Raw genomic sequence first — 41,163 nt, forward strand, 5'->3', positions numbered from 1 at the left:
GGTGTCGGTCGTTGCTCGAGACGCCCGTGGCGCGCGCGCCGCCCCCCCCCCCCGCGGGGGTGCGCGCCCCCCCCCCACCCCCGCCAGGGCTTTCCCCGCGGACCCCGGGCCGCGGCGCGGCCGGCTGGTCGGGTGCGGGTTGAATGAGGGATCGGCGGGGAGAGAGGGCCGGCCGCTGCGCGGCCGGTGACGGAATGTGAGGCTCCCCGCTCCGCGGGGGCCTGCCGAAGTCTACGTCGGCAGGCTTCGGCCTGGGGTCTTCCGCTTCGCTCCAGACCCTTGGGTTGATTCGCTTTTGCATCTCAACTCTAGCCGCTTTGCAACTATTTGGGCCAGGGTCTGCTTTGCTCCCCGGCCCGTGGGCCCGCTTCGCGGGCGGCTGGCTACGAGGGGTTGGGCTCGGTGCGTGGTAAGCCTCCCGCTGCACAGTTGGTTACGCATAGTCAGCGTGGCAGTGCGGGTGCGGCAGTGTCAACCTCCCAAGGGAACGAATCTGACGCTTCGTCAATTTTGCTCTGCCGCAGGTATCGGAGGACATCGGGGGTGCTTCCAAAGTATCTATATAGATACAGAGAGCCGGCTAGCCCGGGGCCCTGAGGGGGCGAATCCGCGCCCGTGTCGGGGCCTCTCCGGAGAGGATGGGGGCATGCCGCACACCATGGTCATCGCCGTACCCCCCGACGAACTGGCACAGCTTGACGCCCTGGTTCAGGAGCAGCAGACCGCCGAAACGCGGTGGCAGGCCGGCGCCGAACAGGACGCCGACATGCTGAGGCTGCGGGGGCCCGAACTACGCGCCGCCCGCGCACGGATCCGCGCGGAGCGGGACCTCCTCCGCGAGAACGGAACGCACCGGGTCAGCCGGCTCCGCGCACTCGGCCCCGCCCTCCGCGCCGAGCTGGACCAGCGTGGACTTCTACGAGAATGGGACCCGATTCCCGAGGGTGCTCAGCGGGCCGGACAAACCCTCGGAGGCACCGGACCACACTCGGGTACCGGGTTGACCGCCAGACTGTGTGTCAGCCTCACAGACACCCTCTGGACGCCCCTTCACCGGGGCGTCTACTGGACCAACGAACCATACGTCCACGCCTTGGAAGTCTGGAAAGACCGATGGGGCCCAGGCCCCGCCGTCGGCCGGCCGGCCGCACCGGCCGAGGCGCTCGCCGAGCGAGCCCGGCTCGCCGCCCACATCACCACCACCGGCGATATCGTCCGCATCGCGCTCACCCACACCGTCAGCGGTCGCCGGGACCGCTGACGCACGCGGGGCGGGCGGGCGAAGGTACGTCACGAACGCACGGTCAACTCCATACAGCGCAGGCCTCCGCCGGGATGCCACTCCATCGCCGGAGCCGCCGCATCGCCGTGCTCCGCACACCAGCCCACCGGGGTCACTCCGCCGCACTCCTGGCGCCGGCAGACGCAGACCTCGCCCGGGGCCGTATACGCCACCGCGTGACGCACCACCCCGCCCGCCGACCTCAGCGAGGCCATGCCCCGCAGCCGGGCCGGCCACGCCAGAGTGACCCGCAGGCCCCCGGTCCCCGCCTGGGACCGGTCAAGGAGCCGTACCTCGCCCGGCACCGCCAACGCCTCCGCGCCCGGGACGGTCAGCCGGCGCAGCATCGCGCCGAACTCCCCCGCCCCCAGCGTGGCGAAGGCGTCGGCGTCCCTGTCGGTCGACCAGCCCGACAACCGGTCCTCCCCCTCGATGTCGGAGGCCAGGGTCAGGAAGGGGTCGTCAAGCCGACCCCCCACCGCCAAGCCGCCACCGGCACCCTCAACCGCCCCGCCGCTGCCCACTCGTCGTAGGACTCTCGCCGCTGCTTACCCATACCGAAACACACTCCGATCGCACATCGCTTGGCCCGACAGCCGGGCTGTGCCGGAAAGATGCCGAAAGATCCGGTTTGTTGTCAATAGCCGTGCTTTTGGGCGGAGTTGGGCGCGCTCCGTCAGACCCGCGCCCGCGTACGCGAGGGCTGAATTCACCCGGTCGGGGGACGCATGGGTGACGCCGTGAAGCAGTGCAAGGGGAGCGCCCAGCACGCACCAGGGCCGCCACCCCGAGGGGGTGGCGGCCCTGGTGAAACCGGCTGCGGGCGGCCTATGCCGCGTCGACTACCCGGGGCTTCCTGGCCAGCACGGGCGGCGCGGAATCGGTCGGCTGAGACTCGGAGCGATGGGCAACACGGAGACCGGGCTGCGGCCACTCATAAAGACGGGATACGACCGACGAGGACCCGTCGAGGTCGACCGAAACTTGGTAGATCACACGATCGCTCGCCCATTCCTGGCGGGACATGACGGGGGCGTATCGCCATGCACCGGCCGACCACACGCGCAGGGCGGGCCGATCCCCCGGCGGCCAGGTCCACACCCTGGGTACTGGCCCGTCCTCGCCCGCGCGGTACGGGCGCGTCTCGGTGGGCTCGGGCGGCGGTTCGGCGGTGCTCATACTTCGACCGTACGCCTTCGCCACCGCGGGCCCGAGGCGGGTGGAGAACGCCGTCGGTGCGGGCCGTCCGGGCCCGCGCCGACGGCGTAGAGCGGTCTCGCTACCCTGCCGCCGGTCTGGCGGCAGGAGTCTGCATCCAGCGGACGACGTCGCGCGCCCGGGCTTCCCCGTTATCCTCGGACCCGAGGAGGGCGAGGGCGTCGATGATGTCGAGGAGGCGGCTCGCTAGCTCGCGAGCTGTCTCCGGATCTTGCTCCCTCAGCTTCCGCCAAACCGCGTGAGCATTCGCAATGACACGGATGGTTTCGGCGGGCGGGGCGCCGGCGTCCCTTCGTCGTTCGGCGGTTTCGATGAGGAGCTCGGCGGTGTCCGCCCAGTGTCCATCGGTCGCGGTGGAGCGGACCGTCAGGCCGGCGCGCAGCGTCATCATGTTGAGGGTGTGCGGGTGCTTGGGGCCGTACTCCTGGGCTAGATCCGTCTCGATTCGGTAGGCAGTGACGATGGCGTCCGCGAGGGCCCCAGCCTCGTCCTGGGCCCGGAGGCCCTCCATGCGAACCCGGTAGGTGGCAGGGAGGGGGCCGGTCCAGTCGTCGCCGCCGATGCCGTGGCTCGGCTGCTGCGTCTCGGTCGCCAGCGGCGGCGTGTCCAGGCGTGGCATCGGGACGGCCCGAGCCGGCGCGTGTGGCGCCGGGGCCGGCGTTGGGGCTGCTGTGGGGTGCGGCTGGTCGAGGGTGGTCACTGATCCGTCTACGTCAACGATCAGCGGCCATACCCCCGTTGCCTCCTTCGCGACGACGCGGACGGGGCGCCCGTGGAAGGCGGCTTTGATCCGCACCTCGGCGAGGGCTGCGAGCCGGGCCTGCTCAGGCGTGAGGCCTGGGGCGCTCACCTCTTCACCGTCGAGGGTCGCCACGCCGGACGACGTGAGGGTGATGGTGAAAACCGGGCTGAGGGGGACCTGTTCCGTGTCGATTCCCATATACCTATCCAGCGTTCGGGTAGTAGGGCGGCGCCCAACCCACATAGGTCGCACCCCATTTTGTTTCTATTTCTGTCGCGGGGACGACATCAATATATCCGGGCCTCCTAATGTCGTTGCTCGCAATCTCACCGTTCCCCAGGTACACGGCGACATGTCCCGCCCTTTGCCCTGTATCCCAAAACATTAGGGCGCCGGGCGGGGGATTCCTGTCCTTGTCGTGCTTCATGTTGGCGGGCATCTGGTGGTAGTGGTCAATGGCGTAGCCAGTGCCAGCGGAGCCCCATCCGTATGCAACGGCGGTGAACGCGAGACACATCCGGTACCACTTCTTGCCGCCGGCGCTGGTGCGGGCCTCCTCGCGGGCCCATGCGATGGCGTCTCGTGTGCTCCGCGGGTTCTTCACCTCGTTGGGCCACGGCGCCTTGCCGTCATGGAAGGGGGCTCCGGGCTCCGCCGGCTTCTCCCCTCCGTTCTTGCAGTCGTCAGGCTGCTCAGGTTGACCGCTGCTGCCCGGAGGAGTGGTTCCGCTGGTGCCGTGCCGGTTGAGGTCGATCCCTCCCTCCCGGGCTATGTCCCGGGCCATTGCCTCGTGTTGGTCGTAGTAGTCGGGGTAGGCGCTGCGCTGGACGGCTTGGGCTGCCTGCCCGAGCCGCATGGTCTCCCAGCCCTTGATGTCGGTCAGGCCGGGCGGATCGCCGTCGTCGCCACCCCAAAAGAACATCTTTGCCGCGTATTTCGGCTGCATGATCTGTTCTTTGGTTCCCCAGCCGGCGGCGGGTCGCTGCTGGAAAAGGCCGATGCTGTCGAGGTGGCCGTGGTCGAGGTTGAGGAGCGTGGATTCCTGTAGGGCCGTCATAAGGGCAATTAGGGTCGCCCGGCCGGGGAGCCCTCCCTCTTTGGCTATACCGTCGATGGTCTTGGCGTTCTCAACCTGAGCTTTCCGCAGGTACCCCGTGTTTGGGTTCTGCGGTTGTCCCTCGCCGTCGCTGGGCGGTTCGATGCTGGGTCGACCGCGGTCACCACAGCCGATGGCCCCCGCGCTGCCTCCCATAGCGACCACCAGGCCGAGGAGGAGGATGCCGAGGACGAGAATGCAGGACACCACGGCAGCGGCCTTGACCTTGAATACGGTTCCCTTGGCGTCGAGGAGGAGCCGTGCCGCGTCGCTGGCCTGCACTACACGCCCTGAATCCGCGTGACCCTCCATGTCCCGTCACCGGAGGACATGAGCTCCAGGTCGAGGGCGGTGGTCTCGCTGTACTTGGTGTATCCCTCGACGTCGACGGTGGCTGTCGCCTTGCGCCAGACACGGAGTGGAGTGTCGACGGGGAGCGTCGTCCCGGACGGTGTCACCGCCACGGTGCGCACGCTGGACACACCGCCCCGGCTGACGAGCCGGTCCCATGCCGGATCGCTGTGCTCGCTGAGGTTGGCTACAAGCGCAGGCGCCATGTAAGGCGCGGCGCGCTGGATGACCGCCTTGTGTGTCTCTTCCTTCGGAGGGTTGCGGGTGAGGTAGGCGCGCATGAAGGCTTCGGCCACGCGGTCAGGCGTACTCAGGTCCACGGCCGAGGAGGGGGAGGCCGAGGGCGCAGGTGAGCCCGGCGGCGCAGAGGGGGCAGGCGAATCCGCCGGCTTGTCGTCTCCCGGAGCCAAGGAAGCAGCGGCCCCGCTCGGGGCGGTGCTTCCCTTCTCGCCGAGGAGGTCTGGCCACACCCACCGGGCGCCGGCACCCATGGCGAGGATCAGCACCACGACGATCAAGGCGCCCGCAGGGCGGATCGGGTCGCGGCGGCGCTGTTCCCTCACCCATTCCTTCGTCTCGCGTCGGACGTCGTCGCGATGCTGAGCTTTCGCTCGGCGACGCTGCCGGCGGGTTCCTCCCTTCTTGATCTCTTCCGGGTAGGGGGCATTTGCGAGGATCTCGCGCCACTCCTGTGGCGATCGGTCGCTCATGTCCGCACGTTGGGCGGCAGGTGGGAGAAGTCGGGGGTGTTCCCCGGCCTCGCGTATTGCGGATCCGACCGCGGAGGACTGACGGGCTGGCGGGCAGGCGCAGTAGCGGGCTGACGCGGCGGCGCTCCAACGGTTGTGCTGCGAATGACGGTCCCCTGAATGATCTTGGGCTCACCCGGCGCCTGAGGCGCGGGGGCTTGCCGGAAGGCGTAGTTGGGCGCGCCGCCTGCCTCCGGCCGCATGACAGGCGTTGGCTTGGAGCTGTGGGGCCCGGGACCAGTCGTCCCGGCGCTGACCGGCGGCTGAGCGCTGCCCGAAGTGCTGGGCGGTAGGGTCGGGCGCGACTGCGGGGGAAGCCCCGGGCGGGGTGCCGGGATGGTGGTTGCGGTGGCGCTGGTGCCCGGCGAGCTAGTGCTCGGCGCCGTACTGCTGGGCGTCGTAGTGCTGGCGGGGAGCGACTTGCTCGATCCCGAGGGCGCGGTCCCGGATGAGGGGGGCAGCGGCACCGGCGGCCGTTGTTGGGGCACTCGGGTGATCGTGACTGTGGTGTCGGCGGACGCGTTCGGCCCGGGGGGAAGCTCCGGCCGGCCACCGCCGCCACCGCCACCGCCGCGCCCGCCGAGGGTCCTTACGGGCTGGTAGTGGTGACCTGGGGCGGGGCGGCCCTTTCCTCCGCCTCGGGAAAGGAAGCGGGAGGCGAGCACGCCGGCGACCATGCCGCCATTCGAGGCTCCGCGGATGCCCAGAATTTGAGCGAGAACAGACCGGAATTGGAAGGCCACTACGCCCAAGGCAATGGATAGCCCCATGGTGGGGAGCCATCCGTATTTTCCAAACATCTGCATGGTCGCCGTCTGTGCGCTGAGCACGGCACCAAGGACCATGGTCGCGAGGAAGCTTTCAAGCGTGCGTGCGAGTAGTTGATCGAACCACGCGAGGCCCCATTGCCGCGGACGCCCAGGGATAACCCAGAGGCATGCAAAAAATACCCCGGTTAGCAAAAGTAGGAGGGTGCCAAGAAATGCGGCAAGGGAAGTAAATGAGAGCACGAGGAGGAGGATGGCGAACAACAAGGCGACGACGAGCGCGGGGACGAGGACCATAATTCGGCCGACGGGGCTGTCCCCCTTCACCCATTCAACTGACGCGTCACCAACGGTGCCACCCTTCAAGTTGTCATTGATGAAGTCCTCTCGCTTATCACCACTGGTTCCCTGATCGAGAACTCTCCGGCCGTATTCCTTGCAGACCTCCATGCTTCCGAATTCGGCAAGGCACCACGGGGTAGCTACGAAGCCCCTCCAGATCGAGTCTTGCGATTTCCGGAGGAGTGTGTCGCGGCCGTTATTGGTGAATTTCGGCTGGTTCTTGAGCTTGAACGGGTAGTCACTGGACCCGTCGCCGAGGCCGTCGGCCGTGGCGGTCATGGTGACGCTTGCGCCGATCTGCCGCGCCGAGTCCACGCCGCTGACCCAGGTTTGGGGGCTGGTGAGGAGAGACACAGATACGACGGCGGAAATTAGGACCCAAGCGATTTGAGAGAGCCCTCCGCCGCCGCCACCCTTTCGATGCTGGACAAAAGCAATCAGGGCGCCGACTGCCAGAGCGCTTGGGAGAATGAATTCCATCAGGCTCTGAGAGGCGCCGCCGATCATGCCAGATATGGCGTTTTCCATCTCCGGGATTGACGTGAACCGAAAAACCCAGCCGACGATTACCGTCATGGCGAGTCCGACGATGACGAGCAGCCCCATGAGAATGTTGGCGAGGAGATGGGCGGTTCCGTCCACTCCCTCCCAGAAGCTAATGTCAGCGTCTATCGTCCATCGCCCGGCGTCGTAGAGTTCATACATCGTCTCCCCACCCTTGGGGATGTAGTCATCACTCGACGGGGACGAGAAAAGGTCTCCGATTCCAACCGGGGCGTAGTCTGCGGCATGCGCCTGACCAGCTAGAACCATCACAGTAGTAAATGCGAATACGACGGGAATTGCCGCGTTCCGCAGGCGCGGCACACGTTCGAGCATCAGCTACTACCCCCCAGCAGTAAGCACGGAGCGGACCAGCGCGAGCGGGTCAGACTGTTGCGCCGTGTCTCTCGGGCGCACGCTCTCGCGCTGGTCGACGACCCAAGTTCCACCCTCGTTGATCAGGCGCAGCGCAAGCCGCTCCGTCACGGTGGGCTTGCCGGGCCATGTGTAGGTGTAGGTGACCAAAGCGCCGTACCCGGCGGGGTGCTTGCCGACGGCGGGCACTTCGACGGCGGCGGAGGCTTCGACGAGCCCCATCTCCGCGCGCTCCGGCGAAGGGCTCGGGGCGACGGAGGGCGTACCACTCGGGGAGGGGGAAGCGCTCGTGCTGGGCTCGGCACTCGGTCCCTCCTCCTTGTGGTTGGCGATGCAGTCCTCGACGGTTCCGTACCTGCGGCGCTCGGAGGTGAGGCCGCACGCCGCCCGCCAGTCGTCGCGGTTGGCCGCCTCCATGTAGGTGCGGGCAGCAGCGAGCACGGCCCCCTTGGGGTCCTTGGGGCCGGGGTCGGCCTTGTCCTCCTTGTCCGCGCAGCCGGCCGCGAGGAGGAACGCGGCCAGGGCGACGGCGGCGGTGCGAACGGGGCGGCGGTTCATGCGGTCACCTTTTCGGCGTCGGCCGCGGCCTGCTGCTGCTCGGGGGTCGACGCCTTCGGTGAGGTGTCGAGGAGCTCCAGGAGCTCGCGGCTCGGCACGTCCCACTGCACCGTGGCGCAGGCGAATCGCCTGTCCCGGACGATGCAGTGACCATGCCTGATCTCCCCATCGGGCAGAAGACCCACGGAGCGGATTAGGGCGCGGGTGTAGTCGTCCTTGGGTAGGCCGAGGAGCTCAGCCAAGCCGTCCTGCTGTCCGCGGGTGGTGAGCTGGAACCCGGCCACCGTCGTGAGCTGCTCCGTGATGCCGACGAGCTCGACGAGGCTCTCGGGGTCCTGCGTGTCCAGGAGGAGGGAGGTCCCGAGAGCGCGGCCAACTCGGGCGATGTACTGCAAAAAGTTGGCGCCTTCGCGGGTCGCGGTCAGGACGTGCACCTCGGGCACGCAGACCGCCTTACGGAGCTGGCGCAGGTCCTTGCGGCCGGCGGTGGTGACGCCGTAGGCCAGCATGGAGTGCATGAGGGCGACGCTCAGGCGTTGGGTCGGGGTCCACTCGTGGCGGCCCGCCTCGACGCCGGGCAGGCTCAGCCCTGGCATCTGCACGACCCAGATCCCGGGGCCGGGGGTGATGAGGGGGGCGTCGCCGGTCGGGCGTCCCATGAAGGGGGCGCCGAGCGAGGTCTGTGCGAGCTCATGGAGGGCGTCGCCGGTCTCACGGGCGAGCGGGTCCTCCATCGTCCTGAGGTACTCGATCACCCTCCACGTTGCCGGTTCGCCTGCGTTGACGACCGCGTTCACCGCGTGGGTGATAGGCGTCTCGGCACCTCGCGTGCGGAGGTGTTCCGGGGCGGCGATGCTGAGCTGTGCGGGTACCTCACTGCGGGCGGCGTCGATTCCATCGGTGGCCAGCAGCGTGAACAGGTCGCAGGACCCCGCGAACCTGGGGCCGGTCTCGACGAGATGGGCGGTCAGCCCGTACCGGCGCGCCGCAGAGACGACACCCCCCAAGTCGCCCTTGAAGTCCAGGGCGATAGCGTGGGCGCCGCGGAATGCAGCGTCCATCATCGAGAGCATCATTGCGGTGGTTTTTCCGCGGCCGGAGCGTCCGACGTAGGCGGTGGTCGTGGCGTCGCCGCGGTCGGAGCCGGCGGTGACGTCGTTCCTGAACACCCCGGGAGTGGACCCGGTCAGGTAGCCCACGATGGGCCCGCTGTCGTCACCGACTTGAGCGCCACCCCACCACCAGGAACCGGCGAGGGCGGTCACGTCGCGCACGTGCCCGAGGTCCGGCACGCGGAGTTGGTCGCCGGGCTGGGTCTCGATGAAAAGCTCCCGCTGTTCCTCCTCGCCGACGACGACCTCGATCCCGATACCGCCGTAGTGGGAAATCACGGCGTCAACGCGGTCCCGCAGGTCCGCGAGCGAGGTGGTGCTCGTAACGATCAGACGCGGGTGGTCCTCTACGAGCGTCAGGTCTTCCCGCCGCATGTCGCGGGTCAGACCGGCCATGACGTGCTCGGTCTCCTCGATGTCCCGGCCGGGGTCCTCGGCGGACTGCCGCGCTGCTGACCTGCGTTGTTCCTTGGCGAGGCGGCGGGCTTCGTCCACGAGCTTGAGGGCGTCGCGTTTGGGCTGGACCCGAAACCGCACCGACGCTTCTGGGGACACCGGCAGGATCAGTGCACTCGGGTCAATTGCGGGGTCGAGCTCGTCCTCGTCAAAGTAGTCGGGAACGTAATTGATCTCCGAGAGGATGCGCAGCCACTCCCCATTGCCGGGGCTCTGCATCTGCTCGGGGAAGCCCGTCATGGTGAGTATGGACGTCCAGGCCACGACCTCGCCGTGAGCGTCGACCACGCGGAGATGGTCGGGGTGCGGCAGGATGCGACCCCTGGTGAGGGCAGCCAGTTTGGCGCCCGCAATGACGCCGCCCGCGGCGGCCGGAAGTGGTGCGGCGCGGTGCTGTTCGCGGGAGATCATCCATGCGAGCGTCTCGACTCGGGCCGGCTGAGCCTTCCACGGGCTCGCTTCCAGTCGGCGGCCGAGGCGTCGCATCTGGGCGTCGAGCTTGCTCAGCTCGCGCGAGGAGACGCTCGTCGAGGTGAGGCCGAGCCCTTCCTGTACCCCGCGGCGGCCTATCTTCTGGGCGGAGCCTGCCCGCTCGGTGAGTCGTACACCGAGAAGTAGGTGCCGGGAAGGGAGGCCGATTTGTTCGAGTCGGCGGACGCGGAGCTCGACCCAGTCCTGCCACTGGCCGTGGGTGAACATGCGGGCCGCCTCGGCGTGGTAGTCCTCCGCCTCAAGAGGGGACCAGAGAACCCGGAGATGGCAGTCGAATCCGGCGAGAGTGCGCGCGAGGGCGCTGGATGCGGCGTCGAGTTCCGTGTCGCGGGCCCCCTCCGACATGAGGTCCGTATTCGACGAGGCCAGGGTGTACCACGCCTCAGCGTGGCTCTCTGCGATCACGAGTCCGTCGGCGAGGGCGATGTACTGGGGGGCGCCGACGGAGCGGTCACCACCGACCCCAAGGAAGGTCCCCAGCTTCTGTAGCAACTTCATGACTTCCCCTCCTGCTGCTGGAGCTTGCGGCCGTACGCCTTGACCACGGCATCGGGGCCGTAGAGACGAGGACGTGCGGCAAGGCGGACCGGCGCGCCGGCCCCGGACGGTACGGGCTCGTCAGAGCCGAGCCACCGTTCGATGGGCCCGCCGAGGGGGCTGTCGAGGAGGATCTCCGTCCGGCCCGCCCAGCGCGCGCGGCGGCTGATCCACTCACTGCGGGCTGCGGCACGGCGCCCGCCACAGATGATCGGACGGTGCCCAAGAACGAGATAGCGGGCGCCGATAGACCAGCGCGTCAGGTTCCATCTCCGGTCTACCTTCCTGTTCTTCTGCATGCCGTAGACCACGGTCAGGAGTGGAGGAAGGAAGTAAAACGTAAACGTGATCTTGCTCGGGATGCCGAACACCAAGAGCATGGGCGGCACCCACAGGAGGTAGAGACTCAGACCCATGACGAGGGCTCGGCGCGGTACCCCCTCGCCGAGGTCCATCCCGAGGAGCTCGTGTTGTCTCGTGTCGAGCTGGAAGTGCCGCGTGTACGTGTGTCCGACCCTCATGACGTGCCTGCGACCTTGCCCCATATCTGGCCAAGCAGGATCTTGACGCCGTCCGGGTACCAGACGATCCCGGCGACGAACACCGCGGCGACGAGCAAAGTGACCATCTCCCCCCACTCCTTCTTGAGGAAGTGCCCCAAGGCGCGAACTGCCAGGAAGGCAGCAAACAAGTTGCCGACGACCGCAAGAATCCATTGCTTGACCTCGGCTCCCTCGGTGAGCGCGAGCGTCTCGAAGGCGGTTTGATGCAGCACGGGTCTCCCCCTTGGATATGTGAACTAGCGAGCTGACCAGGCCATATGCGGACTGCTCATTTCTTGTGAGCTGGGCGCATATGGGTTGGTCAGAGGGTTCCGCCGCGGAGGCCTGAGACCTGCCACCGGTGAGCGTCCGAGGACGACACTCGGGTCAGCGCTACGCGGTAGGACATCTCTACCTGGGCGCCCCCGAGCGCCCACAGGACACGGGCCGTCCCTGTCCGATCGGCTCCGTCGCCGGCATCAACGGTCCAGGAGGCAACACCCTTAAGCTCGATGCCCTGCGCCAGAGGCGGCAGGTGTGCGCCCGGCGCCGAGACGCTTTCGGGGTCGCCCCCCGCGTACGCCGTGAAGAACTTCGCGACGACGTCCTTGGTCTGAGCGGCGAGTGCACCATCGGTCGCTACCGCCGGAACATCCGCAACCTTGGGGCCTGTAGCCGGTATCCCGACGAGGCCGGGGGGGCCGGTCACGACGACACGCCCACCGGTCGCAACGACCGGTACGTCAAGGCCCACCCAGCGGGCTGGGAGCTGCGGGGGTGCTGCGGGGTTCGCCTTAGGGTCGGCTGGCTGCACTGCCCGGATCAGGACATCGACCCGCGCGACGGCCCGGCCTGCATCGCGAGGCGTGACAGCCCCGGGCTGAACGGCGAGCACCTCCTGATGCCCCTTGCCGTCCCACCCCATGGTGGCCTCAACGCCTGCCGCCAGGACCGAGCTCAGGAGGGCGACGCGCTCCTCCTTCTTGGTCTCGTCCCATCCGAGGTAGGCCCGAGAAAACCGCGCAGCAACCGCCTGGGCATCGGCAGTGGGGTACGTCGGGGCGGTCGTCACAGTGGGCGGTGCCGCCGTCGGGGCCGTGGGCGGAATGACCCATGCCCGCACACCCGTAATCGCAGCCAGGGCTACCACGGCCCATAGCAGGCCGCGGCCGAAGCGTCGGGCGAAGACCACGCCCGAGCTCTCATCCTGGGGCACCCAGGGCGCGGTCGGCGCCTCTGAGTTCACGGGCGCTGCGGGCACCGGGGGGAGCTGAGTTCGGGCGGCCAGTTCGGCGCCCGCGGCCTCCCAGGGGTTCACTGGGTGGGCGGCCTTCTTTGTCTTCTTCTTCGTCTTCTGCTGCTGGGGCAGTCCGGCGGTGAGCCCTTTGCCGCCCCCCTCCGGTTCCGGTAGACCCATGATCTTCCGGGCGATCGTCGAAAGCGTCGGCATCGCGCAACCTCCCCCGTTTGCGGGCTCATTGAGCCATGGTCACCGACCCTATGTCGGACATGATCATGCGTCAAAGGAGTTCGTATCGGTCCTTGGCTTGAAACCGACTGAGGCCATCACCGCAGATCACGGGCCGCTAGAGTGCCGCCGCAACGACCAACGAACGGGGACCTCGGGTGCGCATACGGCGTAAGCGGCTACGGGAACTGCGGCGGCTGCGTGGCCTGACTCAAGCGGCCGTCGCGGAGGCCGTGGGGTGCTCCCGGGCGGCGGTCTCTATGTGGGAGACCCGCGGAACTACACCTCTTTTAAATCGCTTGTACGCCTTGGCGGAGGTTCTGAAGGCCCCCGTTTCCGAATTTGTCGACGGCGCGCAGGATGCCACCTTGCGGGGGCTTCGGAAGTCGGCGGGGATGCTGCAACGAGATATTGCCAGGATGCTCCACGTAGGAACTCCCACATATTGCGACGTTGAAACTCACCGACAGGAAATTCCGGATCGCTGGATCCCAATCCTCTCCAAGGCGTACGGAGTTTCCGCGGAAGAGATTAGGGGGCTCGGCAAGCAAAGGTCGCGAGGGGAAAACTGAGGGGTGCGATGGAAATTCCTTCGCACCCCTCAGCCGGTTTCTGTGGACTATCCAGAGAGCCCGACGCACTCCGCCCAGAGCTCAGCACATCTCATCTGGATCATGTCGAGCGATGTTCCGGCCCCGCCACGCAACGTGATTCCGAGCTCGTCGGGATATCTCTCGGGGAGTGAACTCATGAGATAGAGGGAATCCGCATGGGTAGCCAACTCGTCGATTAGCGCGTTGGCGCGGGCGTTGCTAACTCGGGGAATTGGCCATCGCATGTGCCATCCGATTCCGATCAGGCATGGCGTCTTGCTCGCGAATTCATCGGCCCCGTAGACCCAGAGTCGACCGGCGACTAGGTCGACGGTCAAGAAGCACGCTTTCGCGGAGGTGAGCGAATCGTCATCGTCTGCGAGATAGAGTCTCTCCACTCGCGTTCGCTCACTGAGACTAGACATTTTGAACCCCCGCTTTGCCGTCTCCCGTCTGCGACGGGATCGCCTTGCTGGAGCCTTGCGTGTTCTTTTCCTGCCAGTTCTTCCACGCGTTGAGCCACGTAGTGAGTTCTTCCTCGCTGTAAGAGGAGGCCTGACCGTCCGTGACTCCCTCGGGGGGTGTAATCCCTCTTTGTGTGCCGCGCTTGAAATACGTACGCACCGTTGAGGCTTTCCACGGCAGGATTCCTTGGGCATGAGCCTCGGCGAGGGTGTACATCTCGGGGAGCTGTTCGTCCTCATCCGCGGTTGCCGCGGGCGCCTGGGCCGCGCCGGCGGGTGTCGCGTGGGCTGTCGCGTGGGCTGTCGCGAGGGGCAGTGTCGTGCGCTGTGAGCTGGGGAGACCTGCCGCACCCCCCGCCCCGGAGCCGAGCGCGACAGGGGGCCCGTACTTCCCTCCTGGCAGGAAGGCGGAAGTGGCGGCGGTGGCGTTTACCTCGTCGAGCACCTCAGGTGTAATCCATGGTGCCATTTCTCCACGGTCGAACCAAGCGGGGGCGGCGGGCGCGGTACTGAGATATTGGCCAACATAGGGCGTGATATAGCTTGGCTGAATCTCTCGAACGTAGAGATGATCCGCTTCCGGATCCTTTCGCTTGTCAGAGTAGGCTCCGCGCCCCGGGATGTCGGCGTTGTACCCCAGGACCGGCGTACTCTGCCCGAAGGCAACACCCCAGGAAATACGGTCCTGTTGCCCAACGGCAATGCGGGTGCCGATCTGTTCACGCTCCATCGTGCCACCAAAAAACGCATTAGCGAATTGCTGAGTTCCAACGACGACCCTGTGATTAGAGGAGCGCCCTTGCAAAAGGATAATGGCGAGCCATTCCAGGAAGGGAGGCGTCCCCTTACCCTTGATTCCGTATTTCCACCAGGTATAGGCAAGCTTGATCAAGGTGGGGAGTTCGTCGATGACGAGAGTTCGCGGAATCAGTTGAGCCCGGAGCGCTGGATCCGCTCCTCGTTCGGCGGCGGCCTCTGCCGCCATCATGGAAGTAAGGAACTCAGCAAAGGCGGCCACGCATTCGCGGATTGTCTTGTGAACTCGAACCCCGGAAAACCCCTCCGCTTCGGCGAGACTATTTCTCTTGGTGTCGAGGATATCGATCAGTTCACCGTTCAGGCGGCCATGCACCACGGGAATGTAGAGGACGGTTGACTTGCCCGAGCCAGTCGTACCGGACACGCCCCAATGTGGCGTGGCCGTCTGTGTCTGAACCACAGCGTCAACAATCGAGTCGCCTTCGATCGCGAGACCAACGAACACCCGGCGAGGGTCACCGGTCGGCCGCCACGGAACGGACTCAGGAAGTACAGGCTTCGATTTCGGCTTGGGCTTCGGAGTCCATTGCACGTAGTGCTCCTTTTCAGTGCGCTCCCAGTGCGCCACCCATTCACCGGGTACTCGCTCGTCAATCACTCTCTCCACCGCGGCGACAGCTTCCGGACCCCCCACCCACTTCGCAGGGATACGGAGCACGATTCGAGCGTCTGACGCCCGGATGTCGTCTGGTACGGACATCCATCTGTGACGAGGCTCCGTGTCCTCCATTCGGAGGATCTGACGGACAGCCACCCATAGCCCGGGACCGTAGATTTGGCCATGTGTCCACACCGGGCGGACCCGCCACCAGTCAAGCCCGGCTGAGCTCGTTAGCGCCGCGATTACCACCGCCCCCGCGGTGGCGATTAGTACCACCTGGGTCTCCGCGGGGAATCTCCACAGCCCCCAAGCAATGGGCAGCGGTGCCAAACGAACGACTGAGCGCGCCGCCCGCGGCCAGCGGTGCCACACCCCTAGGACTCGTCCGATGCCTGCGAGCCCGCCCCCCAGGAGCCGCACGGGGGCGGCCATCGCGAGGGCCGCGCGGCGCACGCCACCCACCGCCGGCGGCTGCTTCTTGAGTGGCCCGTACGAGGCAGACACCGGGGTCGCGCCGAGTTGCTCGACCGGTGTCTCCGTAGCTTGGTCGTCCGGGAGTGGCGCGCCTGCCTTCCACCACGTCGCCTCGCTCCTTGGCTCGCCGACGAGCTCACGGCCGGACAGGTACCGCCCGATGAAGCCGATCAGATTTCCCGCACCTTGCTCGATGCTCCGGTTGAACCTCTCGCGGTCTGCCGGCGTGCCCTGCTGCGCGAGCACCGCCACGACGATGAGCGCCGCAAACAGGCCGCCACCGCCCAGGCCGATCACGCCGCCAGGCAGGGAATCAAGGCTCGGGAGGTCCGGAAACGCCAACGCTTCCATGTTGTCCCCCTTCTATGACGCACGCGCGTGGCGTGCCTGATGATCCTCGCTCACCACGAGACTGGGACGCCCGGCGGTTTCCCTGCTCAACCCCGTGTAGTCGAGGGTGTCGGCGCACGGGATCAGCCAGTCTGGGGGAGGGCATGGCTGAGGCCCCGCACCCGATGGCGGGGCCTCACGTGTGGCAGCTGGCAGAGTCAGGCGTCGGCCATTTTGCGGGCGACCGTGCGAGCGGTAGCGAGGGGGTCGGTGCCGGTGCGGCGGAAGTCGGCGAGGCTGGTTCCGTCCGGTGTGAACCGGCAGGCCCGGACGGTGTAGAGGGGGCCGTGTGGGGTGGGGCGGGTGGTGCAAGTGCCGGCCAAGGGTGCGTTGCAGTAGCCGCCGAGGGAGGCCAGGAGGAGCCGCTCCGTGTCGGCTTCGGTGGCAGTGGCCGGGTGATTGAGGTGTGCGATCTGTTCGCGGGTGGAGGTGTCGTCGGTGCGGGTCTGAAGGGCGATGATCGCGGCGCCCAGAGGCGGGCAGATCACGTTGTGGTGGATGCGCTCCGCGATCCGTTCGGCGAGGCCGAGGCGCTCCATGGAACAGGTAGCAACAATGAGGGCGTCAGGGCCGGCGGGGTCGTCGAGGAGGCGGAGGCGTTCGTGAACAGGGCCTCGTAACGGGGTGACGGTGAGGTCGGGGCGGTGGGCACGGACAGCAGCGGCCCGGCGGACTGATGCGGTGGCGATGGTGGCGCCGGCGGGGAGGGTGTCGAGGGTGGCACCCCGGTGTCGGGTGACGAGGCAGTCGCGGGTGTCATCGCGGGGCAGGTAAGCGCTGAGGCAGAGGCCGGGGGTGTCGTGAGTACGGACGTCCTTGAGGCAGTGGATCGCGACGTCGATGTGTCCCGCGAGGAGGGCGGATTCGATTTGGTCGGAGAACACGCCGTCGGATTCGAGGGTGGCCCGGTCCGCGCTGCGGTCACCACCTTCGCCGTGAAAGGGATGGAGCGTGGTGGAGGTAGGTGCGAGAGCCGCGAGGATCGAGGTGCTCTGCTTGAGGGACATGAGCGATGCGCGGGCGCCGAATCGGAGGGGGGCCATGGTTCTCCTTTGGTGACGTTCTGTCGGTATCTGATCTGTTTTGTTCCGCTTAGAATGTCTTGCCAACAACCCTGCGTGTGGACGGAGTTGGCAGATGGGTGACGTGGTCGTGGTGGGATCGCGGGCTAGCGCGCTGGCAAAGACCCAAGCTCGGGAGTGGTTAGAGCAGGTCCGGCCCATGCTGCCGGGGGTGGTGTTCAAGCGGCGGTTGCTGACGGAGGGCGGGGACCGCGACCGGGTCACATCCACCCTGGCGGAGGTCGCGAGGACCACCGGCGGATCGGCGTTCTCCTCCGACCAGGAGGCCGCGCTCCTGGCTGGGGAGGTGGACGTAATCGTGCACTCCCTTAAAGACCTGCCGACCACCGTCGCAGACGGAACGGTCCTGCTGCGCTCGCCGGGGCCTCGGGAGGACGTACGGGACGTGCTGTGCGGGGCGAGCCTGGCAACCCTGCCGCGAGGGGCGATCGTCGGCACGGGGGCGCCACGGCGAATGGCGCAACTTCGGCACCTGCGGCCGGATGTGACGGTCGTGCCCATCCGCGGGAACGTGCCGACACGGTTGCGGCGGGCGGGCCGGTCGGGGATGCATGCGGTGGTTCTGGCGGCGGCCGGACTGAACCGGCTCGGCCTCATGCCCCCCGCAGGAGAGCGGGAGGTCCTCAACCCGGCTACCTTCCTGCCGTCCCCCGGTCAGGGTGCGCTCGGGATCCAGGTGCGCATTGGGTCCCGGGCGGCCGAGCTGCTGGCCGGCACTGGTGACGTGGGTGTGGATGCGGCGGCGCGGGCAGAGCGGTCCCTGCTGGCGGAGCTGCATGGCGGCTGTTCCGTTCCGGTGGGGGCGTGGGCGCGCGTGGAGGCTGACGGGCTGCTACACCTGTCCGCGGCCGTGACGTCCGTCGACGGCGCCGACCAGGTCACGGCGGCCGGACAGGGGCCGGTGGACGCCCCGGAGAAACTGGGCGCCCACCTAGCGGGGGAGCTCGTCGCGCGAGGGGCCGTGCGCATCCTGGAGCGGTTCAGGGCGTCCTGAGCTGGCGGGCGATGGTCAAGGCGCCGTACGTGATCACGCCGTCGGCACCGGACCGCTTGAGTGCGGTGTACGCCTCCACCAGGCCGCGGACATCACGGCCGCCGTCCGGGCGCGGGTCGGTCAGCCGCAGGTATTCCCCCGAGACGCTGAACGGCAGCACGGGCACGGTCAACTTGGCCTTGAGCGCCACAAGGGTGTCCACCGTGTGAAGGGCGGGTTCGGTGAGGATCATGTCAGCGCCCTCGGACACCATGTCGGCAGCAGCATTCACGGCCTGTTCGGGCCGGCTGGGGTCGAGCTGGAAGACGCGGCGGCCGGATCGAGGGGTGGCGCCCATGGTGGCGCGGTAGCCCTCGTAGAGCGCGGAGTCGTAGATCAGGTGGGGCATGATCGCCACGTCCTGGTGTCCGGCCGCATTGAGGGCGGCGCGGACGGCGCGGATGCTGCCGGGAATCATCGCGGCCGGTCCGACGATGTCGGCCCCGGCGTCGGCCTGGGTGACGGCCTGGGCGGCGAGGACTTCGGTGGTCGCGTCCATGTCCATGCGGCCGGCGGAGTCGGCGAGCCAGCACTCCCCGGAGTCGTTGTGCGAGCACACACAGGTTTCGGTCATGACGGCGGTGTCGGGTCGGGTCTTCTTGATGGCACGGATGGTGCGGGCCATGAGGCCGGTGGGGGAAGCGGCCTGGGAGGCGCGGGCGTCGCGGAGGCGGGAACCGGCGAACACCTTCACCGCCTTCACCCCCGCGTCGGTTAACGCGCTGGTGGTGGGGGGGATGTCGGCGAGGGTGAAGGTGGGCATGGGCCTGTCGGCGGTGTCGTCGTCCTCGCGCATCAGGAACACCATCGTGAGATCGGCCGGAGTCAGGACGGGGCCGGTGAGGAAGTGGCGTACAGCTGGGCGGTGCGTCGGCATAGTGGTCCTCCATCGGTGAACGGTTGTGTAGTCCCCGCGGCCTGGATCCGGACGGTCAGTGTCGTCCGGGCCGCGAGGCGGTCGGGTGGCCTGCCCCGCCGTTGGGCATGGGGTCCGGGGCCGGTGGTCCTGGGGGAGTGCGGTCTCCACACCGGCAGGCCCGGCCGCTGGTGTTGGCGTGACTATGGTCGGGGTTGAGGCATGTCGCGGCTGGTGGCTCCGGGCTGACGGTGTCGGCAGACATCCCGGTCTGTCCGGTGTGGGAAAGGAGTAGGACAGCCACAACGTGGCTGGCTGCCCACAGGACGGCCATGGCCCCGCTCAGCAAGTCGGCTCGGGACACCAGAGGCCGCGTCCGTACGCAAGGCCCGGTCACCCGGCCGCCCTGGCGCAGTCCTTTATGAGGGCCTTCACTTCGCGGCCGGTCGCGAGGCGTGCCCACAGGTATGCCTGATCGGCGTCGACACCAGCCCATCCGGAACCGATCTGTACGACCTTGCCCGTGAACTGTTGTGGGACCTCGCCTCGGTTTTCGGCATAGGTGGTGCCGGTCACGGTGTCGCCGACGGCGTACGGGCAGCGGCGCGAGCGCGTGGCCATGGTCACCGCTCCCCCGTCCTCGTGCTGTCGGCCGGCCGCTCGTCGCTCGGATCCGGGTCGAGGCCATCCCACCGGGCCAGGAAGCGGCCAAAGCCGTCGGCGGCTCGGTCGGCGAGCTCGTCGGACGGTCCTTCCGGGGGAGCGGGGAGCGGGTGGTGATGCGTGTTGTGGGCGCGGGTCACCGCGTCCTCCTTCCGACGCAGGCCAGTCGGGGGCCGGGGCCCGGCCCGTGCCGGGCCCCGCGAGGGGGTGCTACCACTGAACGCCCGCGGTCGGGTCGGGAGGTAGGGCGATCAGGCGCCGGACGCAGGGAGCACCCTAGGGCGATTTGGCCTGTCGTTTACCTGCGGCGGCTTCGGGTGTCGCTCTACGGTGTGGCGATGGACACGCGGCGAAACCTCGCGTTAGAGGCGTGGATGGCAACACAGGGGCTCAGTTCCCGAGAGCTCGCTGACCTGGTCAATCGTGGGGTCGGCGAGCTGACCGGACGCGTTGGCGGCCTTGACGACTCCAATATTCGTGCATGGAGGTCAGGCCGCGTCCGGTGCCCCAAGGGGGCCCAGCTCCACGCCCTCGAACTCATCTCCGGCCTACCTGCGACCGACCTAGGGTTCGTGCGCCGGGGCCACCTCACGGCCCCCACCCCCCATCAGGAGCACCCGATGAAGCGCCGCAATTTCGTGAACGGGATGACCGCTGTGGCGGCTGCTGTGGCCGGCCCCACCCCCCTCGCTCCGGCCGCGCCCCGGGTCGGGATGTCCGACGTGGCGCGGCTGCATCAGCGATTCACCGACATCATCGCCTCGGACCACCGGCACGGCGGGCAACCGAGCATCGAACAGGAGGCGGCCCGCCTCGCCGAGGAGGCGCTCAGATTGCAGGGGTCGGGCGGGGCGTCACAGCGCGTACGGGCGAACCTGTATGCGACGGCGGCCTCGTTCCGCTCATCGGCTATGTGGGCGGCCATCGACGGCCGCCGCTTCGGAGACGCACGTAACCACTGGCGGGAGGCGTGCCAGCTTGCCGAGCTGTCCGGGGACCAGGCGATCAAGTTCCGGATCTGGTCGCACGCAGGAACGATGTTCCGGCACCAAGGTCGTCCCGCAGAGGCAGCAGCGGCCAACGATGTTGCCCGCTCGCTAGGGCTCGTCCGCCGAGATCCGCTGTTTGCCTCGCTCGGCCTGGCTCGGCATGCGGCGATCCACGCGGCGGCGAACGAGCGCAAAGCGGTCCGGCGGGCATTCGGCCAAGCCGAGGAAGCGATGGAGCGCGCCAACCGCGGCGATGTGCGGCCCGTGTGGATGACCGCCTTTTACGACCGCGCCGAACTCGACTCCCTCGCCTTGTCCGCGTACCTGGCTCTCGGGGACTGGGCGACTGCCGAGGCTCACGGGCACCGGTGCTTGGCCGGCCTGCGTCCGCACATGCATCGGTCGCGGGCAATCACCACGGCCCGCCTGGCAAGGGCGCAGCTCGAACAACACGAAGTGGAGGCGGCTGTCGCCACCGCCATGCGGGTCTCTGCCGATGCGGCCACCGCCCACCCTCGTGTGGTCGGCATGCTCGACATTTTCGGGCGCCGCCTCGCCGAACTCTCCCCGTGCAGCTCTCACACAGACGTGTGGTGGGAGTTCGCCGCCACCATGAAGGGACATACGCGATGACCGCTGCCGCCATGATGCGCCGGCACACAGACTTCACGCCCAGGCTGCGGCAGGTGATCGGCGATCTGTATGCGCAGGTTCGTGCCGACCTCCTCGACCACCCGAACTACCGCCTCGACACCTTCCTCGAACGCCTCGACCGACACGGCATCGAGCCCGGATTCGCGGCTGTCGTGGCGCACGCGCCGGACGGCGCCGCAGTCGGGTACGCGTACGGCAACACGGTCAGCCCGGGAGATCGGTGGTGGAAGCGGATGAACTCCCCGGTCCCGGGCCGGTTCACCTCCCGTGATGCGCTCGCCGTGAAGGAGATTGGGGTCGTGCCTGCATGGCGTGGCATAGGTGTGTCCCGGCAGATGCATGACGCCTTGCTCGCCGGACGACCGGAGACGCACGCGACGCTGATGGTGAACCCCGCGGCCGGCGACGGGAAAGTGATGCGCCTGTACGCGGGGTGGGGGTACGAGGAGATCGGGGTCGTGCAGCCGTCGCCGGAATCGCCGTGGCTGGTATGCATGGGACGATCAGTGCGACGGTAGGCCGTGGCGTTGATGCACAGGGCTAATGCTGTGACCGCAAACATTCACCGGGTTGGGACGTCGTCCCACGTCATGCGTTTCTGGCCTACCGGCCACATAGACACGCAGATGACGCCTTGTCCGAGTGCCTGCCTGACTGCTTCGTCAACGCAGCATGCGCCGCACACATCGATATCCCGGTCTACCGTGGCGCGGGACGCGCCACCCTGGTCATCTCCGTCGATCAAGGGGCCATGGCAGCGAGGGCACTTAATCTCCATGAACTGACCGTACAGAGGCCGGACACTCCCTGGAGCCCGATTGGGACGACGTCCCTACCCGGTGAACGTTTGCGGTCACAGCACTAGCCCGAATCGCCGAGACGACGGGTCGCGATGCCCGGCCGGTCGCGATAGGGGTAAAGCGGCACGGCGTCGACAACCTCGGGAAACTCGTCCAGGGGACTGATCGCGGGCCGGGTGCCGTGTCTCTCTGTCTCTGCCCAGTAGATCGCCGCCTTACGGTTCCACTCCCGGCGCAGGACGACGCCAGTCTCCGGAAGCCACACAATCCAGTCACCACGGCCGTGGCGGCGGCGGCGCCACAGGAAGAACAGCACGCCGCCGACGATGGTCTCCACCACGGCGAGCGGCAGGAGCAGCAGGCGGGCCGCTTCCCCGCCGGCCGGGACCAGGAGGAGCGCCACGGCCGCGCCAGTCAGCCACGCAGGCCAGTACCAGTAGGGGCGCGGCGTGAGGGTCCGGCGGTAGGTCATGAGCGCGCCGACGAGCATCCCGCCGGCCGCGACGGCAGGGAATGAAGAGTCGGTGGTAAGGGTGAGGAGGGCGCACACCACGGCACCGCCTACAAGGCCGCCTGCGGTCCTACGGTTCTGGGTCTTCGTCATGGTGTGCTCCCCCTTCGGTCTCGGTAGAGCTTCCCATGCCGCAGCGCCGAACTCCTCGGCCTTTCGGGTCGGGGGGTTCGGCGCTGCGGTCAGCGGCTCATCGGTCGACGACATCGAGGAGGATGTCGCGATGCAGGACGGTGACGACCAGACCGCGGCCGTTGTCGAGTTCGTGCGCGAGGTCCAGGGCCACGGAGGCGGCGCGGTGGCGTCCGCCGGCGCAGCCGACTGCGACCGTGACGGGGTGTTCTCCGGCCGGGCCGTTGAGGAACGCCTCGACCATGTCGGCGGCGGCCTCGGTCATCTCGCGAATTCCCTCGGTGCTGCGTACGGCCCGGCGTACGGCCTCGTCGCGGGCGGTGAGGTGCTTCAACTTCGAGTCGACGTTCGGGTCACGGAAGTGTGTGCGCAGGTCAAGGGTGATGTTCGCCTCCGGAGCCGGGCCGTGCAGGTAGCCGAACGAGATGATCCGGACGTCGTGGTGCATGGTGCTCCCTTTGTGTCGGGTGTGGTGGGCAAGTGCTGCGGCGGGGGGGGGGCCGCCGGGGGGGGGGGGGCGGCGCCGCGCCCCGACACTACGTGGGGGGGGGGGGGGCCGCGGGGGCGCGGGGCGGAAGTCCGGGGGGGGGGGGGGGGGGGGGGGGGGGGCGGCCGCCCCCGACGCCATGAGTCACAGGGTGGTCGGGGCCGCGAGGAGCGTGCGGGCCTGGGCAATGCGCTGGGCGGGGTAGTCGGTGGCGCATGCGGCGGCCTCATCGAGGGCCTCGGCGGCATCGCCTTCCAAGAGAATTCCGCTGGGATCGGTGATCAACGCGCCAAGCATGTAGAGAATGCCGCACGCCGGCGCTTCCGGGGCAGGTTCTGTCAGCTCTCGCGGGATGGGATCACGCGCGCCTGTGCGGACTCAGGGGCAAAGACGGGCACACCGCCCATGTGAGTGATGGCGCGCGCCTGCCCCCACAGTGCGTTGAAGCGGTTGTGCAGTTGCCGCGCCTCGGACAGCTGTCGGTCACGGGCGAAGTGCCGTTCCATGCTCGTGATCGCGTCCGTGAGCCACTTGATCTCGTGGCGGTAGAGGGGAAGGTGGGCGCGCTGCGGGTCGGGCTGAACGACGGACGCGGCGCCGGCGCGCTGGTACAGCAGTGCGGTCACGTCGTGGACGGTGATCAGCATCGGGCCGTAGTACGGGGCGCTCCCCAGCCACTGACGACGCAGCCGATCCGCTTCAAGTAATGCCCGTTCCAGTGCGGCAAGCTCGTCCAGGTTGATCGCGATAGCTTCCGGCTCCGGCGTGGGCGTGCTCGGGGTCGGCGTGGTCTTGTCCCTGCGGAACATGCGTCCTCCGTTGTTTGGGTCGTCTGGGTGCTGGTTTGCGGGGCACTGCGCCCCGGGGCCCCACTGCTGGGCGCCCGGGGTGTGCCGTCGTGCGGACGCCCCCGGTCGGGCTTCCTTGCTGGTTTGGTCAGGCGTCGAGCTCGCGGCCGCGGGGGCAGCCGTGGGCGATCGGGTTGGACAGCAGGGCATGTGCCTGCCGGGCGGTGGCGTGGGTCCACCAGTCCGCTTGGATCGAGGTTCCGCATGCAGTGCAGGTCCACTTGCGTCCGCCGTGCAACTGACCGGTAAGGCGCTCCTCGACCTCCTCCTCCCACGTGCTGAGGGCCTCGACGTAGGCGCCAGCAGCGAGGATGCCAACGAGAACGAGGAACACCAGGCGTAGCGCGGCGGACCCGTTATCGCTCATGAGGGCGTCCGCAACGGAGGCCGTGGAGAGGCCGACGGTGAGAGGAGCGATCAGGCGGAGCGCGGTGAACGCGGTGAGCTGGATGCGCAGGCGGACGCGGGTCCGGTCATCGAGGGGGATGTCGGTAGTGGTGACCTCGGTCATGCGCGGGAGTTCCATCAGTTTCCTTCCCTTGGGGTGCCGCCGGGGCCTCAGCTGAGACCCCGGCGGGCGGGGTGGATGATCAGGCGGTACCGGCGTGCACGGGCGCCGGGTCAGTGGTGCATTCCTCGCAGGACCCGGCGGGCTGTTCGGCGTGGTCGGGGCACGTCAGCGCCCAGGTGTGGACCGGCTCCTCGGCGGGGGTGTCTTCCTCGGCGTTGAGTTCGGCGTCGAGTTCGGCGGCCCGATTGGCGGCCTCAACCGCGCAGTCGTACGCCTCGACACACCCCTCGTCGGTGAACACGCCCGCGCCCCGTGCCCACCCTCGCGAGCGGGTGCACTCCTTGATCGGGTCACCGGTGACGTCGGGCCGGGCGGCGATCCGGTGACGGCATGTCGGAGCGGGGGTGCAGTCGGCGGCGATCCACTCGGCGCCCCCGGCGACGACGACGCGAGCGGGCTCGTTCGCTCGGTGCGTCAAGCCCTCGACGGTGCGTTCCCGTCCGTCACCGCAGACGACGCGGGAGCCGGACGGGAACCGGGGGGCCGACGCCGGCGGGGTCGGCGGCGCCTCGGTCTGGGCCGTGGTGTTCGTGTCGGGCCGCCATGCGAATACGGCCCTCAGGCTGTGGGGCTCGACCTTCCACCCGGCATTGGCGAACGCGTCGGCCAGGATCTCGACACAGACGCCGTTCCACTTGTCCTTGCGGCTGGTGATGAGGCCGGACTCGATCCAGTACGCGGCGATCCGGCCGCCCCCGCGGGGCTCGACGAGGTATCCGCGCACGGTCGGGTCTGCCTCGTCGGGGTCGGTGATCTCGGTGTGTTCGGTGACGGTGGCGGGGCGCAGCGGGCGGAGGGCCTCGCGGGCGGCGGCGACGTCCGGGTGCGTGATGTGGCTCGGGCGGCTTCCCTTGGCGGTGCCGTTGTGGTCGACGACGACGCCCTCAACGATGCGGGGCTCGGCGGGCGCGGCCTGCGCGGTCCGGGTGGCGTCGGCGGCCTCGACGGTCTCGACGAGCTGCACGACGGCGGCGGCGAGCGGGGAGGCCGCGGCCAGTCGCTCGGCCTCGGCGCGCTCCGCCATCTTCTTCACGCACTGGTCGTGAGCCAGCGACACGGGCCGGGCCTCGATCGTCTCGCGGGTGGAGAAGTGGCCGCCGGCGCGGGGGCGGATGCGGCGGTTGCAGAGCGCGTACCCGTCGGCGTCGAAGGCGTGGGCGAGGTGGAGATTCGTCTTGGTGTAGGCCCAGACCGTTCCGGCCTTGAAGTCGTGTTCAGACATGCGGTGTTGCTCCGTTTCCCGTTCGGTTCTTGCGTGCCCCAACCCTGACACAAGATGCAGTTTTACTGCAAGTGCAACTGTGAGTTGAACTGAAACTCACCCCTACGCCTCCCGAGGGGCCTGCATGCGACGGCGCCCCCGAGGAGTCCGCAGGGCGGGCCCCTCGGGGGCGCTGCACCGGGAGCTACTCCTCCGTGTCGCCGCCGCGCATCTTGCGCTCATGGCGCCGCTCGCCGTACGCCCCGGCCTCGCGGATTCCGTCGCGGGCCGCGCCGATTCCCTCGCGGCCCAGGCTCGCCGTCGACTCGATGGCCGAGGCGCCGGCGGTGGCCACCTGTCCGGCGGCTCCCGCGACTTGGCCGACCGCGCCCGCCACCGCGGCGACGGCGCCGAAGGCCGCGGCCATGGCGCCGCCGGTGGCACGCCCGGCAGGCTTGGCCGGTCCGGCGGGGGCGGCCTTGCCGGACTTCGCGGCAGCGGCGGCGGCGGCGCGGGCGGCCGGGGACTGCGCCGCGGCCGTGCCCTTGGCGACGAGAAAGCCCTCGATGTTCCCGGCCTTGAGGGTCAGCCGGAACGGCTTGCCCTCCTCGGCCTGGGAAAGGGTGTTGAGGTGTGCCGTCGTCAGGTTCTCGACCTGAAAGAAGCACTGCGCCCGGCTGCGGCGCTTGCCCGAGGCATCGGGGTGCATCTCTCCGCACGTCGCGTTGATGGTGCCGCCCGAGGGGATGAGCGTGAGCTCGCGCGGGACGTTGCCGCTTCCGCGGCTCGGGCACCGAACCGCGACGCCTGCCACGGTGAGTTTGCGGACCTTGAGCGCAGTCATTCGGGGGGCTCCTATCGAGTGGTGATGGTGGCGGTTGCGGTGGCCTTGGCGCGGCCGAACAGTCCGGCGGTGGCCGTGGCGGTGGCCGTGGCGGTCTGCGCTCCGCCGGGCCTGCGGCTCTTGACGACGGCGGCCACCAGGGCGACGACGAGGGCAAGAACGAACGCGATCTTGGCGAGGATGACCAGGGCGGCGGCGAGGGCGGCGGCGGCCTCGGCGAACACCTGGAGCGCGTAGGCGGCGAGGGCGAGCGAGGCCGAGGCGGCGGTCATCAGGAGGGCGGTGGTCTTGGCCCAGGCCGGGACGGTGCTGGGCGCCGCGGCGGGGGCCGCGGGCTCGGCGCCGGCGGGGACGGTGGCGTACACCCACACGGTGCGGCCGTCGGCGGTGCGGGCCTCGACGGCGCCCGGGACCGGGACCGGAGAGAGGAACGGGAGGGCCTCGGCCGGGTGGACGGGCATCGGCTCGGGGCGGTAGACGACGGGGGCCTCTGCGTAGCGGTGGGCGTTATTTTCCATGATCGTCCGCGCTCCTGGTCGTGATCGTTTTGTGCGGGTTTGAGGTGTCGGGATGGGCCGGTTCGAGTCGGGTTAGCGCAGGTCAGAGGCCCGTACGGGGCCGGTACGGGGCCCGCGGGGCGGGTTCGGCGTACCGGCCGGGGCGGGGTCTGTACGGAGGGCGTACCGGGCGCTGACCTGGGACGTTCCGACCCGTACGGACCCCGTACCGGGGTGCATACCTACACAATCCCGGCGGCCGTGCGGAGGTCGTCGAGGTAGAAGCCGTTCGCCCGGCCGCCCTTCGACCAGCCTCGGGAGGCGAGGCTCCGGCCGGTTCCGTCGAGGGCCGCGTCAATCGCCTTCCGCAGCTCGGTCCCGCCGGTCTGGACGTAGGCGGCCCGGTCCTCCTCCCCCACCCCCAGGGCGGCGGGCGCCCAGGTCGACGGGTCGAGCTGGGCGAGGCCGTCGAGGATGTCGGCGGTGGCCAGACGCTCGGGAAGGCTCCTGTCCTCGAACACCGCGAGGAGGTCGGCGAGGATGCCGCCGACGCGCGCGGCCCGCCCGGACTGCCCCGCGGCCTCCCCGGCGAGCGTGCCGGCCGCGATGCGCAGCGCCCGGCCGCGCTCGCAGATGGCGCGGAAGGTGGGAAGGTTGATCAGCAGGGAGCGGATGAAGCGGAGGCCGGTCTCGTCGGCGTGAATGCCCATGCCCTTGAACGCGGGGGCGAGTTCCTTGGCGTTCCAGCCGCTCGCGCTCGAACCGGTGCCGAGAATCGAGTCGCTCATCTGGTACGTGGCGCACAGGTGGGCGATGCGCTGCGGAATTGCGTCACGGATGGCGCTCGGGACGGCGTCGCCGGTCGGCTTCTGCGAGGCGAGAATCAGGATCAGGCCCGCCGCGGGGCCCACCTTGGCGAGGGTTTCGAGGGCGTCCTCGATCCGCTTGCCGTACGTGAGTTTGTCGTCCTCGTTCTCCTTGCCCTGGTTTTCGAGGTAGCGCTGAAGCTCGTCGATGATCAGGACGAGCGGGTACACCTTGTGGTCCCGCACGATTTCGGGCGTGAGCTTGCCCTCGGGGCAGACCTCGTCGGGAAGCTCGAACAGGGCGTCGTATGCCGCCTCCATCTCCTTGACGAGGTCTTCGAGGACGTGGGTCAGGCGGCGGACCGCGGGCTCGGTGACGCCCCGGACGTACGCCTCGGCGAGGAGGGCCGTCGCCGCCCAGTCCTTGCCGCCCTTGCCGTCGGCGACGATCACCCGGCACGTGGCGTCGAGGACGGCCGCAGCCGCAGCCGCGCGAGCCGTGAAGGTCTTGCCCTGCCGCGGCATGGCGCCGACCAGGAGGCCGAAGAACAGGAGCTCGATAGCGGTGATGCGGCCGGTCTCGTCCACGAACGTCGGGGCGCCGTTCCAGATATCCCACTCCTCCGCGGTGGCCAGCGGGGAGGCGACAGGGTCACCGCCGAAGGGGTGGGCGTCGGCCACGCGCATGTAGACGCAGCCCTCGTGTCCGTCCTGGCGGATGGAGAGCTGGATCGAGTCGACGGCGAGGGCGGCGGCGAGGGCCTTACGCTTCGCCGCGACCTCGGCGGCGGTCTTGCCCGACTCCCGCGGGAGCTCGAACCGTACGACGCTCGCCTTGTCGCCCGGCTCGCGGGCAATGAACCCGATGATGGTCACGCTCTCGTCATCCTTGAGGATGCCGACGTTGCGGGCCCGCAGAGCCTTGTTGAGGCCGTCGTCGGTGAGGACACCGGCCCCGGTGAAGTCGACGGCGTCGGCGATGGTGAACGTGCCGTCGGGCTCGCGGCGGATCATCTCGCGGCGGCCGAGGGCGTAGAGGATGCCGAACACCGGCAGCAGGATCGGGGAGGCCATGACCCATCCCCACGTCTCCCCCATGGCCAGGACGGCGCCCAGGTAGGTGCTGCACCCGGTGAGGCTGTAGACGGTGAGGGGCTCCCGCCGGCGGGCCCGCGCTTCCTTGCGGCGATCGGCGCGAAGGTCGGCGATGTGCTCCGGGCCTGCCTTGGTCCGCCGAACCTTGTCGGTGATCTGCCCGTACTCGGTGGCGAACAGGTAGGACCAGGCGTCGCGGATGCCGACCCGCGCGCCGAGGGCGGCGACGTTCGCCGCGCGCCACAGGTAGACCGGCGAGCGCAGCGCGTGATAGGCGGAGGCGTTGACCCACTCGGCGCGACGCTGGCGCCAGACGCCCATGTCGGTGAGGGACTCGGGGACGAGGCGGCGGAGGTTCCAGCCCTCGCGCTCGTCGAGGACCTCAAGGACCCCGGCCTCGTCGCCGAGCTGGTCGGCGGGGGCCTCGTCGACCTTGTCCAGCCGCACCGTTCCGGTGGACAGGTCCGCGATGCCGGCGGGGGTGGTGCGGACGGTCTCACGGGCCGCGCGGGCGAGGAGTTCGAGGCGGTCGAGGGTCTCGGGGTCCTGGTAGGCGGCGAGGTCGATGTACTGGGCTTCGCGCTCGCCGTACTCGGTGCTGGTGGTGGACATGCGAGGGCTTCCTTTCGGGGGCGCCCGGCCGCCGGGGGAAGCGGCCGGGCGTAGTTCAGGGGGCGAGCGCGTATTCAGCGGGAGGAGGCGGGGGCCGGGAGGTCGGCGGCGTCCAGCTCGGCGAGCGCGAGGTGAAGCCGGGCCCGGGAGGTGTCGGAGGTGACCCCGATCGCGTCCCCGTACATCAGGTTTTCGCGGGCCTGCTCGGCGGCCTCCCACGCCCTGCCGACGTGGACGTTGGCGAAGTCGGCCGTCTCGAACTTGAGGTAGACGAGGCCGAGCTCGGCGGACGCCTTGGCAAGGTGGTGGTGATCCCCGGCGGACTCGGCGTCGGCCATCTGGGCGAGCTCGCCGGCGGCGAGCCGGTACAGGTTGCGGTGGGTCGTCACTTGCCGCTCTCCTTCTTCTCCGCTTCGGCCTTCTTCTTGGCGGCCCTGCGCACGGCGAGGTCCTTGCACGCCCACTTGAGGGCGGCCGGGCCCCAGAGGATCAGGACGAGGACGAGGAGGCCGACGACGGCGGCCGGGCCCCATCCGTTCTCGGGGACGAGGCGGATCGTCATGTACGAGAACCCGAATCCAGCGGGAATCAGCAGGCGCGGCGGGGTGTGGCTCTTGGCGCTCACGGGGTGTTCTTCCTTTCGGCCTTGACGTGGTCGCGGAGGCGAGTCAGGTACTCGTTCGAGCCGCCGCCAACAGCCGCGCGGACGTTGGAGAGAGACAGTTTCGTGACGTCCTTGAGGGCGTCGGCGAGGTCACGAACCTTGGCGAGGTCGGCCTCGTCGAGGGGCTTGTCAGGCACCTTGGGAGCGGTGCGGCCAGAAGGGTGGTTCCCTTTCCGCCCAAGGGCTCCGGCCCCTCCGGAGGGTCCACCGTTGCCCTTCCCACGGCCGCTCGCGCCGCCGTTTTCGTCGCCGTCGGAGGGCGGGAAAATCTCGTCGAGGAGGTAGTCGACGGCGAGCCTGTCGGGGGTACGTTCGGCGGCGGCGAGGACGTCCTCGACGGCCTGCCGGGCTGCGAGTTCGGCGGCGAGGGTCTCGACGGTCTGCCCCACAGGGAGGGCGTGAACGCTGCGCCATGCGGTCTCCCACAGGGCGCCCGGCTTCACGCCGGCGGGGGCGGCGGAGGAGAGGTGTTCGTACCGCGTCCATACCTCGGCATGGGCGACGGCGCGGCGAGCGTCGGCCCACGCCTTGTCACGGAGGATCGAGCCGAGGGGGTGCGCGGCGATGATCTGCTCGTACTTCTCCCACGCCTCGGGGAAGAGGTGGGAGCGCTGGGCGTCCTGTGCGGCGATCTTCGCGGCCTCGACCTCGACTGCCTCGCGTGCCTTGCGGTCGGACTCCTCGCGCCGCTCGGCCTCGGCCTTGCGGCGGTGCTCAAACTCGGCCCGTCGGGCGGCGAGCTCGGCCTCGGCCTTGCGGGCGGCAGCCTCAGCGATCTTCCGCTCAGCGCGAGTCGCCTTGGCGGCCTTGGACCGGGCGCCGAACTCGTGCACCGCCCACACCGCCGGACCCGCGATCGAGCAGAACGCGCCGACGAGACCGAAGTCGAGACCGATGTCGGTGTGCGACCTGCCGTGCCAGACGTTCACCCCAGCGGCGACGGCCGCGGCGAGACCGGCGCCGACGAGGTAGTGCCAGACCATGCGGCGGGCTGCGATAGCGGCCTCGGCCTGCCGCATCATCACCCAGGCGCCCGACTCCAGAATGAGGGGGCCCAGGAGCATGAACGGGCGGGACGGCTCCCAGAACGCGAGGAGCTGCAACGGCATCGCGAACAGGAAGCACGCGATGGCGAACCAGCGGACGGCGGTTGCGGCCTTCTCGTCTCGTTCGGCGGACTCGACCTTGCGCAGCTCCTCGGCGGCGTCCTCGGCCTGTCGGGCGGCGCGGGCCTTGCGCTCGTCCTCGGCCTCCTGGGCGGCCTCGCGCTCGATGCGGTCGGCCTCGGCCTGGGCCTTGGCGATCTTCGGGGCGTCGAGGGCCTCGCGGCGCTTTCGCTCGGCCTCGGCCTGGGCGGCGGCGATCTCCGCCTCCGTGCGGATCTTGTCGGCGTTCGCGGACTGTTCGGCCCACGATGCCGACGGCTGTGCGGCGCTCACTTGTTGATCTCCTTACGGGCGCCTCGGCGGGCCAGGGCGCAAAGGGGGCAGGCGGCGAACGAGGCGCCGAAGAACTCGGCGCGCAGCCACTCGACGCACAGGAGGGAGCCGAGGGCGGCGGCGATGACGAACTCGGTCGTCTGGCCGTCGAGGTAGGAGACGGCGGCCCATCCGACAACGCCGACGAGGACGGCGGTCGAGGTGGCGATGTGGTGGACGGCGGCGACGAGTCCGGCGGCGGAGCCGCTCAGGATGTGGCGGGCGGTGGTGCTCATCGGGGGGTCTCCTCGTCGGCGTGGCGGTCGAGGGCGGCGCGGGCGCGGCGGCGGTGGTTCTCGGCGGCCCACAGGGCGGCGCATCGGGCGGCCTGGTGGGCGGTGGCCGGGTCGGTGAACCCGTGGCGGGCGAGGGTCTCGGGGGAGACGTCGCGGACCAGGGCGCACGCTGCGGCGGTCACGGGGCCGGGCGGGGCGTCGGGATTGCGGGCGCCGGCGGTGCGGCGGGGATGCTGCGGACCATCGCGGCGAGGCGGACGGCGAGGCGGCCCAGGATCAGGGCCCCGGCGACGAACGCCCCGGCCTTGACCAGGGTCACCAGGGCAGCGAACAGGGTCACGACGAAGGGGGCGGCGGCCTGGGCAAGGCCCGCGAGGACGAGGACCAGGACCAGGAGGGCGGCGGGGTGCAGCTGGTCGGCGTAGCCGAGGAGGGCGCGCAGCGCGCGGGCGGCGGTGTGGCGGGTGATCGTCACGCGGCCCACCCCCGGAGGACCTCGTCGGTCTCGTCGAGCTGGTAGCCGTCGGCGTTGTCGGCGCGCTCCATCTCGTCGGCGAGGACGAGGAGGCGGCCGTACGCCTGCGGGACGTTCACGAACCCGGCGTCGATCATGTCGACGAGGGCGGCGACCCGGGCGGCCTCGTCCTCGAACGCGGCGAAGAGGGCCGCGGCGTGGTCGGCGTCGCTCAGGTCGTCGGCGATCTTGTACTCGTGACCGGTGACGAGGTCGACGTCGAGGCCGATCACGGCGGAGACGTCCAGCCGCGCCGACTCGTCGAGGAAGCGGGCGGCCGTGGCGATTCGCGGAATCGGACCGGATTCGGGCATGGTGGTGCTCACGCGGATCAACTCCCTGTTTCAGGCTGGTGAGTCGAGCCCGCTTAGCGGCCCCTTTGCGTGGACTAGACGCATGGGGCCGCGCCCTTTTGGGCAGCGGGCCGCACTTTCCGCCTCCGCCATTCCTAGGAATGGGGCGGCTGGTAAGACCATGACACTCTGCGGAACCACTGTCAACCATTCCTAGGAATGTGCTGTACTGAATACACCCGACGGGAGGAAGTGGGAGGCATGGCCGGTAAGTGGCAAGCGTTGGCCGACAGGCTCGAACGCGAGATCAACGAGGGGGTGTATCAGCCCGGAGACCCCTTGCCGCAGATCCTTGATCAGGTGGCGGCCGGCGCGGGGGCAAAGGCGACCGTGAGCCGTGCCTATCAGGAGCTTGAGGCTAAGGGGCTGGTGACCTCTCGCCGCGGCCACGGAACGGTGGTGCGCGACCGCAGCCGTGTGCGGGTGCCGCTGAATCGGTTCGAGCGCGTCCTCGACCCCGGCGGGACCCGGGGCCCCTGGGAGGCCGCCACCGCCGAACAGGGCCTAGACGGGCGGATGGAAGTCGCCACCCCGGCCGCGGAGACGCTCGACGCTCCCGCCGATGTCGCCGAGCTCCTGGAACTCGACCCCGGCGCCCCGGCGGTTCGCCGCCGGCGCCGCGCACTGATCGGCTCGGACGTCGTCGCCCTGCAAGAAGCGTGGTACCCCCTCGACGTCGCCCAAGCGGCGAACCTCGACCGGCCCGAAAAGATCACGGGCGGAGTCCTCGCCGCCCTCCTCGCCGCCGGTCTCCTACCAGCCTCGGCCGACGAGTACGTGACCGCCGAGGAGCCGACACCACAGCAGGCCGCCCAGTTGGTCATAGGAGCGCGGGTGTCGGTCCTGGTGATCGACCGCGTCACGAAGGACCGCACCGGCCGGGCAATCGAGCTCGTCCGGGTCACGGGCGCGTCCGACCGGCTGCAACTGGTGTACTCCCCCCTCCCCCTCCAGGTCCGTGCACCCCGCAGGGGCCGCGGCTCCAGTTCGTGACCGAGCGCTCGGGAGGCCCAAGAGCCTTGCGCCCCTTGATGTCCGGATTTCCGGACACGGCCTTTCCGCCGGCTGCGGCAACGTCGATGGGGGCGGCGCGCCACGCGGCATCGCTCGACTGATCACCAACCCGTCCGCAGGACGAGCGCCCGGCCCCGGAAGGGGTCGGGCGCTCTTGCGTTCCCCAGCGCCACCCCCCGCCGTCCGAACGGGTGATTCCCCCCTCGCGTACGCGGGCGCAGCCTGATGGTGTGCGCCCAACTCGACCCGTTTCAGGCTGACTTGACGGGTCTATACCGCTCTGTCACGTTTCCATCCAGCCACTCAGGCGCACCGAGAGAGAGGTCGATCACCCCATGGCACGACTTACCGAGTACGACGAGAGGCAGGCCGCTGGGCGGCTTCGCGTGGCGATCACGGCGTTCCGCTGGGCCGTGCACGCGGGGATCGTGCCCCGGCCGGACTGTGCCGGACCGGCATGGTCCCGGGCGGCGGTCGAGGCGATGGACCGGGGCGCCGTCGAGGCAGGGATGCCCAGTGATCCGCTGTCCGGCCGGCAGGCCGCGGACCGGATCGCCGAGGCCCTCGGTACGCCGAACGTTCCCGGCGAGCCCTCGGCTGTCACCGCGTTCGTCGTGCGCCGCTTCACGGCGGCCGGGTTGCTCACCGAGCTGTCGGCCAACCCTGACGGCTCCCTCGTCCACCCGTCCCAGGTGGCGGAGGTCTGCGCCCGCCCGGATCTGGCCGAACTCGTCGCGGGCGCCTCACCGCTCGGCCCGGATCAGGCCGCGGCTCGCCTCGGCGTTCGACGTTCCGACTGGGATCACATGGTGCGCCTGAAGTGGATCACACCGGCCGAGTGGCGGGAGGTTCAGTTCGGAACCAGCAGGGCCGGGGCGGTCAACGTGCCCATGTACCGGGTGGCCGATGTCGATGCTCTGCCCGCCGCTCATCCCGAGGTCGATTGGCCCGCGCTGCGTGCCGCCGGGAAGGGGCGGCGGTCCCCGCTCGCTGAGGTGGCGAACTAGTCCCGCGGCGACGCACAGCAAGAGGCCCCGCCCCGGGAACGACTTCGGGGCGGGGCCTCTGCGCGTACCTCAGGGGCCGGACACCAGGGCCACGACGAGCACCTCGCGGCGGGCATCGTCGATGCGGTAGAGGACGCTCGTCCACGCGGGACGGCCGCCGACGGTGAGTAGGGCGGTGTAGAGGCCGCCGACGCGGTCGGGGTAGAGCTCGCCGAGGTGGTGCGGGGCGTCGGCGAGCCGGGCCTCGAACTTGAGGACGGCGGCCCGTTCGTCGGGGGTCGCCGTGGCGAGAGCGGCCCGGCCGGTGTCGCTGTAGACGACGGACCAGGAGGAGGAGCCGGCGGTCACCGGCCGAGCTCCTGGGGGGCGTCGAGGATGTCGGCAGACGTCCACCGGGGGGCGGCCGGGTCGGCGCTCGCGGCAACAGCAGCAAGGATCGTGGGGTTAGTCCGCATGACGAGCCGGTGCCGCCAAGTACGGACGAGGGTGGCGTACGCCTCCGGGTCGTCGAGGTCCAGCTCGCCGAGGGCAGCCTCGAAAGCCTCGCGGTCTGCGGAACTGGCCGCGGCGAGGGCGGCGCGCAGTTGGGTGACCGTGCGTGGGCCGCCGGCGGGATAAGTGTGGAACGGGTCGAGCGGCGGCTCGGCGGGTGCTGCGCTCACGCCTCGGCCCTCCTCACGCGGAAGTGGACGGCGCCGCTCTCGGGGTCGGTCGTCTCCTCGTACTGCGCGCCCGTGGCTTCCAGTTGGGCGCGGTACACGTCGGCGGCCGGGGTCTTGCCCTGGCTCGCCGTGCCCGCGATCAGCGGGTGTCCGGTGGCGTTGGGGCGGCTCTCCTGCGTCATATCAGGCTCCTTCTGCCTTGGCAGTGAGGGTGAGGCGGTTACGGGTTTCGAGCTCGGCCGCGGCCTGTCGGGGGATGACGAGAACCCCGTCGAGGAGGGCGCGCGCCTTGATGTACGCGGCCTGTCGCTCATGTTCTCCGCCGCTCTCGTCGAGTGCGATTTCGAGGAGGCCGCGGGCCTTGGCGACTGCGGCGCGTTCCGGGTGGGGAACGTGCCGGGTGCCGGTCTTGCGGGCGTGTTCGTCTGCGGCCCGCCAGGCAATTTTGAGGGCGCTCACGGCCGCCCGGTAAGCGGCGAGGTCGTCCCCCCTGCGGGCGTCGCTGGCGGCATCCATGGCGTGCAGAAGTGCGGCGGTCTGGGGGACGGTGACGTCATCGAGCGTCGGGCGGTCGAGGAAGGCGAGGACGTCGCAGACGTATTCGCCGTATGCCTGGGTGACCTCGTCGTGGTCGGCCTCGATGGCCTGTCGGCGGCTGAGCTGGGCGGTGGCGCGCTCGCGGAGTGTGGCCGTTCGGCGACGGTGCCGATTGCCGAGTGTGGCAGCCGGGACGGCGACGGCTGCGGTTGCTCCGAGGCCGAGGGCCGTCCAGAGCACCCAGGCCGGCACGAGGGCCCCGCCCTCGGTGGGGTCGTCGCTGGGTGTGGATCGCGTCGGGGCGTCGGTGCCGAGAACGAGATCGGCGATCTCTCTGGGCCACATGAGGGCGGCCGTTGCGAGGCCGCCGAGGGCGAGCGCCCGAAGCGCTCTGCCGAACTCGCCGCGTCCGTAGGAGTGGAGCGCCGCCCATGCAGTTCCGAGGGCGGCGGCGCCGCCTAGGAGGGAGAGACTCCAGTCGACCCACTCGGTCATGGCGTCAGGCCGCAGCTCGCGAGCTCTTGCCCTTGGCCGCCGCTTCCTTGCGCGCCTTGCGGTTGTCGGCGGCTTCGGCGAGCCATCCGGGGTGCTGCTTCTCTACGAGGTCCCGAAGGTACTGGGCGGCAATGCCGGCCTTCCGGGCGACCGCGGACAGGTGTCCGTATTCGTCTGAGGTGATGGCCTGGGCTACGGCCTCCGCGAGTAGTGCCGCGTTGTCCTTCTCGGCCTGTTCCTTGGACCGTTCGGCCTTCTTGCGGAGCGTGTCGAGGATGTCGGTAGTCATGGGGTGAGGATGACACGTTCGCAGATACGCTGCAAGCAACACTTGCAGTTGGACTGCGACCGTGGAAGAGTGTTCGGTGATCGGGGCCCTTAACCACCGCACCGATCTATCAGTCGTTATGAGTCCAGCTCACAAACTGTGGGGGCGAAGCATATGGGGAAGTTCGCTAGCACCATGAGTTCGACCGAGTCGACGCTCCGGGTGACGGTGGCCGCCCTGATGCGGGCGTGCGGCGAGAACCAGACGCGATTGGCCGAGGGTCTCCGGATCACTCAGGGTCAGCTCAGCCGGAAGCAGAACGGGCGGGCGGCGTGGTCCTTCGGTGATCTCGACCTGTTGTCCAAGCACTACGGCGTTCCGGTTCCGGATCTTGTGGCCGGTCCGTCGCACGCGGTTAGCAAGTTGCCGCACGTCCGGTTGGCGCAGACGGTCGGCGGCACCCAAGAGGTGTTCACGGTCTAGAACGCCCGGTCACAGGCGGTATCCGCACCATCGCACGTGCGGCGGGGTTTACCCCTAGTTCGGCTCCAATCATGCGGAAAGCCCCATCGGGGGTGTGTCGGGAGTTACCAGCTCCCGCCCGATGAGGCTCTCCGCATGACCCTGCTCTAGGTCTACTGCGATTGTGCCACGCGACGCCGGGCGCTACACCGCGGAGGCCGGAAAGGCTCATTCGTGGCACCACATCGGGACATCAACCCGGACAACTGCGAAAATTGCCGCCGCGTTTTTGCGGCACTCGAAGATCACCAGATCGCCGCCCCCGAGACGTGGCTCACCACGGTGGAGATCGGAAAGGTGGTCGGCCTCAAGAAGCGCGCCACTCAGGATCACCTGGGCCACCTGTTCGCGAAGGGCCGGATCGACGCGGACCGCCGTACGCCGCTCGTCGGCGGAATCGGTCAGCCGCTGCTGCCGGGGGCCCAGCAGTGGGCGGCGGCCATCGTGGCACCCGACCCGACGTGCGCCAAGTGCCTGGTAGCCCTCGCCGCGTTCGGCTGGGAGGGGCAAATCCACTGGGATGAGCTCGCCGCAGCCGCGGGAGTTTCGAAGCGGACGGCCGAGCGGCACCGGGCGCACCTGATCGCCGCGGACCTCGTCGCGTTCCGCGCGGTGCCGGTGACGGGGGAGGACGGAAAGAACTACGGCCGCAAGCCGGACCGCTTCACCCTCATGAGTGGGCTCACCGCGCCCAAGCTCGTCGGGGCCGCGTGGGACGAGGCGCCGGCGGTGGCGGCCCGGGTCATCGAGCGTGTCCGCTGGTTCGTCGGCTACACCGAGGATGCGCGCTCGAACGCGGTCAAGTCGGTGACGTGGTGCCTGCGGAACGGGTGGCCGGAGGAGGCCCTCCTCCGGGCGCTGGACGCGTCCGAGAACCGGCAGGCGTACAACCCCGGCGGCTACCTGTCGAAGCTGCTGCAAAAGCTCCCGACGGAGTACGTCGTACCGGCCCGCCAGGTGGCCCGGGGCGAGGTGGCGGAACGGCAGGTCGACTGTCCGATCTGCGACACCCCGTTCAAGACCAAGATGCCCGGCCGTGTGCTCTGCGGCGGCGGCGTCTGCCTGCGGCCCGAGCTCGCCGTGATCCAGCCCGACGCCCGCGTATTCAAGATCGCCTGAGAGGAGCCGTGCACAGTATGGGAAAGGTCATCGACGCCATGAAGTCGCGGTTCCAGACCCGCGACATCCCCAAGACGATCAAAGGCCGTTTCAACGCCTTGATGCGCAAGGAAAAGGGCGACACCGCCAAGGTGGCGGAGCGTCTCGGCGTCACGCGCCGCACGGTGCAGCGGTACGTCAAGGGCGAGCGGGACATCAGCAAGAGCAAGCCTGAGGTTCTCGACCGCCTCACCCAGGAAGTGTCCAAGGACCACCAGCCGCGCGTACGGGCCAAGGCCGAGGCCGAGGCCAAGGAGCGCGGACTCTACGTCGAGACGCGGGCGCGGTTCGGATTCACCGCCGCCGGCGAGACGACGGACGATGCCCGGATGCGGCGCCTCACCGAGGACGTCCCCGACGACTTGATCCCCGGGATCTTCGAAGCGCTGCGCAACGGCGACGAGGACGAGGCCCGGAAGCTCGTCGCCGAGGGCCTCGCCCGAGAGTACTTCCGCGAGCCGGACACCGAGGGTGTGCGCGGGCTCGACGTCGAGTTCACCGACATTGATTACATCGAACTGGACTACCGGTGATGACCATGTCTGAGACCACCTACACCGCGCCGCTCCTGGTCCTCGACGCTCCTTCGGGTTCCCTCGTCGCCCACCGGCCGGACGTCCAGCGGTTCGACGTCCCGGCGGCCGTCGTCGACCTGCCGTCCGCCGCCGAGTGGGCCCTCGCGTACGGCCTGGGCGCCCCGAAGCTGTCGGAGTTCGGCGAGGACTCCGCGCCGCTCCTGGTCCTCACCGAGTCCGCGGTCGAGGCCCTCGGCCTCCCGGTGCAGCTCGACGACCGTAAGAGGCTGCGCGTGCCGGACGATCACCCGGCCGTCAAGGGTGTGGAAGAGGCGGGGTGGACCATGTCGCGGGCGGGTCTGGGCGCCTGGACGTTCCTGTACCGGGGCCGCGACGAGGTCCGTATCGCCGTGGTGCCGTGGGGTGCGTTCGGCGAGCACATGCGGTGGGGCGACATGGATGTCGTCGCCGTCGACCCGTCGGCGCTCGCATACACCCTCGGCCTCTACGCCGAGCGGGTCGTGAGCCCGACCGGCTCGACCGCCGGGTGCAGCCTCACCCTGATGGAGTCCGTACGTCCTCGAACCCGTCTGATCTTCGACCAGGGGACGCGCCGGATGCGGCGGGTCCCGGTGCCCGGGTCTCTCTCGGAGCCGGTCGACCCCGCGCCGCCCGAGGCGCCCGACGAGCACCCCCTCGCCGCCGAGCGGACGCGCGAGGAGGCTAAAAGTTCGGCGCACGTCCTCAACGAGGAGGCCCTCGCCTGGTACCGGGAGCCGACCGAGCACGAGACCGGCGCGCCCTATGTCGTCGGCCTTGATCTCAACGTGGCGTTCCTGGCGGCGGCGAACCGCCTTACCGTCGGCATGGGTCCGGCCGTCTATACCGACGGCCCGCGGTTCGACAAAAAGGTGCCCGGGTCGTGGCTGGTCGACCTGTCCGGCGTCACGTTGCGGACCAAGCACCTGGCCACCAAGGAATGGATGCCCCTTCCGGACACCTTCCCCTCGCCGTTCACGCCGACCGGCAAGGCGCCAACGGGCCCGGCCTGGTACTCGACGCAGACTCTCGCCTACGCCGTCGAGCTCGGCATCGACGTCCAGCCCACCGCCGCGTGGCTGCGCCCGGAGTCGGGTGGGTACCTCGACCTGTGGCACAACCGGCTACGGGATGCGTACATGGCCACCCTCGCGGATCTCGGCGTGACGCCCGACATGGACGAGGAGGCGTTCCTCGCGGCCATGTCGACGATCAAGGAGCGCGACCCTGAGGCCGTCGCGCTGCTGTCCGCGATCAAGCAGACCGCAAAGGGCGGCATCGGCAAGATGCGGGAGCGGCCCCAGGGCAAGCGGGCTGGGAAGTTCGCCCCGTGGCCGGCACTCAAGCGTCCGACGTGGCGGCCCGACATCCGGGCGGCGGTGATCAGCGCGGCCCGGGTCGGCGCCCACCGGAAGATGGCCAAGACGTGGGCGGCCACCGGCCTTGTCCCGCTCGCGGTGCTCTCCGACTGCGTGATCTACCCGTCCGGCCACCCGACGGCCCGCGCGGTGGTGCCGCGTAAGCCGGATGGAACGCCGCTGCCGGGCGGTTTCCGCCTCGGCCCGAATCCCGGGTTCGTCAAGCAGGAGGGCGTTCGCTCGATGGACTGGTACCGGGAGATGGTCGCCAAGGAGGCGAATCCCGCGCGGTTCATCAAGGAAGGGAAGGATGCGGGCCGCGAGGAGTGAGCACCGCGGCATGATGCCGCGGCCGGCGGCGCTCGAACTAGTCACTCGACCGAACGGAGAAAGCCCCCATGACTCACCACCAGGACCACACGACCGACCAGGACACGCGCCCCGTCATTTTTGTCGTTGACGAGGCGGCGCGGATCGTGCAGGACGCGCGGAAGGGCTCCCCGGAGGAGGAGATCATCCGTCTCCTGTCCACCCCTCGGGGGCCGAAGCGGTCGTAGCTTCCAGGGCATGAGATAGGGGAGGGGGGGGGGGGGGGGCGCCCGCGCCCCCCCCCACGCCCCGGGGGGCCCCCCCCACGGCACCCCCAAACACCAAATAAAAATTTACATATTTTATGTGTATTAAATTATAT

At 69.3% G+C, this 41,163-nt stretch carries 48 protein-coding genes; 12 read left to right on the top strand and 36 right to left on the bottom strand.

Annotated elements, in window-relative coordinates:
• Positions 1–646 precede the first annotated feature (646 nt).
• Positions 647–1,261 carry a hypothetical protein gene (locus ACFVGY_RS30510; protein ID WP_385683314.1) on the top strand — a complete coding sequence of 205 codons (615 nt, stop codon included), beginning with the start codon at positions 647–649 and terminating at the stop codon, positions 1,259–1,261.
• 29 nt (positions 1,262–1,290) lie between these two features.
• Here the strand turns inward: ACFVGY_RS30510 and ACFVGY_RS30515 are convergent, their stop codons facing one another.
• The 10 genes from ACFVGY_RS30515 to ACFVGY_RS30560 all read right to left on the bottom strand — a co-directional run bounded on the left by ACFVGY_RS30515 (position 1,291) and on the right by ACFVGY_RS30560 (position 12,612).
• Entirely contained in the window at positions 1,291–1,761 is a 471-nt protein-coding gene (locus ACFVGY_RS30515; protein WP_385683317.1) for a hypothetical protein, read from the bottom strand.
• Between the two features lie 800 nt (positions 1,762–2,561).
• Positions 2,562–3,440, bottom strand: a complete 879-nt coding sequence (locus ACFVGY_RS30520) for a hypothetical protein (protein ID WP_385683320.1) — start codon at positions 3,438–3,440, stop codon at positions 2,562–2,564.
• Between the two features lie 4 nt (positions 3,441–3,444).
• On the bottom strand, positions 3,445–4,620 hold the full coding sequence (locus tag ACFVGY_RS30525; RefSeq protein ID WP_385683323.1) for a peptidase M23: 1,176 nt from the start codon (positions 4,618–4,620) through the stop codon (positions 3,445–3,447).
• Positions 4,620–5,399: a hypothetical protein gene (locus ACFVGY_RS30530; RefSeq protein ID WP_385683326.1), complete on the bottom strand. Its 780-nt coding sequence runs from the start codon at positions 5,397–5,399 to the stop codon at positions 4,620–4,622. The genes ACFVGY_RS30525 and ACFVGY_RS30530 overlap by 1 nt, the downstream gene beginning before the upstream one ends.
• Complete coding sequence (locus ACFVGY_RS30535; RefSeq protein ID WP_385683329.1) at positions 5,396–7,426, bottom strand: hypothetical protein; 2,031 nt, start codon at positions 7,424–7,426, stop codon at positions 5,396–5,398. The genes ACFVGY_RS30530 and ACFVGY_RS30535 overlap by 4 nt, the downstream gene beginning before the upstream one ends.
• Before the next feature lie 6 nt (positions 7,427–7,432).
• The gene (locus tag ACFVGY_RS30540) at positions 7,433–8,023 is read right to left on the bottom strand and encodes a hypothetical protein (protein WP_385683332.1); all 591 of its coding nucleotides are present in this window, start codon (positions 8,021–8,023) and stop codon (positions 7,433–7,435) included.
• A complete protein-coding gene (locus ACFVGY_RS30545; RefSeq protein ID WP_385683334.1) occupies positions 8,020–10,581 on the bottom strand; it encodes an ATP-binding protein in 2,562 nt (853 codons plus the stop codon). The genes ACFVGY_RS30540 and ACFVGY_RS30545 overlap by 4 nt, the downstream gene beginning before the upstream one ends.
• Entirely contained in the window at positions 10,578–11,141 is a 564-nt protein-coding gene (locus ACFVGY_RS30550) for a hypothetical protein (RefSeq protein ID WP_385683337.1), read from the bottom strand. The genes ACFVGY_RS30545 and ACFVGY_RS30550 overlap by 4 nt, the downstream gene beginning before the upstream one ends.
• Positions 11,138–11,395 (bottom strand): hypothetical protein, encoded by a 258-nt coding sequence (locus ACFVGY_RS30555; protein WP_385683339.1) that lies wholly within the window; start codon positions 11,393–11,395, stop codon positions 11,138–11,140. The genes ACFVGY_RS30550 and ACFVGY_RS30555 overlap by 4 nt, the downstream gene beginning before the upstream one ends.
• A gap of 89 nt (positions 11,396–11,484) precedes the next feature.
• Positions 11,485–12,612 carry a conjugal transfer protein gene (locus ACFVGY_RS30560; protein WP_385683342.1) on the bottom strand — a complete coding sequence of 376 codons (1,128 nt, stop codon included), beginning with the start codon at positions 12,610–12,612 and terminating at the stop codon, positions 11,485–11,487.
• Between the two features lie 176 nt (positions 12,613–12,788).
• Here ACFVGY_RS30560 and ACFVGY_RS30565 point away from each other — a divergent pair, with 176 nt between their 5' ends.
• Positions 12,789–13,202, top strand: a complete 414-nt coding sequence (locus ACFVGY_RS30565) for a helix-turn-helix transcriptional regulator (protein ID WP_385683345.1) — start codon at positions 12,789–12,791, stop codon at positions 13,200–13,202.
• A 438-nt stretch (positions 13,203–13,640) separates the two neighbouring features.
• Here ACFVGY_RS30565 and ACFVGY_RS30570 read toward each other — a convergent pair whose 3' ends face one another.
• Positions 13,641–15,932, bottom strand: coding sequence for a type IV secretory system conjugative DNA transfer family protein (locus tag ACFVGY_RS30570; RefSeq protein WP_385683348.1), 2,292 nt, complete (start codon positions 15,930–15,932; stop codon positions 13,641–13,643).
• A 197-nt stretch (positions 15,933–16,129) separates the two neighbouring features.
• Positions 16,130–17,014, bottom strand: a complete 885-nt coding sequence (gene hemC, locus ACFVGY_RS30575) for a hydroxymethylbilane synthase (protein ID WP_385683351.1) — start codon at positions 17,012–17,014, stop codon at positions 16,130–16,132.
• Positions 17,015–17,108: 94 nt separating this feature from the next.
• On the opposite strand from hemC (ACFVGY_RS30575), the gene hemC (ACFVGY_RS30580) reads away from it, so the two are divergent.
• Complete coding sequence (gene hemC, locus ACFVGY_RS30580; RefSeq protein ID WP_385683354.1) at positions 17,109–18,047, top strand: hydroxymethylbilane synthase; 939 nt, start codon at positions 17,109–17,111, stop codon at positions 18,045–18,047.
• Here the strand turns inward: hemC (ACFVGY_RS30580) and ACFVGY_RS30585 are convergent.
• The 3 genes from ACFVGY_RS30585 to ACFVGY_RS30595 form a co-directional block, all read right to left on the bottom strand.
• Positions 18,034–18,963 (bottom strand): hypothetical protein, encoded by a 930-nt coding sequence (locus ACFVGY_RS30585; RefSeq protein WP_385683357.1) that lies wholly within the window; start codon positions 18,961–18,963, stop codon positions 18,034–18,036. The two genes, hemC (ACFVGY_RS30580) and ACFVGY_RS30585, sit on opposite strands and share 14 nt — an antisense overlap.
• A 372-nt stretch (positions 18,964–19,335) precedes the next feature.
• Positions 19,336–19,569 (bottom strand): hypothetical protein, encoded by a 234-nt coding sequence (locus ACFVGY_RS30590; RefSeq protein WP_385683360.1) that lies wholly within the window; start codon positions 19,567–19,569, stop codon positions 19,336–19,338.
• Positions 19,566–19,745, bottom strand: a complete 180-nt coding sequence (locus ACFVGY_RS30595) for a hypothetical protein (protein ID WP_385683363.1) — start codon at positions 19,743–19,745, stop codon at positions 19,566–19,568. The genes ACFVGY_RS30590 and ACFVGY_RS30595 overlap by 4 nt, the downstream gene beginning before the upstream one ends.
• Before the next feature lie 480 nt (positions 19,746–20,225).
• Here ACFVGY_RS30595 and ACFVGY_RS30600 point away from each other — a divergent pair, with 480 nt between their 5' ends.
• Both ACFVGY_RS30600 and ACFVGY_RS30605 read left to right on the top strand, forming a co-directional pair.
• On the top strand, positions 20,226–21,227 hold the full coding sequence (locus tag ACFVGY_RS30600) for a hypothetical protein (protein ID WP_385683366.1): 1,002 nt from the start codon (positions 20,226–20,228) through the stop codon (positions 21,225–21,227).
• Positions 21,224–21,766: a GNAT family N-acetyltransferase gene (locus tag ACFVGY_RS30605; protein WP_385683369.1), complete on the top strand. Its 543-nt coding sequence runs from the start codon at positions 21,224–21,226 to the stop codon at positions 21,764–21,766. The genes ACFVGY_RS30600 and ACFVGY_RS30605 overlap by 4 nt, the downstream gene beginning before the upstream one ends.
• 343 nt (positions 21,767–22,109) lie before the next feature.
• Here ACFVGY_RS30605 and ACFVGY_RS30610 read toward each other — a convergent pair whose 3' ends face one another.
• From ACFVGY_RS30610 to ACFVGY_RS30685, 16 genes are all read right to left on the bottom strand, one after another.
• Positions 22,110–22,652, bottom strand: a complete 543-nt coding sequence (locus ACFVGY_RS30610; protein WP_385683371.1) for a hypothetical protein — start codon at positions 22,650–22,652, stop codon at positions 22,110–22,112.
• Between the two features lie 97 nt (positions 22,653–22,749).
• Complete coding sequence (locus ACFVGY_RS30615) at positions 22,750–23,139, bottom strand: ATPase (RefSeq protein ID WP_385683374.1); 390 nt, start codon at positions 23,137–23,139, stop codon at positions 22,750–22,752.
• Between the two features lie 183 nt (positions 23,140–23,322).
• A complete protein-coding gene (locus tag ACFVGY_RS30620; RefSeq protein ID WP_385683377.1) occupies positions 23,323–23,463 on the bottom strand; it encodes a hypothetical protein in 141 nt (46 codons plus the stop codon).
• A 53-nt stretch (positions 23,464–23,516) separates the two neighbouring features.
• Entirely contained in the window at positions 23,517–23,987 is a 471-nt protein-coding gene (locus ACFVGY_RS30625) for a hypothetical protein (RefSeq protein WP_385683380.1), read from the bottom strand.
• Between the two features lie 127 nt (positions 23,988–24,114).
• Positions 24,115–24,552: a hypothetical protein gene (locus tag ACFVGY_RS30630; protein ID WP_385683383.1), complete on the bottom strand. Its 438-nt coding sequence runs from the start codon at positions 24,550–24,552 to the stop codon at positions 24,115–24,117.
• A gap of 64 nt (positions 24,553–24,616) precedes the next feature.
• A complete protein-coding gene (locus ACFVGY_RS30635; RefSeq protein WP_385683385.1) occupies positions 24,617–25,819 on the bottom strand; it encodes a hypothetical protein in 1,203 nt (400 codons plus the stop codon).
• Positions 25,820–26,003: 184 nt separating this feature from the next.
• Positions 26,004–26,642, bottom strand: coding sequence for a hypothetical protein (locus ACFVGY_RS30640; protein WP_385683388.1), 639 nt, complete (start codon positions 26,640–26,642; stop codon positions 26,004–26,006).
• A gap of 11 nt (positions 26,643–26,653) precedes the next feature.
• Positions 26,654–27,160, bottom strand: coding sequence for a hypothetical protein (locus ACFVGY_RS30645; RefSeq protein WP_385683391.1), 507 nt, complete (start codon positions 27,158–27,160; stop codon positions 26,654–26,656).
• Positions 27,161–27,381: 221 nt separating this feature from the next.
• Positions 27,382–29,652 (bottom strand): hypothetical protein, encoded by a 2,271-nt coding sequence (locus tag ACFVGY_RS30650; protein ID WP_385683394.1) that lies wholly within the window; start codon positions 29,650–29,652, stop codon positions 27,382–27,384.
• Positions 29,653–29,726: 74 nt separating this feature from the next.
• Positions 29,727–30,041, bottom strand: a complete 315-nt coding sequence (locus ACFVGY_RS30655; protein ID WP_385683397.1) for a hypothetical protein — start codon at positions 30,039–30,041, stop codon at positions 29,727–29,729.
• Positions 30,038–30,277: a hypothetical protein gene (locus ACFVGY_RS30660; protein WP_385683400.1), complete on the bottom strand. Its 240-nt coding sequence runs from the start codon at positions 30,275–30,277 to the stop codon at positions 30,038–30,040. The genes ACFVGY_RS30655 and ACFVGY_RS30660 overlap by 4 nt, the downstream gene beginning before the upstream one ends.
• A complete protein-coding gene (locus ACFVGY_RS30665; RefSeq protein WP_385683402.1) occupies positions 30,274–31,755 on the bottom strand; it encodes a hypothetical protein in 1,482 nt (493 codons plus the stop codon). The genes ACFVGY_RS30660 and ACFVGY_RS30665 overlap by 4 nt, the downstream gene beginning before the upstream one ends.
• Complete coding sequence (locus tag ACFVGY_RS30670) at positions 31,752–32,030, bottom strand: hypothetical protein (protein WP_385683405.1); 279 nt, start codon at positions 32,028–32,030, stop codon at positions 31,752–31,754. The genes ACFVGY_RS30665 and ACFVGY_RS30670 overlap by 4 nt, the downstream gene beginning before the upstream one ends.
• Positions 32,027–32,212, bottom strand: a complete 186-nt coding sequence (locus ACFVGY_RS30675) for a hypothetical protein (protein WP_385683408.1) — start codon at positions 32,210–32,212, stop codon at positions 32,027–32,029. The genes ACFVGY_RS30670 and ACFVGY_RS30675 overlap by 4 nt, the downstream gene beginning before the upstream one ends.
• Positions 32,209–32,505: a hypothetical protein gene (locus ACFVGY_RS30680; RefSeq protein WP_385683411.1), complete on the bottom strand. Its 297-nt coding sequence runs from the start codon at positions 32,503–32,505 to the stop codon at positions 32,209–32,211. The genes ACFVGY_RS30675 and ACFVGY_RS30680 overlap by 4 nt, the downstream gene beginning before the upstream one ends.
• Positions 32,502–32,870, bottom strand: a complete 369-nt coding sequence (locus ACFVGY_RS30685; RefSeq protein WP_385683414.1) for a hypothetical protein — start codon at positions 32,868–32,870, stop codon at positions 32,502–32,504. Before ACFVGY_RS30685 ends, ACFVGY_RS30680 begins: the two co-directional genes overlap by 4 nt.
• A 228-nt stretch (positions 32,871–33,098) precedes the next feature.
• On the opposite strand from ACFVGY_RS30685, the gene ACFVGY_RS30690 reads away from it, so the two are divergent.
• Positions 33,099–33,890, top strand: a complete 792-nt coding sequence (locus tag ACFVGY_RS30690) for a GntR family transcriptional regulator (protein WP_385683417.1) — start codon at positions 33,099–33,101, stop codon at positions 33,888–33,890.
• Positions 33,891–34,246: 356 nt separating this feature from the next.
• Positions 34,247–34,918: a hypothetical protein gene (locus tag ACFVGY_RS30695; RefSeq protein ID WP_385683420.1), complete on the top strand. Its 672-nt coding sequence runs from the start codon at positions 34,247–34,249 to the stop codon at positions 34,916–34,918.
• A gap of 69 nt (positions 34,919–34,987) precedes the next feature.
• Here the strand turns inward: ACFVGY_RS30695 and ACFVGY_RS30700 are convergent, their stop codons facing one another.
• The 5 genes from ACFVGY_RS30700 to ACFVGY_RS30720 are packed head-to-tail and all read right to left on the bottom strand — an operon-like array spanning position 34,988 to position 36,901.
• Positions 34,988–35,266 (bottom strand): type II toxin-antitoxin system RelE/ParE family toxin, encoded by a 279-nt coding sequence (locus ACFVGY_RS30700; protein ID WP_385683423.1) that lies wholly within the window; start codon positions 35,264–35,266, stop codon positions 34,988–34,990.
• Complete coding sequence (locus ACFVGY_RS30705; RefSeq protein WP_385683426.1) at positions 35,263–35,580, bottom strand: hypothetical protein; 318 nt, start codon at positions 35,578–35,580, stop codon at positions 35,263–35,265. Before ACFVGY_RS30705 ends, ACFVGY_RS30700 begins: the two co-directional genes overlap by 4 nt.
• Positions 35,577–35,762, bottom strand: coding sequence for a hypothetical protein (locus ACFVGY_RS30710; RefSeq protein ID WP_385683429.1), 186 nt, complete (start codon positions 35,760–35,762; stop codon positions 35,577–35,579). The genes ACFVGY_RS30705 and ACFVGY_RS30710 overlap by 4 nt, the downstream gene beginning before the upstream one ends.
• 1 nt (position 35,763) lies before the next feature.
• A complete protein-coding gene (locus ACFVGY_RS30715; protein ID WP_385683432.1) occupies positions 35,764–36,612 on the bottom strand; it encodes a hypothetical protein in 849 nt (282 codons plus the stop codon).
• A gap of 4 nt (positions 36,613–36,616) precedes the next feature.
• Positions 36,617–36,901, bottom strand: coding sequence for a hypothetical protein (locus tag ACFVGY_RS30720; protein ID WP_385683434.1), 285 nt, complete (start codon positions 36,899–36,901; stop codon positions 36,617–36,619).
• A gap of 174 nt (positions 36,902–37,075) precedes the next feature.
• Between ACFVGY_RS30720 and ACFVGY_RS30725 the strand changes: the two genes are divergently transcribed.
• From ACFVGY_RS30725 to ACFVGY_RS30745, 5 genes are all read left to right on the top strand, one after another.
• Complete coding sequence (locus ACFVGY_RS30725) at positions 37,076–37,363, top strand: helix-turn-helix domain-containing protein (protein WP_385683437.1); 288 nt, start codon at positions 37,076–37,078, stop codon at positions 37,361–37,363.
• Between the two features lie 213 nt (positions 37,364–37,576).
• Positions 37,577–38,521, top strand: coding sequence for a hypothetical protein (locus ACFVGY_RS30730; protein ID WP_385683440.1), 945 nt, complete (start codon positions 37,577–37,579; stop codon positions 38,519–38,521).
• 17 nt (positions 38,522–38,538) lie between these two features.
• Complete coding sequence (gene tpg, locus ACFVGY_RS30735; protein WP_385683464.1) at positions 38,539–39,093, top strand: telomere-protecting terminal protein Tpg; 555 nt, start codon at positions 38,539–38,541, stop codon at positions 39,091–39,093.
• Positions 39,093–40,802 carry a telomere-associated protein Tap gene (gene tap / locus ACFVGY_RS30740; protein WP_385683442.1) on the top strand — a complete coding sequence of 570 codons (1,710 nt, stop codon included), beginning with the start codon at positions 39,093–39,095 and terminating at the stop codon, positions 40,800–40,802. Before tpg ends, tap begins: the two co-directional genes overlap by 1 nt.
• 68 nt (positions 40,803–40,870) lie before the next feature.
• The gene (locus tag ACFVGY_RS30745) at positions 40,871–41,029 is read left to right on the top strand and encodes a hypothetical protein (protein WP_385683445.1); all 159 of its coding nucleotides are present in this window, start codon (positions 40,871–40,873) and stop codon (positions 41,027–41,029) included.
• The last annotated feature ends 134 nt before the right edge of the window (positions 41,030–41,163 follow it).

The sequence above is a fragment of the Streptomyces sp. NPDC127106 genome, from assembly GCF_042677605.1.
GTDB lineage: Bacteria > Actinomycetota > Actinomycetes > Streptomycetales > Streptomycetaceae > Streptomyces.

Excerpts from the sequence above, each read along its gene's own strand:
- ACFVGY_RS30510 (WP_385683314.1), top strand. The coding sequence starts at position 647 with ATGCCGCACACCATGGTCATCGCCGTACCCCCCGACGAACTGGCACAG.
- ACFVGY_RS30520 (WP_385683320.1), bottom strand. The coding sequence starts at position 3,440 with ATGGGAATCGACACGGAACAGGTCCCCCTCAGCCCGGTTTTCACCATC.
- ACFVGY_RS30530 (WP_385683326.1), bottom strand. The coding sequence starts at position 5,399 with ATGAGCGACCGATCGCCACAGGAGTGGCGCGAGATCCTCGCAAATGCC.
- ACFVGY_RS30535 (WP_385683329.1), bottom strand. The coding sequence starts at position 7,426 with ATGCTCGAACGTGTGCCGCGCCTGCGGAACGCGGCAATTCCCGTCGTA.
- ACFVGY_RS30540 (WP_385683332.1), bottom strand. The coding sequence starts at position 8,023 with ATGAACCGCCGCCCCGTTCGCACCGCCGCCGTCGCCCTGGCCGCGTTC.
- ACFVGY_RS30545 (WP_385683334.1), bottom strand. The coding sequence starts at position 10,581 with ATGAAGTTGCTACAGAAGCTGGGGACCTTCCTTGGGGTCGGTGGTGAC.
- ACFVGY_RS30550 (WP_385683337.1), bottom strand. The coding sequence starts at position 11,141 with ATGAGGGTCGGACACACGTACACGCGGCACTTCCAGCTCGACACGAGA.
- ACFVGY_RS30560 (WP_385683342.1), bottom strand. The coding sequence starts at position 12,612 with ATGCCGACGCTTTCGACGATCGCCCGGAAGATCATGGGTCTACCGGAA.
- ACFVGY_RS30570 (WP_385683348.1), bottom strand. The coding sequence starts at position 15,932 with ATGGAAGCGTTGGCGTTTCCGGACCTCCCGAGCCTTGATTCCCTGCCT.
- hemC (WP_385683351.1), bottom strand. The coding sequence starts at position 17,014 with ATGGCCCCCCTCCGATTCGGCGCCCGCGCATCGCTCATGTCCCTCAAG.
- hemC (WP_385683354.1), top strand. The coding sequence starts at position 17,109 with ATGGGTGACGTGGTCGTGGTGGGATCGCGGGCTAGCGCGCTGGCAAAG.
- ACFVGY_RS30585 (WP_385683357.1), bottom strand. The coding sequence starts at position 18,963 with ATGCCGACGCACCGCCCAGCTGTACGCCACTTCCTCACCGGCCCCGTC.
- ACFVGY_RS30600 (WP_385683366.1), top strand. The coding sequence starts at position 20,226 with ATGAAGCGCCGCAATTTCGTGAACGGGATGACCGCTGTGGCGGCTGCT.
- ACFVGY_RS30605 (WP_385683369.1), top strand. The coding sequence starts at position 21,224 with ATGACCGCTGCCGCCATGATGCGCCGGCACACAGACTTCACGCCCAGG.
- ACFVGY_RS30610 (WP_385683371.1), bottom strand. The coding sequence starts at position 22,652 with ATGACGAAGACCCAGAACCGTAGGACCGCAGGCGGCCTTGTAGGCGGT.
- ACFVGY_RS30615 (WP_385683374.1), bottom strand. The coding sequence starts at position 23,139 with ATGCACCACGACGTCCGGATCATCTCGTTCGGCTACCTGCACGGCCCG.
- ACFVGY_RS30625 (WP_385683380.1), bottom strand. The coding sequence starts at position 23,987 with ATGTTCCGCAGGGACAAGACCACGCCGACCCCGAGCACGCCCACGCCG.
- ACFVGY_RS30630 (WP_385683383.1), bottom strand. The coding sequence starts at position 24,552 with ATGGAACTCCCGCGCATGACCGAGGTCACCACTACCGACATCCCCCTC.
- ACFVGY_RS30635 (WP_385683385.1), bottom strand. The coding sequence starts at position 25,819 with ATGTCTGAACACGACTTCAAGGCCGGAACGGTCTGGGCCTACACCAAG.
- ACFVGY_RS30640 (WP_385683388.1), bottom strand. The coding sequence starts at position 26,642 with ATGACTGCGCTCAAGGTCCGCAAACTCACCGTGGCAGGCGTCGCGGTT.
- ACFVGY_RS30645 (WP_385683391.1), bottom strand. The coding sequence starts at position 27,160 with ATGGAAAATAACGCCCACCGCTACGCAGAGGCCCCCGTCGTCTACCGC.
- ACFVGY_RS30650 (WP_385683394.1), bottom strand. The coding sequence starts at position 29,652 with ATGTCCACCACCAGCACCGAGTACGGCGAGCGCGAAGCCCAGTACATC.
- ACFVGY_RS30670 (WP_385683405.1), bottom strand. The coding sequence starts at position 32,030 with ATGAGCACCACCGCCCGCCACATCCTGAGCGGCTCCGCCGCCGGACTC.
- ACFVGY_RS30690 (WP_385683417.1), top strand. The coding sequence starts at position 33,099 with ATGGCCGGTAAGTGGCAAGCGTTGGCCGACAGGCTCGAACGCGAGATC.
- ACFVGY_RS30695 (WP_385683420.1), top strand. The coding sequence starts at position 34,247 with ATGGCACGACTTACCGAGTACGACGAGAGGCAGGCCGCTGGGCGGCTT.
- ACFVGY_RS30710 (WP_385683429.1), bottom strand. The coding sequence starts at position 35,762 with ATGACGCAGGAGAGCCGCCCCAACGCCACCGGACACCCGCTGATCGCG.
- ACFVGY_RS30715 (WP_385683432.1), bottom strand. The coding sequence starts at position 36,612 with ATGACCGAGTGGGTCGACTGGAGTCTCTCCCTCCTAGGCGGCGCCGCC.
- ACFVGY_RS30720 (WP_385683434.1), bottom strand. The coding sequence starts at position 36,901 with ATGACTACCGACATCCTCGACACGCTCCGCAAGAAGGCCGAACGGTCC.
- ACFVGY_RS30725 (WP_385683437.1), top strand. The coding sequence starts at position 37,076 with ATGAGTTCGACCGAGTCGACGCTCCGGGTGACGGTGGCCGCCCTGATG.
- tpg (WP_385683464.1), top strand. The coding sequence starts at position 38,539 with ATGGGAAAGGTCATCGACGCCATGAAGTCGCGGTTCCAGACCCGCGAC.
- tap (WP_385683442.1), top strand. The coding sequence starts at position 39,093 with ATGACCATGTCTGAGACCACCTACACCGCGCCGCTCCTGGTCCTCGAC.
- ACFVGY_RS30745 (WP_385683445.1), top strand. The coding sequence starts at position 40,871 with ATGACTCACCACCAGGACCACACGACCGACCAGGACACGCGCCCCGTC.